Below are 57,671 nucleotides of genomic sequence, written 5' to 3'. Positions count from 1 at the left end.
AAACTGCTCCAGCATGGTCTCACATTGATATTCGAAACGGATAAAGCCTACCGTTCCGAGGCATTGGGACCGATTGCCATTCAAGAAGACCCAGTGTTCTGGCAATTTGCCTGTACCTCCACCATCAATAATGACCAGGAGCTTTCAAATGTTCTTTTTGAGCTGACTTCCGACATCGAAAAAAGTGATTTCATCCATGTTGCATCTTTAAGCCAGCATCATGCGGTATACAAAGTGATGGGCGCGGGGGATACGCTCCCTGCCTATTATCTTGATCTTGCTGACCCTTTGGCTGCCTCCACCATGACACTGGGACATAATCGTTTTTCAACTAATACCCTCTCAAGCTTCTTCCGGGTCCAGCCTTTCAGTGTACTTGGTCATAATGGCGAAATCAATACCATCGCCAAATTGCGTGATGAAGCGAAAATGATCGGAGTTCCCATCGCTAAAGATGGAAGCGACTCACAGGATTTAAACAAGACGATCGAGACTTTCATCTGCCGTCATGGCTACTCTTTATTTGAAGCTGTCGATCTTATGTTCCCGCCAATCATCAACGAAATCAAGGAGTATCCAGAGCATTTACAAGACTTATATACGTATTTAAGGGAAGCATGGGGTCATTTTGCACAAGGTCCGGCAGGCATCATCTCCCGTTTCGGCGATGAAGCCGTGTTCTCTGTCGACTCTTTAGGCTTGCGTCCGCTATGGAATATAGAAACGGAATCATCCTATATGTTCACTTCCGAACCGGGAATCATCCCTTCCAGTGAATATACCGGAGATCCGAAACCGATGGGTCCTGGGGAAAAAATCGGTTTGAAATGGAACGGCGACCGTATTGAATTGTACACTTACAAGGATTACCAGGATAAAGCATTTGAACTCTTCAATGATCGTTTCGTCCTTTCCAATGACCGGGTCCGCTTACAGTCCCAAGTTTTTGAAAAGGTTACCTCCATGACAAACACGCAAGCCATTCATAATGGTCAATATAAAGCCTTTGGGTGGGAAAGGGAGCATGTACAATTAGTGGAACAGATGGCCGAAAAAGGCGCTGAGCCCATTCGTTCACTTGGTCATGATGCGCCACTGGCAGCACTTAATCCCCAAAGGACCAACATCGCTGATTTCATCAAGGAAAGTGTGGCCGTTGTAACTAACCCAGCGATCGACCGTGACCGAGAAACCGAGCACTTCTCAACAAGAACCATCATCGGAAAACGTCCTTCCCTTTTCGAAGCGAATAAGGCAGGAAATGTCACGGAGCTGCTGACTCCTTTATTGATTGAAGGGTCAACGGGTTATGAGTGCTCGTCAATCGTATCGCAGCCAAGCTATGATCAGTTCATTAAATATAACCAAGATCAAAAACTCGTGCACTTCATTTCAAACACGTTCAAAGAGGATGAAAACATCAAAGATGCCTTGACCAGGATAACGGATGAAAGTGTCAAGGCAGTGGATGAAGGAAAAACGCTGCTTGTTCTGGATGATGCCCTTGCCCATCAAAACGGCAACCTTTGGCTTGATCCCCACCTTGTCACATCAGCCGTCGACCAAGCATTGGTCCGCACAGGCAAGCGCCGTGATTGTTCCATCCTTTTACGTTCAGCATCGCTAAGGTCACTGCATGATATCATCGTTTCTTATGGTCTAGGGGCCAACTTAATCAGCCCCTATTATATGTTCCTTTCCTTATCTTCAGATGACATCAAGGGGGTTACCAATCTATATAACTCCTTGACGAAAGGGCTTGAGAAAGTCATCTCCACCATTGGCATTCATGAGCTGCGCGGCTATGGAAGACTTTTCTCAAGCATCGGTTTACATGAGGAAATCGCGGAATATTTAAACGTGGCTAACTTCTTCGGATCGAATGATCTGGACTATAATTTTGATAAAATCAAGGCAGATGCCATTCAGCGGGCGGAAGATTACGGCAATGAAAAAGAACGGATGGGTAAGACCTTCCATCTGTTCCCTAGGATTTGGAAGTCTATCGGGGAAGTTGCTTCAACCGGGGACTATGATGCTTATCGCGAGAAGATCACCGAACAGGAAGAATCCAATCCTACGACGATCCGCCACTTGACATCATTAAAAACTTCGGATGCTTCCATCCCTTCTGAAGAAGTCAGTCTTTCGGTCGGCGAACAGGAATTGCCGTTCGTCATAGCATCCATGTCCTTTGGATCACAAAATGAGATTGCCTTCCGTGCCTATGCGGAAGCTGCCGAGAGGTTAGGCATGATCAGCATGAATGGTGAAGGCGGGGAAATAAAGGATATGCTGGGCAAGTACCCGAAATCCCGCGGCCAGCAAATAGCTTCCGGCCGTTTCGGTGTCAATGCAGAACTCTTGAACTCTTCAAATCTATTGGAAATTAAAATTGGGCAAGGGGCAAAACCTGGTGAAGGCGGTCACCTTCCCGGTTCCAAGGTCACAGCGAAAATCGCGGAAGCCCGAAATGCAACAATCGGTTCCGATTTGATCTCCCCTTCCAATAACCATGATATATACTCAATTGAAGATTTGGCCCAAATGATCCATGAGCTAAAAACGGCAAATGACAAAGCGAAAGTTGCTGTCAAAGTACCAGTCGTTCCAAACATCGGCACGATTGCTGTCGGCGTCGCAAAAGCGGGGGCCGATATCATAACGCTTTCCGGTTTTGATGGCGGAACGGGCGCTGCCAGGATCCATGCACTCGCACATGTCGGTCTACCAGTTGAAATTGGTGTGAAAGCGGCCCATAATGCGCTGCTTGAGTCAGGTATCCGACAGAATGTTGAAATTTGGGCTGACGGTGGGCTAAAAAGCTCGATGGATGTATTAAAGGTAATGCTCCTTGGTGCAAACCGTGTAGGTTTTGGTACCCTTTCGATGATTGCCGTCGGCTGTACAACGTGCCGCGGATGTCACCTTGATACTTGCCATGTGGGAATCGCCACCCAAATTGAATCGGAAGCGCAGGCGAAAGAACATGGGCTGCGCCGTTTTGTTCCACGAAAATTCGATTTAGCCGTTCAAGGATTAACGAATATGTTCAGTGCATTTGCAAAAGAACTCAAATCTTTGACCGGATCACTTGGGGTGAAGAATCTTCAGGAAATCGTCGGACGTTCCGATTTGCTCCAGCAAGTTAAAGGTCAACAATCATTGGATTTAACCTATTTATTAAAAAACCTGGATATTACACCGTTCTCCCATAAAGAAACGGCGGCATATTTGAATGAAGGCTCCATGCAGGTAGCCGTTGGCGCTGAATATCTTGATTCGCATGTAGATGATCTGCAGCAATCCCGCAGCTATAACTCGATCACTTCCGAGCAGCGTGTACTCGGCAGCAGGGTGTCCTGTCACCGCGTTAGGGGCAGATTGGATGGATCATACAAAAAACTTCCTCCCGTTCACCTATCCTACCAGGATGGTTCCATCCCGGGCAATGGACTTGGGGCATACAATACGGAGGGAATTTCAATCAGCGTGAATGGCGGTGCCCAGGATGGCATTGGCAAAACATCGATTGGCGGTAATATTGCCATCTTTAAATCTCCAGGAAAAGATGGGAAGTTCTACAATGGCTCCGTTGGTAAGGGCTTTGGTTACGGTGCACAGCATGGTCTCCTCATTGCCCAAGGCGATGCCGATGCCAGGGCGGGAATCCGGCTTTCCGGAGCGGATATGATCATTGGGGGATTATTAAAACAACCGCTTCCTGAAAAGGAAAACGGTAATATTGCGGTAACTTCCAATATTAAGGGATTCGCTTTTGAATACATGACAAATGGAAGAGGTTTAGTTCTGGGTGATCCCGGTCCATGGATTTGCGCAGGGATGACAGGCGGTGTCGTTTATTTACGGCAACAGCCCGAATCCGGATTAACCAAAGAGGTCATTAAAAAGCGGGTTGCGAAAGGGGCAAAGATTTCCATTGAGCCCCTTTCCGAAAAAGGCCTGCAGGATGTGGCCGAACTTCTGGGCAAATACACGGCCCTCTTGAAGGACCATGGTCAACCCGAAGAAGCGGCCTTTTTAGAGACACTGCTTCAAAATCCTGGGGAGCACTTCCTTCAGGTCGTTCCAGTTAAAGAACAGGCGGATCCTGCCGTATCCACGGAGTGATGCCAAAAGTATATAAAAAAGGCTGGTGCTCTTCAATTCGAGCATCAGCCTTTTCCAGTCATATAGTCTTTAAATGATGGAAAACACAGTTGAAAGGCTCAAGAAATTGCCTATCGTTTCTTTATATATTAAACTTGATTTTAGCTATTGTAACCCTTAGGAAAATCCTGTATATTACTTTTTGTTTACATCTTCTTATTTTAGTGTAAAGTACTAACAAATAAGTTAGAATACAACTTTAGGCAAAAGCCTATATATAAATAGAGTCTTTTCGTACCACGTTCCATTACAACACAAAGAAAGGATTAACCCATATATGAAGTTTGGTGCCCGCATTCTCAAAACAGGAATAGCAATTGTTTTAGCGCTTTATCTATCGGAACTGCTTAATCTTCCTGCTCCTGTCCTTTCTGGGATTGCTGCAATTTTTGCAATACAGCCGACCATTTACCGTTCATATCAAACGGTGTTGGAGCAAATTCAAGGAAATATCATCGGAGCATTGGTTGCTGTCTCCTTCGTTTTGTTGTTCGGAAATGATATTTTTATAATCGGTCTTGCCGTAATGGTTGTCATAACCATCAATTTAAAACTGAAAATGGATAAAACGATTGTCCTTTCCATCGTGACGGCCATTGCCATCATGGAAAGCCATGACGGGGAATTCCTGAATTTTGCCTTTATTCGTCTCTCATCCGTTTTGCTTGGTATCATTTCTTCGTTCATCGTGAATCTGGTTTTCATTCCTCCAAAGTACGAAGCAAAGCTTTATGCACGCATTACAGATGTAACGGAAGACATCTTGAAATGGATCAGAATCAGCACAAGGCACGCTACAGAACACACTTTATTGAAAAAAGACATCAGCCGATTGAAGGCGGAGTTACTCGATCTGGAACAGATCTATTCCATGTACAAAGAGGAACGGGAATATTTCAAGAAGAACAGTGTGGCTAAAGCAAGAAAGCTTGTCGTTTATCGGCAGATGATCATAACGACAAAAAAAGCATTTGAAACCTTGAAGAGAGTCCATAAATTCGAGAATGAAGTATATCAAATGCCTGAAGATTTCCAACGGAGCATCTTACAGCAGCTTGATTCCTTGATCCGCAAGCATGAACAGTTGATATTACTGCATATCGAAAAAATCAAGTCCATCGACGAAATTGAAGATTGGGACCAGGATTGCCTAAGTCGTAAAGAGCTGCTCGCCCACTTTTTCGAACAGCAAAATCAAGTGGACGAAATGCATGATAATCTGGGCCATCTCTCTGCCCGCCTTGTACCATTGATTTCTGCAGTCATAGAATATGACGAACAATTGGAACATCTTGAAAAGCTGATCGTCAGCTTCCAGTCCTTCCATAAGGAAGATAACGAATTATCTGTCCAGTATGTAGAAGATTAAAAAAAAGACGGTTCCCGGGAACCGTCTTTTTTCGTCTCTATTTCGAGCAGGCCCCTCATTCAATTATCCAAAAGGTTCTTATCAGCAGCCTTTTCAATCGTATCCAATTTATGCAAAAGATCCTGCAGCTCATCTTCTGAGAATGAGTTGAAGTTCTTGCCCATCAATTGGTTATGATCCGCAAGGACTCTCCCCAAAATAGCTTCCCCCGCCTCTTTCAATTCAAGATTGATGACCCTGCGATCCTTTTCAGAGGGCTGCCGTTTCACATAATCCATTTCGACCAGCTTATCTACAAATACGGTAATCGCACTTGGCTTTACTGTTAAGAAGTCAGCCAGCTTGGTCGATTTGATTGACCCCTCTTTTTTCAAAATCAATAATATGAAAAACTGAGGCGACGTTAATCCATAAGGCTGAAGATTTTTTGCTACGATGGCCCTAAGCTTCTTCCTAATCCGAAAAATCTGCATTTCTATACTATTAGTTACTTCCCATTTGAATTCCAGCCTTCTCACTCCTTATATAGGACAATCCTACCTCTTAAATTTAATTAAATGCCATTCCATTGTCAAATTTACTTTCCATATATCCTTAAAACTAAAAAAAATTCAAATTTTCACTATTTAACTGTATTTATTTCCCATTATTATTCAGAATATTTTACATGACAAAAAATAATTAAACTGGTAAACTCTTTACTTATAATATTAATACTTACAAAAATTAATATTTATTAAAATTAATAAATAAACTTAAGAATAGGAGGCGATATCATTTCTGGCTAATGAAAGTTAATCAAAGGGAATACATCATCAATATATTTTTGGAGGCGAAACAAGTGAATAGAGGACGTTTAGTTTTAATCAATGTCATTGGTTTGGTTATTATAGTAGCGGTATTAGCCGGTGGGGCTTATTACTATTATGAAAGCACGAATTTCATTAAAACGGATGAAGCGAAAGTGTCGGGAGAGCTATATACCATCGTTGCCCCCGCTGCCGGTAAATTAGCGGATTGGGACTTACACGAAGGAGACAGTGTAAGTAAGAATGACCAAATTGCCACTGTAACCACCTTAGATGGAAAAGAAGCAGTAAAAACCGCAGCACAAGGTACAATCGTTAAAACACAAGTGCATGATGAGCAGCTTGTTCAAGCGGGTCAAACGCTTGCTCAGACCATCAATATGGATGACCTATCCATAACGGCTAATATTGAGGAAAATAAATTGAAGGATATCGAAAAAGGTGACAGCGTCGATATTATCATCGATGGAGATCCCGATACTGTTTTCGAAGGTACATTGGAACAGATCGGTTATGCCACAACGTCTGTCTTTTCAGTGATGGGCAATCAAAACAGCAGCGGGAACTATACGAAAGTCACTCAAAAAGTACCAGTTAAAATCTCCATTAAAGCACCATCCGATAAAGTTCTGCCTGGAATGAACGCAGAAGTGAAAATTTCAACTAAATAAACCGGCTACACAGTTATACAGAAAGGAGGCTTTTCAATAAATGGCTTCTCAAACCATCTCAGTAAATGAAAACAAGGGAATGAAACAGTTTGCCCCCATGTTAATTATCTTAATGCTAGGTTTGTTCATGGTCATTTTGAATCAAACTCTGCTTAGTGTCGCCATGCCGAGGATGATGGCAGAATTCAATGTAGCTGCGACTACGATTCAATGGTTATCAACTGGATTCATGCTCGTGAACGGTGCCTTGATCCCACTGTCCGCTTTCTTAATAGAACGGTTTGGCACGCGGGTTTTATTCCTTGCTGCCATGTTTCTATTCACTGTCGGGACATTCATCTGCGGGATTGCACCTAATTTCCCCGTCATCCTTACAGGCCGGCTGATCCAGGCGGCTGGCGGCGGGATTCTCCAGCCATTGGTCATGACGATTATCCTTTTCATTTTCCCTCCGGAAATGCGCGGGAAAGGAATGGGGATATTCGGACTTGCCATTATGTTTGCCCCTGCCATCGGCCCTACTTTATCAGGTTGGGTCATTCAGGAATATAGCTGGCGGGTGATGTTCTACGCAATGGTGCCATTAGGCATTATCGTAATAATACTTGCCCTTTTAAGCATGCATAATGTAGCAGAACCAAAGAAAATCAAATTGGATTTATTGGGCGCCTCTTTATCCTTGCTAGGTGTTGCATCATTACTATACGGTGTCAGTGAAGCAGGTTCCAAAGGCTGGACGGATTCACTCGTTCTGGGAACGATCATCATCGGGCTGACCCTATTGACCCTATTTGTGGTTCAACAGCTAAAATCGGAAACACCTATGCTCGACTTCCGTGTATTCAAGTATGACATGTTCGTATTATCGAATATCATTTCCGCCATCGTCACAGTGGCCATGTTTACCGGGATATTCTTATTGCCAATATATTTGCAGACCTTAAGAGGCTTCACACCAGTTCAATCCGGTCTATTGATGTTACCCGGAGCACTTGTGATGATGGTGATGTCGCCCATTTCAGGAGCATTATTTGACAAAATCGGTCCTCGTCCATTAGCACTTTTTGGTTTAGCGATCACTGCAGTCACAACCTTCGAATTTGCTAATTTGACTACCGAAACGTCCTATTCGACTTTGGTCATCATCTATGCCATCCGTGCACTAGGAATGTCTTTACTGATGATGCCGATCATGACAGCTGGGATGAACCAGCTTCCTAAGCATTTGAATACCCATGGTACGGCAATGAGCAATACGCTGAAACAAGTTACCGGAGCCATTGGTACGAGCTTCGTGACGACCATTTATACTACCCGTGCTTCATTCCATGGAACTGCTTTAGGAACGGAAATGAGTACGAGTGATCCCGGTTTTGTTCAGAATTACCAAACAATCGTCCAATCCATCATGAGTTCGATGAATCAAACTAGTGAACAGGCACAGGAAACTGCCATGTCGCTGATTTCTTCCCAAATCCAGGGTCAAGCAAATGTAATGGGAATCAATGATGCATTCTTTTGGGCAACAGGCTTCGCAATTGCCGGTATCGTTCTCTCACTGTTTTTGCGTGACGTTCGGAAGGACAAAGCAATGAAAAAAGCTAAACAGGAACATTTGGATGTACCTTTGCTTCCTTCACCAGTAAAAAAATCGGTTTAACTAAATGGGGGAATAAAAATGAAGATCTATGTTGTTTACGACAGTGAAGGCAACCATACGAAAGCACTTGCCGAATCAATAGCTCAAGGAGCCGCTTCGGTTCCTGGGGCTGAGGTTCTCATTGACCATGTTAACGAGGCGGATGTTTATAAGCTTCAGGAAATGGATGCAATCATTTGGGGCTGTCCCGGTCATTTCGGCACCATCAGTTCGAGTTTGAAAACATGGATTGATAAACTTGGTTATCTATGGGCGGAGGGTGCGCTGATCAATAAAGTGGGGGCAGTATTCTGTACGACGGCCACCATACACGGCGGACTCGAGGCTACCATGCTGAACTTAATCACCCCCATGCTTCATCAAGGCATGATCATTGTGGGCTTACCCGGCACTGTTCCGGAAAACGCCTTATACGGTTCCTACTATGGAGTAGGGATAAGCTGTCCGCCCGGTGTGGATGACAACATCACCAAAAATGACTTGCAGCTTGGAGAAGCATTAGGAAAACGGGTAGCCCATGTCACACGTTCATTCATAAACGAGCTCTAGGAGGCTTGATTCAATGGGCATAATTCTAATTATCATCGTTGCCATAATAGCGGTCACGGGCTTGATCACATTCAATATCAAAGCCTTATCACCTGAAGATAAGCCGCCGGGTGTCGAGGAAGAGAACTCATTGGAAGAGTCCTCTATCTCTTCGGCAGATGATTCCGTTACCGAAATCATCTCCCCAACAGACAATGATGAATTGAAAATGAAAGATCAGGATTATCGTTTGGCTCTTTCCAAGCTTCACAATCAAAAGCCAAATGATGAGCCAACTGCAGAAAAAAAGCCTAATCTTCGCAAAATGAAAGACGCGGAATATCGTGGTACTTTGGAAGACTTTCAGGAAAATCGTGACTGAAACACATCCCCCCATTCGGCTATTCGCCTCTTTTTGGGTTTTCAATTACTATGCATGAAAGGAACATTTCCGACCTCCGCCGCCGCCTTTAGCTTAAAGATCGACTGCTGATTTAACTTATTTTTCTGGTTGACAACTATTCACAAAGACTTTAAGCTAAGGTAATGCAACACAAACATTTTTTTAAACTCAACTTTTGTTGAGAGACGGAATTTTAAAAGGATTTCCTTTTTTCGTTCGTCACTTGCCTTTTTGGCAGGTGGCGATTTTTATTTTTTCAGGGGGGAAAAACATGCAACTTTTGAAGTATTCCATAATGGTCTTAATCGGTTCGATCTCATATGGCACATTATCCACGATGATCAAATTTGGATTCATGGATGGCCATTCTTCCGGAGAACTGGTCGGCAGTCAATACCTCGTCGGTTGGCTGATTGTCTCCGTGTTATTTCTTTTTTCGTTTAAATATAAAGTTTCATGGAAGAGTGCCGGATTACTATTAATCACGGGTATGATGTCCACTTTCGTCGGAAAGGCATATGCCGTTTCCGTATCCGAGCTTCCCGCTTCGATTGCCGTTGTCTTTTTATTTCAATTTACCTGGATAGGCGTCCTTATAGAAAGTTTCTTAAATAAAAGACGCCCCGATAAAAATAAACTCATTGCCATTTTCGTTCTCTTCATCGGTACATTATTGGCGGGGGCGATCTTTGGTCAGTCACTATCCGGTCTAAGCCTGAAAGGCGTATTATTCGGATTATTGTCTGCGTTGCTCTTTGCACTGTATATGTACTGCAACTCTCAATTCGCAGTTGGGGAATCTTCAATGAAACGGTTGTTTTTCATTGCAACGGGTGCCATGCTGACTGCTGTATTCACGACTAACCCCGTCACACTTGTGACGAATCTTGTCCAAACGAACCTATGGTACTACGGTCTGCTGCTCGGCACATTGGGTGTTTTAGTTCCTTTCTTTTTCTTTGCTGTCAGTTTGCCGAAAGTGGGTGTCGGGCTTGGAACGATTCTTTGTGCAGCAGAGCTTCCTTCAGCGATGGTCGTTTCCGTCATCTTCTTGAATGAACAGGTTACGTCACTGCAATGGTTCGGGATGTGCTTGATCATCGTCGGCATCGCCTTGCCTGAGGGAATAAAGCATCTGCCGCGATTTCTTCCTGACAGAAAAAAAACGCTGCATGAAAAAAGGATTTCATAACATTTATCCACCGGTTCGGATAAGAATAAGAAAGACCATTCCCGTTAGCGGAATGGTCTTCTTTTATATATTGTTTTCCTTTTCTCCTTAAGCATCCAATTGTTGCACTTGAAATAGGTTGTAATAATGCCCTTGCTTTTTCATGAGTTCTTCGTGTGTTCCCATTTCCGTAATTTCCCCATTATCGATATGAACGATCCGATCGGCATGGGTGATGGTCGATAGCCGGTGGGCCACGATGATGGTGGTCCGGTTTTTCGCCAAAATATCCAGCGCCTCCTGGATATAGTGTTCACTTTCCAAATCCAATGCCGATGTGGCTTCGTCGAGAACAAGGATTGGCGGGTTTTTCAAAAATACCCTCGCAATGGCCACCCGTTGTTTTTGGCCTCCGGATAATTTAACTCCCCGCTCCCCGACTTTCGTTTCATATCCTTCTTTTAGACCCATGATGAAGTCATGAGCATTCGCCGCCTTTGCCGCTTCAAATACTTCTTCATCACTTGCATCAGGCCGTCCCATAAGGATATTGGCCTTAACCGATTCACTAAATAAGATATTATCCTGTAGAACCATTCCTATTTTATCTCTTAGGCTGCGGACTTGATATTTACGGATATCCGTCCCATCCAATAATACCCTTCCCTCCGTCACATCATAGAAACGGGAAATCAAACTGACGATCGAGGACTTCCCGCCTCCGCTCATCCCGACAAGTGCAATGGTTTCCCCTGGTTTAACATCCAAATTGATATGTTTTAAAACGGGTGCCTCTTTCTCGTCATAAGCAAACGATACATCCTGAAAGGTTATAGCGCCATCCACATGCTTCAACTCTTTCGCCCCTGGTTCGTCATCGATATCATACTTCTCATCCACAAACTCAAAAACCCTGTCCATGGACGCCAATGTCTGGGTCATTGTCGTCGAAGAGTTAACTAAACGTCTGAGGGGATTATATAGCCGGTCTATGAAACCGACGAAAGCAACCATGGTACCCAGTGACAATTGGTCATGAATGACCTGATAACCGGCAAATCCTATCACGAGCAGGGGGGCAATATCCGTGATCGTATTCACGACAGCAAATGACTTAGCATTCCAGCTCGTATGCTTTAGGGCCTTATCGAGGAAATTCTTGTTCTGCTTCGCAAACAATTCCTGTTCCCTGTCCTCTATCGCAAAGCTTTTGATGACCGACATCCCTGAAACCCGTTCATGTAGGTGACTCTGTACATCCGCCAACGCTTGGGACCGAATCCTTGTATAGGTTCTCAGCTTACCGAAGAAATGCTTGATCGAAAATGCGTAAAATGGAAGCATGATGATGGATACAATGGTTAGCTTCACGTCCATCGTAAACATGATGACTATCACTATGATGATCGTTGCGATATCGAGCCAAAGGTTCATCAGACCCGTGATGACAAAGTTCTTCGTTTGTTCCACATCCGTGATCATCCTTGAAATGACCTCGCCCACTCTTGTATTGGAATAATATTTAAAACTCAGTTTCTGTATATGAGTAAATAAATCATTACGAATATCATATAAGATTTTCGTTCCGGTCCATTGAGCGAAATATTGGCGGTAATACTCAATCGGCGGTCTAACTGCAACGAAAATGAATATCATGATGGCCATTGCCCATAAAAGGCGTTCTGACTTCACGGCTTTGGACAGGTCACCATTTCCGATGATGTCATCCACAATATACTTACTTAGCAATGGAAGCAAAAGCGGAATCGCGAATTTTAGCAATCCAATCAGTACCGTCCCGATTATCTGCCATTTATATGGTTTGACGAATTGCAAATATCTCTTAATGCTCCCCACGGATTTCCTCCTTTTCTGAATCATTAAATCCAAAGAATAAAAAAAGTCCATAACAGTCCATTTGGAATCTTATATCTTAAATGCACCATTCAATTATATTTTCCTTTTCGATGATTAACTATCAAAAGGATTTCATTCACTACCTTTCATAACCATATATAGGAGGTTTAATGGTTCCTGCATTCTTGAAAGATTGAATCAGATGTGTAGGCACGATACATAATGAAAAAGCCTGCCAATTATGCAGCAGGCCTTTTCTATCATCGATAGGTTAAAAAGCGTTCATACCAACTATCAATAAACTCTGCGGAGAATGGTCCTTTTCGCTGGCGTATCATATAAATCAAATAGTCTACGTTCTGTTTCAATATTGAATCGATGGCATCCGGGTAATTCATTTCTTTCCGATGCCTTTCATATTCATCCTCATCCAGCAAATTAAACGTCATATCTGGGAATACTTTAATGTCCAGGTCATAGTCAATGTATTTCAATGCTCCCGATTCGTATGTGAACGGCGAACTGATATTGCAATAGTAATAAACCCCGTCCTCTCTCAACATACCAATAACATTAAACCAATACTTTGAATGAAAATAGCAAATCGCCGGCTCTCTCGTAATCCAGGTCCTTCCATCTGATTCCGTTACCATAGTACGGTCATTCGCTGCTATCACCAGATTTTGGGTCCCTTTTAAAACGGTCGTCTCTTCCCAGATACGATGGATATGTCCATTATGTTTATAGCTATGGATTTGGATTTTTCCTCCTTCGGCAGGAACAATCCCCATTTATCTCTCCCTACTTTCTATAGACACCCTGACAGCGTACTGTGCCCTATTCCGTTTGCAGTTGTTGTGTGTATTTAAAAATATATACTTTTTTCCATTTACCCTATATTCCTATATTATAGCGATTTATTCATAAATTTAAAACAAAAGTGGCTAATCTCCCAGTGAAAATGTGTAAATAAGTCGAAAAAGTCTGACCATCCACCCATTTTAACTAAGAAATTAGCCGGTTATTCATCGTATGGCAGCCTGTCCTTGCTGAAAATAACGGATGACTTCTTCCGTTTGCTTCTCGAACATATCATGGATACTTTTCAATTCCTGCTTTTTGAGTTGAATCTCTTCCTGAATGGTGACTGCTTCACTCTCCTCTTCCAGGGCAAGGAGTTGCTTCTCTATATCTTGGCATCTTTCGATTTCGGATTGTAAAAGTAAAAGCTTATCCATCGTTTTCAACTGGTTGTTTATAAGCCGGTTAAATTCCTCCATGAATGCACCTTCCTAATCTGTATTTTTTCTATAGTATGTATATTCTATTTTTATCCGTTTTTTCCTTTGACATAATATGTAAACACAAAGAAACATTTGTCGAATCCAATGAAAGTCAAAAAAAGCACCCTTCAAAAGAAGGATGCTTTTCATCGGCGATTAGCCTTGGCTTTTATTGCTTTGAGATTTTTGATTTTGTTGTTTTACTTCTTGAACGTTAGTTTCAGAAGCAAACTCTGTACCGTATTGGCCTTGTGCTTGACCTTGACCTTTTTTTTGCTGAGACTGCGCGTTTTGTTGTCTCACTTCTTGAGCGTTAGTTTCAGAAGCAAATTCTGTACCGAATTGGCCTTGACCTTGTTGAGATTGAGCGTTTTGTTGTCTCACTTGTTGAACATCAGTACCTGCTTGTGATTTATTCATGTTTTTAGCCATTGATATCACCTCCACGATAATAAGATAACCATTATCCAGGAGTGTTATCCAACTAAAAACATTTAAATTTTTCCAGTTACATTAAACAAGTAATGAAATGCCTCCATCAACTATTACGGTTTGTCCACGAATCATACTGGCTCCGTCGGAAATTAAAAATAGGATGGTATTCACCATATCTTCCACCTCGACCATCCGTCCAGCCGGAGTTTGTTCTGCCGCCTCGGCAAGCATTTCATCCCGATTCGGGAAAGACTTCAGGGCATCTGTATCGATCACACCGCCTGAAACGGCATTGACACAAATATTTTTTTCAGCCAATTCGACCGCTAAATATCTTGTCAGGGCTTCAAGCGCAGCTTTGGAAACTCCAACAGCTGTATAATTTTTCAAATAGCGAATGGATCCTAGTGAACTGATGCTGACGATTTTCCCCCCGCCGTTCCTCTCCATTAATTTCGCCGCTTCCTGTGCACAGAAAAGAAGGGCTTTTGTATTGATGTCCATGGTCCAGTTCCAATGGGATTCCTCCAGCTCCATCAACGGACGCTGCACTCCTGAGGCCGCATTATTGATGAATATATCCAAACGTCCATAATAAGCATCGATTTCCTCAAACATGCTTTTCACTTTCGCAACGTCACCGACATTTGCCTTAACTACAAGGGCTTTACGCCCCAACGCTTCAATTTCGGCTGCCACTTCTAATGCTTTTGACTTGCTCCGGGCATAATTAATAACGAGGTCGTAACCTTCCTCCGCAAGCTTTATTGCCGTGCTTCTGCCTAAACCTTTACTGCTACCTGTAACGAGTGCCACTTTTTGTTCCATTCGTTTATTCATCCTTTCTGAGTAAACACCGAGTAATAAAAATCATTTTTTTAAGGAGTGTTACTGTTATGTATATTGGACGTGATATGACAGAGTTGTCGATGATGAAAAAATCGGATTGGGAAAATAGTGAACTTGCCTATTTTCATCACTCCCTTCAACAAATGGTACCTTATTTAAACCAAGAAGGACAGAGTATCCATAGCGAAATCATCAAAGAAATTGAAAATAGAGGCGGACTTAACAGGCAGGAAGCCGATTATACTCATGGAACGAAAACCCTTTACGATTGATTTTATACGGATATGACTTTGAAAACCAACAAAAGGAAGAGGATATCTTGACCGATATCCTCTTTCATGCTACCCATTTCACTAGCGCCTTTTTTTAATCACAATTTTATTATAAGACGTTATAGCCATTGCGCAAATCAGGGCTGTCCCCAAAAATGTTAACGAATATAAAGAAGGTGAAAGGACATTACCGAATACCGTTTCATTCTGGAGTGCCCCTACTTGTTCCCATGCATTTTCAATATCCGGTTTATATCTGCTCGTTTTTATGGACCCGACCATTATCATACTCCCAAAATATAAAGCATGAATGATGATTGAACCTATGAATGCTTGAATGACTATCCTCATTCCCTCGCCCCCCAACACCCTTATATTACCATATATTCAAAAAAAGCCTTTATTCAATATGTTCCTTTTCTTTATACGCCTTCATCATTTTTTGGTGGGAAACCGGAAATGCCAACTCCTCCATCTCTGCCTCACTCACCCACTTAAGTTGCTGTTCTCTTAGTGTCTCTTCACTGATGGCCTCTTTGACCGCTCCGATATAGGTGTCCACCTTCCAAACGAGATGTGAGAAAACATGTTCAATTCTCACAAGGGGTTCAGTGATTTCAGGTTTGACGCCATACATTTCCTGAAACCGACTCACGAAGAATTCCCGCTTATACAAAAGGGATGAATGGTTTTCGAAGTTCGGATATTCCCAAAGATTTGCAAGCAACCCTTCTGATGCTCGCTTATGAATTAAATATTCACCTTTTTCATTCGTTAGAACGGCAGCTACAATTGGTACATCCCGTGTTTTTTTCTTTTGGATTTTCACCGGCAATTCCGACTGAACCCCGGATTCAAATGCTAGACAATGACTTTGAACAGGACATAATAGGCATGCAGGCTTACCAGGTGTGCAGATTAATGCACCAAGCTCCATCAAGGCTTGATTGAAGGCAGAAGTATGTTCATGATCGATCAGCTTCCTGACGGCAGCTTCGAATGTTTTTCTTGTCTTTGGCTTTGCTATGTCTTCATATATCATCAATATCCTTGATAAAACACGCATGACGTTTCCATCAACGGCTGGCTCAGGCTTGCCGTATGCGATACTAAGAATCGCACCAGCTGTATAAGGGCCGACACCTTTCAATTTTGAAATTTCCGCGGGATCATCCGGTACGATTCCATTATAGGAAGCCTTCACTTCCTGAACGGCACTATGCAGATTCCTTACACGTGAGTAATATCCCAGCCCTTCCCATGCTTTTAGGATTTTCTCTTCATCGGCATTGGCAAAGTCCTCGAGTGTTGGGAACCATTCCACAAATCGGTTGAAATAAGGAATCACCGTATCCACTCTCGTTTGCTGCAACATTATTTCAGAAACCCAAACACGGTATGGATCTTTATTTTTCCTCCATGGCAATTCTCGTTGTTCTTCGAGAAACCAGGAAACCAAATCTTTTTGAAATTCTTCGATTGTTATTTTTTCTATTGTCGGGATCGTTATTTCTTTCACATCAGTTCCTCCAAAGATGTTAAACTCTTATCAAAAATGGGAATACCTATAATAGGTCATTCTTTTTTTAATAGCATGTTCATATCCATTTATTTATAACGGGCACGGAAATAAGTAAAAACTTTATTCATTTGATGGTTAATATAAAAATACGGTATGATGAGAGAAGATCATTTTTTTCAAATTGTGGCAGGGAGGTTAGTTTTTTGGATACAGGTACTCACTTTGTCATGGGAATTGCTCTTGGAGGTCTTGCCACATTAGATCCTGTCATTGCGCAGAGCCCAGTCACCGCAAGTGCAGTCATAGCAGGTACGATATTGGGATCACAAGCTCCAGACATTGACACCGTTTTAAAATTAAGGAATAACGCTGTATATATTCGAAATCACCGTGGAATCACGCATTCCATTCCCGCTGTTTTACTTTGGCCCTTGATAATCAGTGGAGCACTTTTCGCCATCATACCTGAAGCAAATTACCTTCATCTTTGGCTTTGGACCTTTTTAGCCGTATTCCTTCATGTATTCGTGGATATATTCAATGCTTATGGGACCCAGGCTCTTAGGCCAATTTCATCAAAATGGGTAGCTTTAGGGGTCATCAATACATTTGATCCGTTCATTTTTGGAATACATGTTGCCGGCCTGATATTATGGGGCTTTGGATTTCCTCCAGGCTATTTATTTCTTTCCATTTACGGAATACTCGTCATTTACTACATTTCCAGATTCAGGGAACAAGCTTTTATAAAGAAAGTGGTCAAACGGCAAATTCCTGGAGCAAGGAAAATTCTTTTATCACCGACCATGCGTTTTCACCGCTGGAAAATTGCGGTTATTACTGAAAAGAATTATTATGTGGCACGAGCCGATAATGGATATGTGACGATTCTTGATACGTTCGATCGAGTGCCCTTACCTGAAAGTGAAATTCTCGAAGCCGCCAAGAAGGATATCAACTTGGCAGCCTTTCTGTCCTTTTCTCCGGTTTACCGCTTTGAGATTGAACAGATAAAAGAATATTATGAAGTCCGTTTCATCGATTTAAGATACCGAAGCAATGGATATTACCCGTTTGTGGCAGTGGTCCATTTAGACAGCGAATTGAATATCTTGAATTCTTATACCGGCTGGATTTTCAGCGAAGCGAAACTGCAGAAGAAATTGAATATTATTTTGTAGTCGCTGTATATTGAAAAAGAGCTGATTCCAGGGGACCCCTCTGGAATCAGCTTTTTTAATGCAGTCGATTCTGCTGATTTAATAACTGTCGATATTTAGGGTTCTTTGCAATGAACTCGTGGAATTGCTCACCATAGTTATCAATCCAGGTCCTTACAACGCGCGATGTCATTTCTTCTCCGGCATATTCATGCCCAGCCTTTGCATAGGTCGCTTCGAAATCTTCCCATAATAATTCCACCCAAGTCAAAGCTTGCTCATACGTGATGTGTTCATTTTTCTCAAGCAGTATCTTGGTTAACCTTTCATGGTAATCATTCATTTGAACCACCTCATTGCCAATATTTTTACAGAATGAACTATACTGTCCCATACCCATACTAGTTGTAAGCGGAAACGCTTCTTTCTTTAATCTGATGCTTGGAGGAGAAAAATTTGCGAAATAAACAAAAAGGATTCCCCAACCAAAACAATAATAAATTCCAAGGCGAGCCTCGTGCAAAGGCAAGATATGCTTCAAAGCGTGCAGATGGCAGTATTAATACACACCCTCAAGAAAGAATGAAAGCATCGAACGAGCGATCGAATTAACTCGTACACCAGAAGGAATCGGGTTTCTTCCCCGATTCCTTTTTTATTTCAGCATTGAAATCGGAAGTGCTTCTTCCTTACCGCTACCACCTAAGCGGTAACCCCAGGCGAATACGCCGTTCATATAATCAATTTTGAAATAGACCCCGGGATCTCCGTCAATTTGATATATTTCACCTTTTTTGAAATCATCCGGATTTAACAAATAGGCCTTGGCCATCGTCACTTTTCGTTCCAATACAGAGTATTCATTAACCATTCCCAATTGCTCTGCTTTTCTCGCTTTTTCAGTCAACGCTGCAATTTCCTGTTGTAGTTCATAGGCGGACAACTTGCTGTATCTTACGTCACTCATATATATGACTCCTTAAATGAAATATTAATTTACTTCTATATTAAACAAAATTTAGTGATTTGGCTATCGATGCACTTAATCCGCATCTGAATTGGAAAGAAAACGCTCAATCAATTCTATTGGAAAACCTTTTCGGTATAATGCCTGCTTCATTTTTTGTTCATATTCGAAGCCTTCATGGTTTTTATATCGGCGTTGCATTTTTTCGGCATGGTGGCAAAGAGAATCCCATTGTTCATCTTCACCCTTTTCAACCGTCACATCTTCAAGTGCTTCATGGATGACATCTCTAGGGAAACCTTTCCGTAACAAGGTTTGTTCAACTTTCAACCTTAAAGCTCGTTCGGAAATGTTTTTTTCCTTTTTGACCGCTTTTCCAGCAAGTTTCCCTGCATGTTCAATCTGAATATCATAGGGGTATTCCTTCAATGCCTCGATAACCAACTTTTCTTGCACCCCTTTTTCTTTAAGCTCGAGCTTAAGGGTAGTGGGCCCTTTATTGCCTCCATTCACATGGGTCCGTACGTAAGCCTTGGCAAATTCAAGGTCATCTAAATAGTTAAAACTGTATAGTTTATGTATCGCTTCTTTAATGATCGGCTCTTCCGTCTCCTTCTTTTTTAAATAAAGGCGAATTTCCGATTCGGAGCGCATTCGGTATGATAAATAATTAAGTGCATCGGTAAATGCTTTTTGGATTTCATCATCGAATTGTATTTCTGCCAAAAGCAGGTCATCAAGCTCCATACCCTTTTTCAAATGAAATTTCAATAGCACTTCTTCATCTACACTGAAGGCATATTTTTCGTCAACGAAAATGTTATAACGATCTTTACGTTTCTTTTGGGTTGTTATTTTTGTTATGTTTGGCATAAATCCACCCCCACCACTACTTTACCCCTTTACGTTTACCATTTCTATATATAGCATGTCTAAAAATGAAAAAAGAACATGGACATGTTAAAGTGAAGGAAAGAATGGGAAAGGAAGTGGTTTTCATGAAAATAGCCATTGCTGGTGGAAGCGGTTTTGTCGGCACAGCCCTTATTGATGAATTATCAAAAGAAAATCATGATATATATATTTTGACCCGTCATCCCAAAAAATTTAAAAAACAGACTAATTTGACATATATTGGATGGCTGACCAAGGAGGCACAGCCGGAAAAGCACTTGGCGGGGCTAGATGTTTTCATTAACCTTGCTGGTGAATCCCTTAACAGCGGGCGTTGGACACCTGAACGAAAACGCCGGATTGTCGAAAGCCGGGTCGAAGCTTCCAAAGAGATGAACCGGATCATCTCCATGCTGCCCGATAAATTGTCCGTCATCATTAATGCAAGTGCAGTCGGATATTATGGTATTTCGGACGATGAGACCTTTACAGAAACCTCTGGATCCGTTGGTGATGATTTCTTGGCCCGTACTGTTCAACTATGGGAAAAGGAAGCGGCTAAATCACGCTCTTACAGTAATAGATTGGTCCTAACAAGATTTGGGGTGATTCTTGGAGAAAAAGATGGCGCACTGCCAATGATGGTCCTTCCCTATAAACTATTCGGCGGAGGAAAGATGGGCAAAGGAAATCAGTGGCTTTCCTGGATTCATATCCATGACGTGGTCCGGGCAATCATCTTTTGCATGAATGATCAGCGGATAGAGGGTCCAGTCAATTTTACGGCGCCGAACCCCGTTCAGATGGATACATTCGGGAAAACGATAGGAGCTATCCTGCACCGGCCACATTGGTTACCCGTACCTCCCTTCTTCCTCAAAAAACTGCTGGGGGAAATGAGCATACTTGTGCTTGAAGGACAAAATGTCCTTCCCACTAAACTTAAAGACGAAGGATTCACTTTCTCCTTTCCAATCCTTAAAGAAGCTTTACAAAATATCTTGAATGAAGATTCTCACGTATGAAAGGGTCATTTTAGGAAAAAATAGGGATATTAAGTGAAATGGAGATGATCTAATTGCTCAAAAAACACGATAAAGAGAAAAGTAACTTAACTAGTACCCAAGCGATTCTTTATGCTCGTGAATTTAAAAAAGCAGATCGTGCTGGCGGTTATACCGAGAAGAAATCCCGTCGTTAAGTTTGGAGTTTTTTCCCGTACATTTTGAATAGCCACCCAACACAAAATAAGCTGGAGATGATTAGTGAATTCATCTCCAGCTTATTTTATATTCTAGGGGGCGCTAACATGGGACGAAATGGCATACACCATAATCGAGATAAGAACAAACAAAAACTTCCTCAAGTTCCTAAAAACCTGAAGAGTGACGGACTTGACGTTGAATATTCTTCCGAACTGGCTGACCAGGAAGACATCAAGGCACAAGCCCGGGCAAATGCAGCTGACCGCCGTGCTCATAATCGCCGTTAATAAGCATGATAAATCAAACCAAGGGGTTGTAAATCAGCCCCTTGTGTTTTCTTTATTTACATAGCTTATCCACACCCCTGTGTATATTGTGGATATATTCTGAAAATACTGACAAGAAATAAGTACAATAACACACTTTATCAACATGAAAATAATGTTATTTATGGATAACTCTGTGGATTATGTGGATAAATGGAATGTTATGCTGCCCACGCTGTATCTTTGTTGTGGATAACTATTCTCTCTACTTGATTTGTTCCACAGGGTTATTATTTATATAATCCTTCATCCATAATTGTTACGCTCTTTATTAAATTTCTTCCTTCCAAGTATGATCGCATGCCAAGCAATTCTAAATGACTCCCCCCTAACTTGTCAGTGGTTGCATCCGCTACTGCCCCGGCATTAAAGAAAGGTCCCTAAACTTTCTCCATTAATGTTTTCTTCTAACTGTTTACGGAGCATGAACTTTTGTATCTTCCCGCTGGCGTTACGAGGCAGCTCATTACAGAAGATATATCTTCTTGGACGTTTATAGTTCGCTAGCGTAACACTGTTTTTACACCAGGCTTCTAAATCGTTTTCCGCAAGCGTTGGGTCTTTGGCTACGATGAAGGCCGTCACCGTTTCCCCCCATTGATCATCCGGCTGACCAAGTACTGCACAGTCGAGAACTCCAAGATGCTCATATAGTGTATCTTCCACTTCACGTGGATAAATATTTTCCCCTCCAGAAATAATCATGTCGTCCACCCGGTCCTTGACCCACAGATATCCGTCTTCATCCAGGAAACCAATGTCACCGGAATGGTACCAGCCTTTGTAAAGCGCCTTTTCGGTCTCTCTATCTTTTTGAAAATACCCCTGCATGATACACGGACCCTTCACAAGAATTTCCCCTGTTTCCCCAGGTTCCAGCATATCCTCGGGATCCGATGGCCCTTCGTCATTCGGACGGGCAATGATTATTTCATGATCGGAACATGCCTTGCCGGCAGAACCCGCTTTCCTAATTTGGTCTTCCTCCAATAGGAGAGTGATCGCGGGACCCATTTCAGTCATTCCATAAGCTTGGATGAACTGGATGCCGAGTTTCTCCTGACAGGCACGTACAAGTGTTGGAGCCATCGGGGCTGCTCCATAAAGCCCAAGCTTCAAACTCTGGAATTTGTACTCATCCAATTTTTCCTGGAGGAGCATGTTCCACATCGTAGGTGCAGCAAAAAACTTGGTGATCCCTTCCGATTCAATCAGTTCCATGACCTTTTTGGGATTAAACTGATGTAATATGACATTTGCGGCACCGACCTGTATGCGAGGTAAAAAGGAACAGTGTAATTCGGCACAATGAAACATCGGTGCAGTGATCAAACCGATATCAGAGCGTTCATACTTCATGGCCTCAATTAGAATCTCGGCTTGTTTGACCATGTCTTTATGAAGGTGAATGACCCCTTTTGGACGTCCGGTTGTCCCGCTCGTATACATGATGGCATAGATATCATCTTCGTGAACGTCCACTTCATCTGGCTTTGATGAGATACTTGCCATTTTCTGGCGGTAACCTTTTGCATATCCAGGCACATTATCATCAATATACCAAAAAGCCGTTTCCGGAAATCGCTTTTCAATCGCGGCAACGTTCGTTTCCAGTTCGTGTTCGAATAAAACGACCTTTGGAGCAGCGTCGTTCAAGATGAAGGCCAACTCTTCCGGCATTAATCGGAAGTTGATCGGATTAAAGATTGCGCCGATTTTTGCACAGGCAAAGAATGCTGTTGCAAGCTCTTCATTGTTGTAAAGGTACGTAGAGACCCTGTCCCCTTTTCGCACCCCTTCCGCTTGGAGGGCCGCCGCCAATCTATTCACCTGCTCATTCCATTGAATGTACGTATAGCGGATATTTCTTCTCACGTCGCAGATAGCTTCTTTAATGGGAAATTTCTGAACCGTATGATCAAAGATATTTTTAATCGTTACTGACATATCATGTTCCTCCTCAAGTAACCACCATCAACAGGCAGAGTTCAGGCAAAGAATGCCGATGGTCGGCTTCATCCCTTTTTCAGCTTTTACTTTCGTGCGAATTACGAATGTTCATAAATCGATAGTGCGGCTTCCGCTCAATCTTTCAATGATGGTTGCATTTGCCATACCGTGGCCTTCACACATTGTTTGCAGCCCATAACGGCCGCCCGTCCTTTCTAACTCATGGATCATCGACACCATCAATCGGGCCCCGCTTCCGCCAAGAGGGTGACCCAAGGCAATCGCCCCGCCATTTGGATTCAGCTTTTGGGGGTCTGCCCCCGTTTCTTTTAGCCAGGCAATCGGTACAGGAGCGAAAGCCTCATTCACTTCAAAGATATCGATATCATCAATTGTAAGACCTGCTTTTTCCAAGGCTTTTTTGGTGGCGGGAATCGGTCCCGTAAGCATCAGGGTGGGATCTGACCCGACAACAACCCGTGTATGCACTTTAAAGCGCGGTTTCAATCCAAGTTCTTCGGCTTTACTGCGTTCCATCAATAATAAAACGGCAGCACCATCACTGATTTGACTGGAGTTCCCTGCATGGATTAAACCGCCTTCTTGAAAAACCGGTTTCAATCCAGCAAGTACTTCAAGCGTGGTTCCATCCCTTGGGCCTTGATCTTCCGTAACTTCGATTAGATTTCCTTCATTATCAGTACCCGTTACTGATATCATTTCACGGTTAAAATGCCCTTCTTTTTGAGCGCGTATTGCCTTGGCATGGCTCTCAACGGAAAACTGATCACAATCTTCCCGTGTTATTCCCCACTTATCGGCGATTCTCTCAGCTGACAAACCTTGGTTAATCACCTCATACGAGTCCATATACTTTTGACTTGTTCCAGCACCTTGATAATTAGACCCCATGGGAACTCGTGACATGTTCTCCACACCGCCGGCCACTACCACATCCATATCACCTGACAAGATGGCCTGGGAAGCGAAATGGACTGCCTGCTGACTTGATCCGCATTGACGGTCAATCGTCGTTCCCGGCACTTCAATTGGAAATCCGGCAATCAGTGCAGCAACCCTTGCTATATCACCGGCCTGTTCGCCCGACTGTGAAACGCAACCTAAAATGACATCATCGACAATAGCCGGATCGATGCCCGCCTTTTCAATCAGCTTCTTCAATACTTCCCCTGCCAGATCATCGGGGCGAACGTCTTTCAAGACACCGTTCCTTCTGCCAACTGGCGTGCGGATCCCTTCAACGATAACCACTTCCCGCATATACTCTCTCCCCTTCTCATCGTTTTATTATAGACCCAGATTCTTGGCGATGATTTTCTTCATGATTTCATTTGTCCCGGCATAGATGCTTGCTACGGGAACATCCCGGTACCTTCTGGCAATCTTGTATTCCTCCATATATCCATAGCCGCCATGGAGCTGCATGCATTCAATGGATATTTTTCGGGCAGTCTCCGTCAAACGCCATTTTGCCATCGAAACTTCCGTTACAACCTGTTCACCAGCCATATGCTTGGCAATCAATTGATCTAGGAAGGCACGCCCCATTTTGATTTCCGTTGCCATTTCCGCCATTTTGAATTGGGTATTTTGAAACTGACTTACGGATTTTCCAAAAGCTTCCCTGCCCTTCACGTACTCAATCGTATCGGCCAGCATATCCTCAGATGCGGTTTGAGCACAAATCGCCACCACAAGGCGTTCCTGCTGCAATTTTTCCATTAAGTAAGTAAACCCCTTGCCTTCTTCACCAAGTAGGTTTTCCTTTGGAACACGGCAATCCTCGAAGATGAGTTCTGCTGTATCCTGACTGTGCAAGCCAAGTTTCTTCAGTTTTCTCCCCCTGGAAAACCCGGGTGTATCCCTTTCGACCACGACTAAGCTAACGCCTTTATGTTTCGGAACGGCACTTGGATCCGTTTTACAGGCAACGATGACCAAATCCGAATGAATGCCATTTGTGATGAATGTCTTTTGGCCATTTAATATGTAATGATCTCCATCCAAAATGGCAGTCGTTTTAATATTGGCCAAATCTGAACCCGTGCCAGGCTCTGTCATGGCAATGGCTGTAATGATTTCCCCTGTCGTGCATTTAGGAAGCCAACGCCGTTTCTGCGACTCATTTCCGTATGCGGAAATATACGGGACGGTGATGTCACTGTGAAGTCCGAAACCAATGAAACCAGAACCGACTCTTTCCAATTCTTCATTAATTATGACAGCAAAGCCCCAATCTACCCCGGAACCCCCATAATCTTCTCCAAGGTCCGGACATAAAAAACCCTGTTCCCCCATTTTCACCCAAAATGACCGGGGAATGATTCTCTCTTCTTCCCATCGTTCATAGTTGGGAACTGCTTCTTTCTCTAAAAACTTTCGGAATGACTTACGGAAAATTTCATGATCTTCACTTAGGTATGAATGCTTCATCTGTTTTCTCTCCTCTCCATTTCCTTGCCGGAGGCTCTTTTTCCAGATTTACAATGGATTTCCCTGAAGGAATTAACACCTTACCTGGGTGCCATTCTAATGGCCCCATCAAGCCTGATGGTTTCCCCATTCAGCATTGGATTCGTTATGATGCTTTCCGTTAGCTTAGCGAACTCTTCGGGATACCCGAGCCTTGGTGGGAATGGCACGGTTTTACCTAATGACATCCTGGCTTCTTCAGGCAATGAATCGAACATCGGAGTATGGAATAGACCGGGTGCAATCGAAACGACACGTATCCCTTTGGTGGCAAGCTCCCTTGCAATCGGGAGAGTCATGGCAGCAATCCCCCCCTTAGAGGCACTATATGCGGCTTGTCCGATTTGTCCTTCAAAGGCAGCTACCGAAGCTGTATTGATAATGACCCCACGCTCCCCCTCTTGGTTCGGTTCATTTTCAACCATTTTTTCAACCGCAAGCCGGATTACGTTAAACGTACCGATCAAATTGATCTGCACGACATTTGAGAACGCTTTCAATTCATGTATACCTTTTCTGCCTATGACCTTCTCTGCAATCGCAATGCCTGCACAGTTGATGACCGTATTGATGCTCCCGAATTTTTTCATTCCTTCATCCAATGCTACCGATACGCTTTCTTCACTGGTTACATCCGTTTTAATAAACAGCACTGAATCTCCCAATTCCTGCACCATTTTAGCGCCGTTTTCTTCCGAGAGGTCAAATATGACCGCTTTTCCACCTTTTTTAATGATGTTTCTTACTGTTGCAGCTCCCAGACCAGAAGCCCCGCCTGTCACAACTGCAATGGTTTCTTGAATTTCCAAATTCCCACCCCATTTGTTTTCTAGAATATATATTCATCTCTTATTATCATCAAAACCTATTTTCAAGATTAATTACACCGCTTGCCTGTTTTATCGTTCACTTTCAAGTCATGAAGGGTTTCGGTAAAGCCTTTGATTACCTGTTCAAAATCTTGCTTTAATCCATCCAGCTCTTTAATGCGTTCATTAATTTCGTTTAATTTCTGTCCTGCAGTCTCAATCGTTTTTTCCAATTGCTTAATGCCTGTCCTATCCTTATCGAATAAAAGGACTATATCCTTTATTTCCACTAACGAAAAACCATACTTCTTACCGCGCATTATGATTTTGAGCTGTGCATATTCTTTCTTTCCATAAACTCTTTTTCCCGTTTCGGTACGCTTTGGCCTAAGCATACCCAGTTCCTCATAATAACGGAGGGTCCTTGTCGTCAATCCGAATTCTTTTGCTAACTCAGAAATGGTGTACATGTTAAAACCACACTTTGCAAAGGGATTATTTACCTTCATTCTAACATTGACGTAAACGTAAACTTCAATAAATATTCACAAAATTTATAATATATGAAACTATATGAAAGATTTAAATTGATATACTATAGGTATATCAATTTAAAGAAGGGAATGATCGATCAATGCTATGTTCAAGAATATTAGTTGCTTATGATGAATCTGAATTGGCACTTAAATCTTTAGAAAAAGCGATTGAATTAGCGAAGCTGGATCCCGCTGTCGAAATCCAAGTGCTTCACGCTGTAACATTGCCAATCAAATCAAATATATATGGCAATGCATTTCAGGAAATTGAAGAATCCATGCTCAAGTATGGCAAGGAAGTGATTAAAAAAGCGGAAGCGCTTTTATCCGAAATCCCGAATGCATCCCAAACATTTGTCGTAGAGGGCTCAGCCATCACGACTTTATTGGAACATGCAAAATCCCAGAATTGTGACCTTATCATCATGGGCAGCCGCGGGTTGAGTGGTTTCAAGGAGTTCCTTGGCAGTGTAAGCCACTACATCGTTCAACGTTCCCCAGTGCCCGTCTTGTTGGTCAAATAAAATTCACGGAGGATATTCCTGTCAGTCTTTTCATAAGCTGGGTTCCCCTTGGGAATCCAGCTTATTTATGCGTGCATGAAAACCAAGTAAAGCTTATCATGTTTTACAAACACTTCCGTTTACGGGTAAAATGAAATTAATTTTAAACGAGGATAACAGGTGACGCAATGGATATTAAACATTTGCAATACTTTATAGAAGTAACTAATTTCAATAGCTTCACTCGTGCTGCCGACCATTTATTCATTACCCAGCCGACCATCAGTAAGATGATTAAAAACCTGGAAACCGAGCTAGGTGTTGAGCTTTTTGATCGTTCACGCAAGCAACTGATCTTGACCGATGCAGGCAGGGTTGTCTTAGAGCAGGCAAAATTGATTGATAAGGCCTTTCACAATTTAGAAACGGAAATGGACAATTTATTAGGTTTAAAAAAGGGACATATACGCATCGGGCTGCCGCCGATCATCGACGCTTCTTTCTTCCCCCGGATTCTTAGCCGTTTTCACGAGGACTATCCCAATATTACCTTTCAATTAGTAGAGGATGGTTCAAAGAAAATAGAAGAATCCGTCCAAAATGACTTAATTGATATAGGAGTAATAGTCCTGCCAACCAACACCGCACTTTTTCATCATTTTGCTTTTTTGGAAGAAGACATCAACTTGATTGTTCATCCCACCCATCCACATGCATATAAGGAAGAAATCGATTTGGCCGACCTGGAAAACGAATCTTTCATCTTATTCAATAAAGATTACGTCCTCCGAGATCTCATCATTTCATCCTGTAATGAAGCTGGTTTTTCTCCACATATTGTTACTGAAAGCTCACGCTGGGATTTTATTGAGGAAATGGTCTACTGTAAACTTGGCGTTGCTCTATTACCGGAAGGTTTATGCCGCCATGATGAGCGCGTAAAGACAATCAAGGTTAAAAACCCCTCCATCAGTTGGAATTTAGGATTTATATGGAGTAAGGACCATTACCTTTCATACGCTGCAAAAGAATGGCTGAAATATACGAAGGAAGCGCTATCTCATAAGTAGTGAACTATCTAGCATGATTGATGTAAGCACTATCATAGATTTGAGTTATGCACATGATAACATCTAACCATTTTACAAGGCGTTACGGCGAGGGTAGACTAGTATAAGTAAAATGCACGGTAAATGCTGATGGATCCAATATATTCTAAAAAGGAGATATTCATGATCACTTTATCTAGTGTCGATGAGTTACAGGCAACAGAAGCAGCTCTGGAGAAAATTAAATATTCTTACCCCGAACTATTTAATAAACTGCTCCATGTCGTTGCCTTAACACGGGCTCTTCAATTTAAATATCAATTTATGGGCACATTAATCATGGAAGAAAACCCAAACGAATATACCCCTGAATTCGTTATGCCCTCCGTTATCGGATTATATATAGAGGAAGTTCAAAAGTTAAAGGATGATCCGAATATCCAGGTATTACTTCAGACCTTCTCCCAAATTAAAAATATTGGATATGCCAAAATCAGTATGCTCGTGCTCGGTAAAAGCCCTGAATCGCTTTTAGGCGCTTCATACATCAAATGAAGCCCCTTTGATATCATGATATGCTCCGAAAAAAACCTCCCTTAATGGAAGGTTTTTTTCTTTACGTGTAATTAAAGCACTTTACTCAAAAAGGCTTTAGTTCTTTCCTGCTGGGGATTATTAAAAATCTCAATTGGAATATTTTCTTCAATAATATAACCTTCGTCCATGAAAATCACGCGATCTCCAACTTCTTTTGCAAACCCCATCTCATGGGTCACAACTACCATGGTCATGCCTTCCTTAGCCAGTTGCTTCATGACCTCAAGAACTTCACCGACCATTTCCGGATCTAGAGCGGAAGTCGGCTCGTCGAATAGCATGATTTTGGGCTCCATCGCCAACGCCCTGGCAATTGCGACACGTTGCTTTTGTCCCCCCGATAATGAATCCGGATATGCGTTCGCTTTCTCGGCAAGTCCCACTTTCTTAAGCAGTTCCATCCCTCTTTGGGAAGCCTGTTCTTTGGAAATTTTGCGGACCTTTATAGGCGCAAGCATTATATTTTCAAGAACAGTCTTATGTGGAAATAAGTTAAAATGCTGAAATACCATGCCAACTTCCGTCCGGACTTTATTGATATTGACCTTCTTGTCTGTCGTATCAAGCCCTTCAATAAAAATATGGCCTCCCGTTATCGTTTCAAGTTGATTGATACACCTGAGGAAAGTGGATTTACCCGACCCAGAAGGACCAATCACCACGACTACTTCCCGAGGGGAAACGATTGCATTGATATTTTTCAATACCTCATTTTCGCCAAATGACTTCTTTAGATTCTCCACCTTGATCATTCTGTTTTCAACCTTCTTTCGAGTCTATTTAATACGAAACTTAAAATGAGGGTCAGGAATAAATAGATGAAGGCACACGCCAAGTATGGCTCCCACACTTTAAAGTACTGACTCCCCATCGCTTTCCCCCAATACATCAATTCCGGGGCAGCAATGACACAAAGCAGGGATGAATCCTTCAATAATACGATGAATTCATTTCCTAACGGAGGAATCATTCGTTTGAAAGCTTGGGGCAATACAACATGTATCATTGTTTGGGTATGGGTCATTCCCAATGAACGCGCCCCTTCCATTTGCCCTTTATCGATGGATTGAATGCCCGCCCGGAAAATTTCGGCAATGTATGCGGCTGCATTTAAAGATAAAGCAATGACACCGGCAGTTACTGCATTCGTTTCCCCAGTAAAAAAGGGCACAATTCCAAAATGGATTAAAAAGATTTGAACTAAAAGCGGTGTTCCGCGAAAAACCGTGACATAACAGTAAAATGGAAAGGCAAGCACTTTGTTTCTCATGATTTTCCCTAAACCGATCAATAACCCCAGAAAAGTTCCGATGAGGATGGAGGAAACCGACAGCCCTATTGTAAGCAACGTTCCTTTTAATAAGAAAGGAGCATATTCAAAAATAATATCCCAGCGAAAACTCATTTTGTTTCCCTCCTAAGACCAAAAAAACTGCGTAACTTCACACGTAAAGTTACGCAATCTTTTACTATCCATTTGTTTTTATTGTTGTGCTTTCAACGTTTCAATATCTGGATCAGTACCAAACCACTCTTTATAGATTTCTGCATATTTCCCATTTTCATAAATGGCATTCACGGCTTTATCGAACTCCGATTTCAATTCACTGCCTTTTGGGAACATAAGACCATAAAACTCCTCATTGAAGCTTTTGCTATCTTCAACGACTTTCAGTTTTTGATCGGGGTTATTTTTCACATATTCTTCAACGACCGTATTATCAGCTACGACAGCCGAAGCTCCGCCTTTTAGTAATTCCTGGATGGCCAGGTTATTATTTTCGAATTTTTTAATATCCTTGTGATTCTTTCCAAGGAGTTTCTCTGTCGCTTCCTGTCCAGTAGTACCAGTCTGAACGGCAATGACGTTTCCTTTCAATTCATCTCCAGATTTTATATCACTATTCTCAGGAACGAGAATCTTATTTGTGGATAAGAAATACGGAACAGAGAAGTCATAAGATTGTTTTCTTTCGTCATTCACTGTAATCGCAGATATGGCGACATCCGCTCTCTTACCTTCGATTTCAACAAAAATCGGATCCCAACCAACACTTTCCAATTTAACTTCATAACCCGCTTCTTTTGCAACGGCATTGATGAAATCAACATCGAATCCTACAATCTTATCTCCTTCAAGATATTCAAATGGAGCATAGTTGGCGTCCGTCACGATCCTCAGTGTTTTCCCATTGGACCCTTCTTCTTTACCAGTTGTCGAGACTTCCTTATCCTTCCCGCATCCTGTCAAGACAAGTAACAAAGAAGCAACCATGGCAAACACTAAAAAAGAAATCTTTTTCAAAATAATCCCCTCTTTTCTCTCGTAAACTCTCTTTTTTAAAAAAACAGATAAATCCAACTTCACAGAACTTTCAGTATATTCTTTTAAGAATATTATACATTTATTTGTTTTTTTATGCAATAAAAAGTCGATAAATAACTTTAGTAAAATAAAAGTTTAATCAATTAACTTGGTAAACCAAAACCGCAACTATGCTCTAATAGGGAAAGACGCACTCTTTTCCCCTTTACTCAAATTAATGGATATTATATTGAAAACAGTTAGCGCCATCTTCCAAAAGGTTTAATGGAACAAAAATAAGCAGCAGCCATATTAGCGTGGCCGCTGCTCGAATGATTATTATGGGACTTCCGTATTCCCCTCTTCAATATCCAACATATCCAACAGGAAGATGAAGATCGGTATTCCGATGATCAATCCCCATATTCCAAGGAAATGCTCGGAAAACAATAGGATGATGAAGGTGAAAAATGTTGGAAGATTTGTTTTTGCCGACATGAATTTCGGATTTAAAATATAGCTTTCAATTGAATGGATCACAACAATCATGATTAATACAGCAATCACTTTGGGCATGCCGCCGATACTATAGGCAATCATGCTAAGTGGAATGAGGGAGATGATGACCCCTGCAACCGGAATCAAACCCAGGAAGAAAATCATGATTCCTAGACCGAGCAACTGCGGGAAGCCAAGAATCCATAAGAAAGTTACAGATAGGACAGCATTCGTGATGGCTATCAAGAACTGGACCTCAATCACCTTTCCGAAAGAATTGATGAATTTGATGCCAAAGTGGCTTAGGTTTATAAAGAAAGATTTAAATTTGGCCCGCTTGAATTTAGCAGTGAAACGAATGATTTTATCCTTTTCCAATAAGAAAAATAGACTAAGCAACATGGAAATGAAAATTTGAAATGCCAGTTTACCGAAATCGGATATATAAAGATAGAGTGTATTCATCTGTTTTTGAAGATCGAGCGGCGATTCCAGCTCGTTCATTATATTAATGGCATATTGAATGACCCTACTATCTGGTGGATGTTGAAAGAAGAAAACGATCTGTGTCACCAATTCCGTGAATTGCAGCGTAATGACCGGTAGATATTTATAAAGTACGATGGCTAAACAAGAAATGACGACTGCATATAAAAAGCTTATAACAACCTTGGAGTTGATATGCATGACTTTATTCAGCCGATTCATGATAAATTGCTCCAGCCTTCCCATCAAGAAAGTGAAAACAAATGTGAATAACACGATATTAACCATACTACCGATGCTTATTAAAAAGAGGACTAACACAATTAATGTAATTAACCTTGAAAAACCTTCGCTTTGCAAATACTCTTTTACCACTTACCTATCTCCTAACTACCGTTCTGCCATTATAATTCCTTTACCTTTTATTTTACACGGAATTGAGGAATTCTACTACAATTACCTTCCATTGACAACAAAATTATTTGAATGATCAGTAAAACCCATGATAGAGACGCCGTTAAGACCTTTTTGAAAAATTAGAGCCTTTATCCCAAGCCATTTCTGCATGAAAAAACATCTGCCAAACCGGCAGATGCTAATCTTCATCCTTCACATCGATATCTTCGGGGATGGGTTCGTTATAATAATCCGCTAATTCCTTCTTATACTTCTCCATCTGTTCAAGATGCATATTAAACTGATCTTTAAAAATCAAATGCTGCTCACCATCATAAACGGTGCGAATTTTATTTTGAACGATCAAACTTTCTATATAAGATTCCGGCATCGATAGATATTCCGCAGTCTCTTTTACTGTCAAGTACATGCCTTCACCCCTTTTCCTCCTAACTATACTAGATATGAAGCATATTTTGAAGTGCTTGGTTTTTGATTTCCCCCCCTTTGCCTGAGGACGAAACTGGCATGCAACCTCCCAGCTTAATCGAGTTCCGTCAATGGAACGATTTGTTCAAAAAACTTACAATCCCTTCCGAGAACATGTAAGATAATGTTAAAGTAATATACCCATATATTTAGAGGAGTGGACAAAAATGACTTTCCTTTATGTCATTCTTGCGGCAATTTTTGCTGTTTTACTGGTCAATTTCGTTAAAGGACTAAGTGAACCAGCTAAATTAGAACGCTATCAAAATGAATTCCGTAAATACCATGCTGAAACTTTAGATCTGCATGCAACGGAAATCGTTTCGGAAGCATTGATGGAAAAGCTTAATCATGCACTGGATTTCAATTATATGGAGAAGGTCAATACTGAATTCCGCCTGAAGCATCCACGGTACTCACAGTTAAAGGTCAATCAGGCTTGGCGTGAATTGAAACGCTACTTGATCATGGCTGCAGTGTTTGGAAAAGTTGAAATGTTTAATTCATCCATCGATGAGTTGTGGCACATCATGCAGAAATCTAGACGGGAATATGATGAGTTTTGCCAAGCTTTCATCGGTAGGACCATTCAGCATCATCCTCATTCAGAACCTGTTTTCAAACCCGATGAGCGCACTCTTTTCGACTTTTACTATGTTCAGCTATTTACCGTGGATTCCCATTCCATTCAAAAGTGGGGCAAATTTTTCAAACATGATAAAGGGCAAATGCTTCTACGTGATTTTGAAACGTTGGAACTGGAACAGTTAAAAGAGAAATATATGAGGAAACCGACAAGTACGCAAGCGGAACGGACCTTTGAATCTTTCACTTTCCGATTTAAAGAAAATCGCCCCATGACAGAATTGAATTGGCGGAAAACGTACGACCAGACGGACTATGCGGCTCCTGCCTATTTCACTTATGCAAGCACCGATGATTATGACAGCGAATTTAAAGATATTTTCGGGAATGAAGCGAACACAGTTTCCTCTGGATCCGGCCATGCCGATTATGGCGGTCATAACGGTTCCCATGACGGCAGTTCTGATTCCTCTTCAAGCTGCTCTTCATGCAGCTCTTGCTCGTCTTGAGCTCCACAAGAATCGCTTGGTATGCCCCAGCGTTTCAGCTTTGTAGCGCTGGGGCCTCTGCCTTGCCTTGTCCAATTGTCCATCTTTTTTTTATCAATGGAAGCGTAAATTGATTGGTTTTGGGATGCCTTAGATAGTTTGTAAGTAACCGACCATACAGGTGCATTGGACGCTCCGAGGGGGCTCCCGGACCGTCCGCGGAAAGCGAATCCCTGGAGTGGAACGCAACCAAAAAAACTGTATACAAGCTCAATTATTAACGAGTTTGCCTACAGTCTGAAACGCTTGGATGCCCAAGCGTTTTTTATTTTTTCAAATTTTCCCACTTCATTAATTCCACCGATTGAACCAATTCTTTATCCTTTGTTTATTTTTCTCAAGTACTTCCTTCGATGTCCGGTTGTCTTTTTGTTTTTTCCATTCAAAGAAAGATGCAATTCCGATAAGCAGCCCGCCGCCGATGATTAAATACAGCCACCATGGCATCTCGCCCCACATCGAATTGGTATTCATATAGACATTGAATAAAATGGTCCCAGTTCCAGCGATGAAATAGGATTTGTATTTCATCATGAATCCAAAGAGCATTGCTGCCAATGACACCGTGCCGATAATGAGCGCATCATATAAGGTGTTTCCTGCCATTGCATCAATGATCAAGGCTAAAAACAAGAGGAAAACAATACCACTTTCGATATATTGTGTGATTTTCCCTTTAACGAAGATTTTCCTCAGCAGAGTGGTGCTGACAATGAACAGCGGCAGAATATTCACCTCCTCCTCTAGTACAGGAGGTATCGTGAGCTGATCGACAATGACCCAATATGGATATAAACTGAACAATATCGCTGCAGCCAACTGGGATTTTCTTTCCAACATTCCTGTCGTCGTGCTTCTCATCAAAATGAAGTAGGCCGGAATCAGAAGCGCCACGAAGATTTCCAAAATGAAATGTGCTGGTTCCCCCGTCAAAACATCTATGTTCATGGCAAGAAGAAACAGCAGACCATAGATTCTGTAAAAATCCAATTGAAGTCCTGACCCACCTTTATATAGCAAGCCTTTAAAGAATTTCCTGCTCAGCAGTACCATTATGGCCGTACACGCAAAAAGGACTGCCACGCCAACTAAAGGCCGTAATGTGTCCGCGTACATGATGATGGTCCAATAGGGAAACAAACTGAGAATTCCCGTCAGCCAAACGTAGATGCCCTTTTCTTTTACATCCTTTGTGAAACTTCCAATCAAGATGAAGTAAACCGTTATCAAGAGAGATACGACAACCTCGAGTAACTGGCTTGATGTTTCAGTTACTGGAATTCCCCTATTCATGGCGAGTAAGAAAAGCAGGCCATATATCCTGTATGCATCGATGGAAATGCCTGTTTCTTCCCTTTTTATTAAACCATCGAAATAACGCCGGCTTAAGAGCAACATCCCTGACATACAGCCGAAAAGGATCATCAATCCCATTTCAACCGATAAGCTGTCGGCATAGCCGACGATGACTAGGAAGGGATACAGACTGACTAGTGCAGCAATATTGGAATAGATTTTCCTTTCTGGCTTTTCCGCTGTCATTCTTCTCAGGAAAATGAAATAAACGGTTAACAGAAGCGATACAAAGACTTGGAGTAACTGATGTTTAGTATCATTAAAAACTTCCGCATTCATATCGATCAAAAAGAATAAACCATAGATCCTGAAAAGATCAAAGATGACGATGCCTGATCCGTCTTTCTTGAGTAACCGGCTGGAATACAGCCTGCTTAACAATAGCATTCCTGCCATACAGCCAAAAAGAACGGCCAAACTCGTGATGATTGGGAGTGCATGGGCAAAGTCCATAATATTGATGAACGGGAAAAGTCCGATGATGGCCGCTATTCCCAAATAAATGCTTCTTTCTTTCTTATAGATCGTGAATCTTTCCATAAGGATGAAGTAGCCAGGCAACAGCAGGGAAACAAAAATCCCCAAAATTGCAGAACCCGTATCGCTCATAAACACTTCCAGATTCAGGGTGCATAGATATAACAAGCCAAAAATCCGATAATAATCAATGACTCTCTTCGTTCCCTCTTGGTTGACCAATCCTTTGAAATGGTGTCTGCTAACCATCACCATCACAGTCATGCATACAAGCAATACGATGATCGCCATAACCAAAGGTAATGTATTTACATACATATTATAAAAGATGAAGGCCATGCATAGAGGAACGACAACATAGTTCCGCCAATTCCTTTTCATGAGCAGATACCAGGCAAACAAGAACTGTACAGTCATCACTCCTACCCAGACCAATTCCCTGTTAAGCGGAAGACCCCGGATGGCCGTTTCCAATATGGATATGCTTATTCCTAAATGAATGAATGGAATAAGATAATACTCCATGATTCCTTTCCAATTCTTATTGGAAACCGACCACAGGATGGTTATGAGCCCTGCTGTAATCATCATGGATATTGGTGTTATGAATGCCCTTTGCCCCACGTTTGCAAAAAATAAATGGACCTGCAGGAAAAGGGCTGAAAACCCTAGGTACGTAAAAACGTATTTTTCCCATTTCACATGTGTCCTTAAAGCACTCAACATATAAATCAACAGCTGTGCAGCATATAGGAACGGAGAACTTTCCGTATAAACAATGAGCAAATATCCAACAGGAATCGCCAGTAAATTGGCAAGGTGACTAGTATATTGGAAGTACAATTTCCCTTTGTACGAATATTTACCAAGCCATTCTCCTAAAAGGAAAAAGATAATAGGACCTAGCAGCACAAACGCAAGCTTCAATACCATTAAACCAAAATCAAAAACATCGTAGAGTGAGGCATATAGGCCTGCACTTGTAATCACGACAGGCACCCAGAATATGTGCTTCCGATGTATATGGACGGCCCAGCCGTTTATTGCTGTAGCAATGGCAATGACTCCGCTTTCCTCCAAAGGCTTCAGTGAATCGAATGGAATCGATATCAAGGAAAGGAAGGAAAGAATCTGTGCGCTATATGCAAAAACAGGAAAGAATTTATGATAACCCCTTCTAAATGTGTAAGCTGCACCGATGGAAATCAGTGAAACCCCCGTTAAATAGACGCTGAGCGTTATATTTGACCGGACCCACTCTAAACTCTCCAACAAATATGGATTGAAAGCAACGAGAGCCAGTACGAAAGTGATTGGAAATCCGTATATGGCGTTTTCCTTCATATGCTTTGAATCGTCTTTTATATATGTGATGAAGAAAAGTCCCGAGATCATGGCGAGTGCAGCACTAACTGCAAGCCAATCCATTTCACTGACTTTAATGGTCAGTATCACTAACATGATCATTGGGGAGATAAGTAAGATACTCTTCTTAAACAGGCCGTACCTTGGGTGACGGTTATATAAATATACTCCAACATATTGAATGGCCTGAAGAACGAAAACAAGACTTAAAATGGTAGAAAAAGAGACTGGCAAAGCAAAGAAAAGATACAGGAACGCTAAGTTGAAAACAACAACTGCCGGGTACGTGAAGCCTGAATTTTTCGATTGAAGGGAAACATGGACAAGCTGAGCGGATACTATCATGAGCGCGACGAATATTTGCGCATAGTTCTCCTGGTACACCATCGCGTTACAATATAAGAAAACGATCCCGCTCTCAATCAAACTGGTGAACATGAAGTTCTTAGAAAGCTTAGTCATTTTGGATTTTGCCAGATATTTTGATAGCATAGTAAAAATGATTGGTACAAGTGCAAAAGCAATGATCATATACTCACTTAAAAATGAGTTAAAGATTAAATGGATATATCCATACGTGAAAACGGCGCTAAAAGCCATTTCATAATATTTTTTTTGGAATTTGACCGAAAAAATTAAAAACAAAACAGAAAAGACCATCAACGTTAGCGAGTACACCAAGTTACTTGAAAATAACGTCAGGATCACAAAGGCTTCCACGATGATCTTAAACTGGATGAATTGAAAAATGAATGGTTTGAATAACGTTAATGCTTGTTGATTCTTCAATTGCTCAATATTCCATAATAGTATTAAATTAAGAATGCCAATCGCCAAAAACATCCACTCAATAGTCGGTGTCACAAAGGCCAATCCGAAATAGCCGGTTAAGCCAAACGTGAATATCGAAATGAAAATGAATATTTTCGACTTAAAGTAGTCAGCGATCTTACAATACACCGCTAAACAAAGTAATCCCCCAAGAAACCCCAGTAGCCCCCTCCCCCCACCATTAAGTGAAAGGTACTCTCCAAAAATCCGATAATATGAAGCTGATAAAATCGTAATCGGAATGAATAAACCCGCTAGTGTCAGGAATGCAAAAGCGGTCTGTTCAATCTTCAGCTTTGAAGCGATGAAGGCCATCCCTGCAAAAATGACGGATACCATTCCAATAAAGAAAACTTTCAGGACCGCATTCAGCTCCCCCCATGAGGAAGTTGCTAAAATCAACCCGCCGAACAGAAGCAATATGACCCCGGTGAGCAGGATGACTGAAATATTCCGTTCCCTGATTTGCTCAGGTGTTTTCCTCGGCTTTTCCAGTTTTACCTGTTTCTCCCGCTTGATGGCCTGCTTTTGAATACCAGGTTTCCTATCAGTGATCTCCTTGACAGGTTCAAGACTTTCCTCGAAAGCCGATCCATTAGTTTCATACGAGGACTTCTCATCTTTCGTTATCGTTTCGTTCACTCCACTGGATTTCTCGATTAGGCTATCTTGTCCCCTCACCTCTGCACTTTCACCGATAATCGTTTCATGTCCTTGGATCTTTTTTTCCTGTCCTAAGCGCTTTTGTTTATGGAGGGCTAATTGGAAATGCCGATCATATGCCCTGCTAATCCGGATATATTCTGATTTAGGGATGAGCCGCCTTTCCCATAAAACACCCAGCTCTTCTTGGAAAATACGCTTCCTTCTTTCTATTGTCATTTCTTCGTTTGAGGAATCATTCATCCCAAGCTTCCCCTCCCTTCAAATAGACCTTCTATCATCTTATGTATATTCTCTTTTTGATAATAACAAAGTTTTTACATTTATTGAATATTAAGGGCCTAATGAAAAAACAGCGGTGTTCCTCCTGCATCAAAAAAGAATGACTTCTATTGAAGCCATTCAACGTCTTTCCACTGATTTTATTTTATCCTCGCCTCTGATGATGCACAAATAAACGATCATTGAAATGAAAATGGAGGCGGCTGCCGTGATATAGATGCTCCTATAGCCGAAGAGGAAGCCTATTTGCCCGAACACGATGGCACCTATGCCCACTCCAAGATCGAAAAATGAAAAGTATGTTGCATTCGCCATCGCCTTCCGATTTGGTGGCGTCTTTTCAATCGACCATGCCTGAAGCGCCGGCTGGACAGAACCGAATCCAAATCCATAAAGCACTGCTGCAATGTAAAGAACGGTTTCACTCGGCATCCATGCAAGCAACAGCATCCCAGTCATGATGAGTAATGTTGAAGGCACGAATATGGCTCGATGTCCCCTTCGGTCATATAATCGCCCCGCGAATAATCTCGTGACCATGAGGGCCATTGCATATACTAAAAAATACCACTGAATGCCATCTACACCTTTTTCCGCTGTGTATAGCGGAAGGAAGGTTGCAATTCCACCGAATGTAACGGAGATGAAGAAAATGAGCAAAGATGGCTGAAGGGCACTTTTTTCATATATATCAAACCTTTTGGCTCTGACAGCCGCCAAAGGATCACTTTCCACCTTTTGATACCGAATAAGTGATGCCGCAATGATGGCAAACAAACCTAATAATGAGCAGATCAAAAATAACTCTTGAAACGGAATGACGGTAACTAGAAAAAGACCCAATGATGGCCCTAATGCAAGTGCTAAGTTTCCCGATAATCCATAATACCCCATCCCCTCGCCACGCCGTTTCGCAGGGATTATATCGGAAGCGATCGTTCCTGATGCCGTTGAAGAAAATCCCCATCCGACGCCCTGAACAATCCGCATCATGAATAACATACCGATGCTCCCCATGAACCCAAAGGAGCCCACGGACAATGCAAAAATGGCCAAGCCGGCAGAAAAAACGATGCGTCTTCCCTTCGTCTCCAATAATCTGCCGGCAATTGGCCGAACAAGCAATGCCGAAAAAGTGAAGATTCCAAGGACAGCCCCCACCAGGCGATCGTCACCGCCAAGCTGCTCAACATAAAGCGGGAGGGTCGGCATCGTCATTTGAAACCCCATGAAGATGCACATATTTGCCAAACAGATCATGATGAAATCACGTGTCCAGATTTTATCAGTGCCTCTAACCCGTTCATCCACTAAGGTTTCCCTCATTTCCCTTCACCTTCTAATTAAAATAGTCATAGCCAGTTTACTAAAATTGGTTAAAATAAGCGAATGATTTATTTCGTATACCTAAATATATATAAATAAAAGCCCAGTATGACACTGAGCCACCCCTTCATAACGAAATGCCGACATGTTCGTTTCCGTCCACTTACCTTCCTTATGCAAACTAACGATTTAAGTTCGCCAGGCTTTCTATTCATCATTCTTACAGCGGAATGACTTGAAATCGTTTTAGCTCAAATTTCCATTAAACCACCCAGGTATCAACCATTCTGCTAGTGAGTAATGGTGGTATTGCCCTTGCCCTAGCTTATTGTATACCCTATGTTTCATCTACCCGCCCGAACGAGTTTCTGTTCCTTTCTTCGCCGTTTATTTTGAAACATTTTTTGATCCGCTTCCATGAATAAGCTATCCATATTCCCTTTGGAATGCGAACGGTAAGCATGCCCGAATGACATACTGATATGAGGGCCTTTTTTCAGGGAGTTTTGCAGAAGGATTTCTTCCTTTAATAATTCACAAAGAGATTCTACTTCCCGCTTACTTCTATCAATCAGCAGAATGGCAAACTCATCTCCTCCCACTCTCGCTACAACAGCGATGTCCGAGAAAATCCGTTTCAATAGATTGGCAGCTTCTTTAATCAATTCATCCCCTTTCTTATGGCCATACGTATCATTCATAAATTTCAGCTCATCTAGATCACACAATATCATGGCAACAGGAGTGTCAAAATCAAGATTGGATTTGGCAGATATTTTATCGAAGAACTGTCGATTATGGATATTCGTTAATGGGTCATGGGACGTTTGATACTCAATATCCTGTATGAATCTCACTCTTTCATCAATATTCCGAATAATTCCTTGAACGGCTACCAATTGCTCTTTTTCATATATAGGTGTAGCATATTCCTCGAACCACCAATAATTTCCCTCTATATCTCTCCAGCGTTGAATGACCGGCTTAGTATAATCAATCCCAACGTATACCTTTTCATTTAGGATATCAAAATCATCAGGATGAATCCTTTCAAAAGGCGAAGAAGGGTCATTGTATGCTTCTTCCAAGACGCCTTGACCTAGAAGTGTATTGATGGACGGACTTAGATACCTGAACTTGGAACTTGGGATTGATTCGTAGCAGTAGATAATATCCTTAGAACTTTCCACTATATTAAAAACATTTTTTTGCTCTTCGAATCCTTTCTTCAGATAGTCCTTTTCCCTTTTCTTGCGAGTGAAGATCATACTTTTAAATATATCTAATGACAACCTATTGAATTTCATTCTACAGCCCCCATACTTTAAAGTCATTTTCATTAAAATCTTTTCCTTAGATTTGATGGCGGACTTACACTCATTACTTTTAACATAATTATCCTTTCCATATTATAATTCTAAACAACTAAAAGGAAAAACATATATTTTCCTAGAAAAGGGACAAACACAACTTATTCCCATATATTTAATAAAATCAAAAACAGAGGAACCACTGACACCTTCTCTATTATTGGAAACTCGTCTACTCCTCTCCAGCCTGCCAGTACTTTGTTCCAACAAATATTGGCTTTTGTTTATGGTTCATTTCTAAATGGGCATTATTATAAAACACCTGCTGTTCATGGAGATGAAATGGCCGCATAATTAAAAAAAGCCGACCCCAATTGGATCGGCTTTTTCATGCTTCACTATTTTGTTATCTCGATTTTCCCATTATTCGTTTCCAATTTCACTAAGTTTTCACCTTTGCCAATGACAGTGCCGGCCTCATACTTACCAAGGATATCCACTCTCCCATTGTCAACATGAACATCGAAAGTTGTATTTGTCGGTTCATTCTCCGTTTTGATCATGATTTTACCATTATTACTTTTGAAGTCGATCTCCCTATCCAAGGTTTTCGTGTCCAATGTAATTTTACCGTTATTCGATGACCCAACCAGTTTTCCCTCCACATTATTAAGATCTACTTTTCCATTAGCAGATTTCACTTCAACTTCTTCGGTTATTATATCATTTAATTCTACCCGGCCATTTTGAGATTTCACATACAGATTATCACTTTTCAATCCTGATAATTGCAATTTTCCATTATCGGATTCGGCGACAAAGGATTTATAAGATTCATCAGGCAGATACACCTTTAAATGTATGGATTGAATATGAAAACCAAAGCTAAAGGTACGTCGATCTTTTAATTGTACCGAAAGTTTCTTCCCTTCCACATCGGCAGTGAAATCCAACTTGGAAACATCCATCCCTTTTGAAACCAATTCTATCCTGGTCTTCTCATCCTTCGTTGGAACAATTTCTACAGCTGCATTGTCAGTGTCAATCTGAATGTCCGTCACAATCTCCGAAATCGTTTTTTCCTCTGTAGTCGTTTCCTTATTTGTCACTTGGGAAAACGTAAATAGGCTTCCTATTACTCCGACCAGTAACAATACAAGAGCAATGATCGATAATTTTTTTACATTAATCATTTTTCAAACCGCCTTTCACAAGGGAAGCGTTAAATTTTAAATAGCGAACGAATCCTTTAGTTAAAGCATTCGTAGCGACAAACATTCCCATGGCAATGAAAATGCCAATCCCGCATAGTCCCAATGCGGAGAAAAGATCGAATAATTGAAAATTGCCCATGGCAAGGTTAAAAAGAACGCCAAATGGAGCAAGAATGAACGCGATCGCCGAAGCCCATCCCGCAATGACAACTCCGACCAATGCTATAAATGGTCCCAAAACGATCACTAAATTAAAGAATCCCAAACCAATGACTGCCCAAACCGCCCGCATTACATTACCTGCAGAAGTCGTTTGTTCGACCTGACCAAGATGATAGGATGCCATCAGTTCTTTGGAAATCTGTTTAGGATTACCAAGGGATTTGGAGATTTCCCGCTCTGACTTCCCTTCTTCCATTCCAATTTCGAAATACTCTTCGTAATCTTGAAGGATATCTTCCCGTTCCTCTAAGGAAAGTCTGGTTAAAGAGGCATTCAATTGTTTTAAAAATTGTTCTTTGTTCATTGGTTCACACCTTCCTTGATTAATTGATTGACCCCATTAGAAAATTCATACCATTCCTTCAGCAGCTCTTGAAGGTATCTCCGGCCTTTTTCCGTTAATTTATAATACTTGCGCGGAGGCCCTTCTGTTGATTCTTGCAAATATGTCGTAAAATACTCCTCCTTCGTCAAACGTCGTAAAAGTGGATATACCGACCCTTCCGATATTTCAATTTGATCCGAAATCTTTTGTACAAGTTCATATCCATAGCGATCCTGCTTATCCAGTAAGACCAGGACACATAGTTCCAGGACACCTTTCTTAAATTGTACATTCATAGCACCATCACTCCTTCCAAGATTCTTTTAGTATAGTCCAATAAACAGTACTGAACACCGAACAATACATCTTATGTAAATAATTTACCACATGGTACTGTTCATTGCAAGGTACTATAAAAATTTTTTGGTCTTACATGCATTTCAATTAGGGTAGAAGGAAATTAACATTATATTCAAAGCTGCAAGAGAATACGATGTATAATAGTAAAATGTGGAAGGAGGAGTTACTTTGGCCAACAAAGAAATAACCAAAAAGCAATTCGAATTTCTTGAACATGAATTTAATTACCTTGAAAAGGAAGGAGTCATCTCCCAGCAAGAGAAAGTGAGGATGTTAGGTTCCTATGAAGTAAAAGGTAATTTGAACTTCATCACTATTCTATTATCCATTGGGGCACTTCTTTTAGGTTTAGGCGTATTGACCTTCGTAGCCAGTAACTGGATCTATTTAAGTAAAGCGGTTAAATTCCTATTTATCATTGCAGGCCTCATCGGAGTGAACTTTGCTGGCGTGAAGGTGCAGGCACGCTTGCCCAAAACGTCACGAAGTCTGCATTATGCAGGTATTCTGATTTTTGGTGCAGGGATTTTTCTAATCGAGCAGATGTTTAACATCAGCATAAATTTCAACAGTTCCTTTTTATTATGGGCGATCGGTACGATATTCATTGGTTACTATTTGAAGGATGTCTTTGTTCTCCTTTTTACATCTTTCCTGCTTTTCATTTATATTAACGGAAGTATATTCGTTGATGAAACGTCTTATCCGCTTGCCATTCTCATATTTCTACCGGCTTTATACATTGTGTTAAAGAAATTCAATTACCCTAAATATCCGGCCTTTTTCATTAACGCTTTAGCCATCAATACAATTGCCTTATTTCTTATGGAGTTCGTGCCGAAGCTGGGTTTTGAAAATTCGAATACGATTGTCCTTTCCATTCTGTTTGTATTGGGGATCGTGCTTGCCTATATTCCGGTAAGACCAAAATTACGTAACATCACACACATACAAGGGCATATCTTACATGGTATTACCGCACTCTTCCTTACCTTTGATTTTTCAATCTGGTTTCCTTTAGCTTATTTCGTTTTTCTGCTTTATCTCATTCTAAAAGGCAGTTTGACCAGCATCGTGATAATATGTGCACTGATTTTCAGATATTACATCTACTCCTTTGACTTCCTGCCAAAATCGCTTACATTCATCATTGGCGGAATCATGCTTATCGGTTTTGGTTTCTTCTTTGAAAATCAACGAAAAAAAGGAGGGGAACTCAATGAGTAATCCATCATTCCGGCCACTCATCGTATTTTCCATCCCAGTCTTGATTCTGTTAATCTTGGCGTTTCCTCCGGTCTGGACAACAATGACAGGAGATGTAATCAAGATCAAAACAGCCCCGGTCGACCCGACTGATTTGTTTAGGGGAAGCTATGTGGCTTTGAAATACGAAATTGAATCAGTTAAGCCATCACAAGTCGATGACTCGATTAAAACCTGGTTCAATACAAGAAATATGGGTGATTATAAAAGGGTATATGTACGTTTAAAACAAAACACTGATGGACTATATGTCGTCGATTACGTAACGAAAGAAAAACCCGGTAAAGGCGTTTACCTAAAAGGGGAATTGGAAATCCCCTATGACTTGCAAAATGCTGAAACCATTCAGATCAGATACGGTCTGGACAATTATTTCGCATCCGAAGAAAAGGCAAAGGAAATGGAGGAGGACGCATTGGCCAATCCTTCAGTGGCCGTCGTAAAAGTTCGTAATGGCAACGTTGTTTTAACCGATATCATCATTGAATGAATAAACCACCGGATATGACCTGCAAAAAGAGCATCGGTTTTTCGATGCTCTTTTTGCTGGACTTTTTCATATGAACATCGGATTGTTACTTAATGACTCGTTTTGCCCCTATATATTTTTCCTTCCAATACTTATCACTCATTTTGACCACCTTGACCCCTTTGGTGGTGGTCCCGACAAATGTACCATTTCCATAATAGATTCCTACAAAAGAGACCTGCCCTTTCTGACCTGTTGCATAGAAGACCAAATCGCCCGCTTTTAAATCATTTTGCTTCACGGCCTTTCCGGTTTTATACTGTTCCGCACTCGTTCTCGGAATCTTCATTTCTGTTGCGGCATTTTTATATACATACTGGGTAAGACCGCTAGCATCAAACCCTTTTGGAGTCGTCCCCCCATATTTATATTTGCTCCCAACCTGCTTCTTTGCCAAAGCGGCAACTTCATCACCATAATTGATAGAGGCTGAAGCATTAGCCGGACTGAAAATGAATGCCATCAATAATACTCCGATTAAAACTATGGCCGCAAGCCATTTTGAAACTGGTAAACTATAACTCATTCTTTTTCCTCCCCATGCTGAAAATGAACCACAATTTTAAATGTATGTTGAATTTCGGTTTTTAGACCACAATCATTTTCAGCAATTATCATCTCTGCCCAAAAAACAAATAACCAGATAACGCCGTTGTGTAGCAAGTAACGGTGTTATCTGATTTATTCCACTCTTCTATAGATGAAAGGATAGTGTCCATTACTTAGGTTTCTTGTACTGGCGGGCATTTTCACTGTCGCTTAGACCTTTAGTTGTATGATCGACCACACCGCCGACCCCAAAGAATGTAAGCGCTATGAAGTTAATGATGCCTAAAGCCCCGTTCAATGCATCATCAGTAATGGTAAAGCCTATAGGGGTAATGAAATTGTTTATGAACGCGGCAACCATCTGCGCCAATATTAAAAGCCCAGGAAGGAGTACCGTGAAAATAAACGTAGGATTCTTAAGACGCACTTTCCAGTTGATCATTGCTTTTCCCCCCCTCTCTATCATATTAAGCCCACTTCATTTAAGAGGGTTACGGACTTGCTATATATTATGCGGCTTGTCCATCTTACGTTCGGAAATTCCATTCATAATCTATCACGCTAGTTTCCCATAAACATAAAAAAGCACATCCGAGGATGGACCTTCTCTTAAACTTCAGAGTAGTTTTTTATAAACACTAGAGTGCTCCTCACTTTAACAAGTAAGTAAAAACCTACTCAGCGTGCAAGTTGATTTCTTCCTTTTAAAAATAAGCTTCTGCCTCTATAGGTAAATTGGTAGTCACAGTCCGCAAACCATTTCTATCAATCTCCCCCGGAATGGATACCTGGGGCAAGTCCTCTGCCAGCCAAAACCGTTTATACTACTGAGCCAATTTGTCCGTTTCGAACTCTCCTACCATTTGCCCCCGGTTTAAAAATATCAGGTAATCCGCAAGCCTGCGGATATCCATTTCGCAACCACAAATTGGATTTCATCTCCATATCAAATTGAATTTAACCTGATATAGGAACACCATCTTTTGAATATCAGCATGAAAAGGTATGAGAATGAACGGCGGCATATGCCCTGGATTTTTCAGGATCAGGGCATATCGGCGGGGCATTATTCCGGCAGCGTTCGCAAACTTTTTTGCCCATCATTTTAAATAAAGGAAAGGAAAGTGATTAAGCGGGAGAGAATAAAAAAAGAACGTCCGATCCGTGATCGAGCGTTCTTAAAACCTGAATATATTAAATGCTAGATTTTTCACACTCCGATTTTTCCCCCAAAAACAATTTGATCCGTTCTGCAGCTTCTTTCAATCTCTCGGCCGGCTGGACCAAGGCCATCCGGACATACCCTTCACCCTGCTTCCCAAAAGCATCGCCTGGGACGACCGTAACCCCTGCTTTTTCAATCAATGCATAGGAAAAATCACGTGATTTCCAGCCAGCAGGAATTTGGGCCCAAATAAACATGGTAGCTGAGGTTTTCGGCACATGCCATCCCCCTTCCGCAAGACCTGATATCAAGGCATCACGCCGGGACTGGTATTCCTTAACCTGTTCTGATAGCAGCGAAAGATTGGAGGTTAGCGCCATCTCGGCAGCTTTTTGGATTGGATAAAAAACCCCATAATCGATGTGTGATTTCAACGTTCCCAGTATGTTCAGCGCCTCTCGATTGCCTACCGCATACCCGATGCGGCAGCCCGCCATATTAAAAGTTTTGGAAAGTGAGTTAAATTCAATCCCCACTTCCTTGGCACCAGGAATGGACATAAAACTAATTTGCGGATGATCATCAAAAATCAACTCTGAATAAGCAAAATCGTGAACCACCATGATCTCGTTCTTTTTCGCAAACGATATCACTTCCGAAAAGAAAGCTTCATCAGCAAGGGCGGTGACAGGATTTCCCGGATAACTGATGATCATCATTTTGGTCTTTTTCACTATTTCATCAGGAATAACGTTGAGCTGCGGCAGGAATCCATTTGCGGCAGTAAGCGGCATCGGATGAATGATTCCGCCGGCAAGCTCTACACTCGCTTCATAAATTGGATATCCTGGATCTGGCACCAGTACATAATCTCCAGGGTTTATCATCGCCGTTGCCAAGTGTGCAAGACCATCCTGCGATCCCATCAGTTGGAGGACTTCCCTTTCTGCTTCCAGCTCCACTCCATAACGCATCCGATAAAAATAACGGACTGCCTCATTGAATTCAGGCGTACCTTTTAACGTATACCCGTAAGAATTGGGATCCTGCACATATTTCACAAGCGTATCCACTACAAAATCAGGCGGTGGTAAATCCGGACTTCCCACACTCAAATCGATAACATCCACCCCTCGTTTCATTGCATCCTGCTTACGGGTCGCCAACTCTGAAAATATTCCTGTTGTGAATCTTCCGACTTTTTCAGATGGAGTCATATTCATTCTACGATTCCCCTCTCTTAATGATTTTCTATCTATCATTATAGCAATCAATCTCGAATATTTTAAGAATTCATCAGTATCTGTTCCAGAGCCTCATCAAGATGAAGGAATTTAAATGCATACCCCGCCTTTTCCAACCTCTCAGGTATGACCCACCGGCTTTTTAATATCAATTCCGTTTCGGTCCCCATAAAGAAAGCCCCCATTTCAAGCATGGGTGTTGGACATGGCAATCCTATCCTAATATTCATGAGCTTTCTCAAATGAGCCATCAGTTCACGATTTGTAACTGGATGAGGCGATGAACAATTGAACACCCCGCTCAACTCCTGATTCTTTCTCAGAAAAAGGACAATGTTAAATAAATCTTCTATATGTATCCAACTGAATTTCTGATTTCCCGATCCTTGATGGCCTCCCAGTCCGAATTTAACCAAATTCCTATATGGGGTCATCACTCCCCCATCGCCCAATACAATGGCAATCCGTAAAGCAATTTGTCTCGTTTTGGGTAATCGGAAATCGAAAAATGAGCGCTCCCAGGCTTTCGCAACATCTACAGAAAAGCCTGAACCAATTACACCATCCCCCTCCGTCATTGCTTTATCTTCAGCATGCCTGTATATCGTTGCCGTACTTGAATTTATCCATAATGAAGGAGGATTTTCACATTGTTCAATCGCCTTACCCAGCACTTCAGTCGTATCAGTTCGTGAATCCAATATTTCTTTCTTATTCTTGGCATTGTAGCGGCAATTGACCGTTTTTCCTGCTAGATTGATTAGCATATCCGAATTATCGATCGTTTCCCTTATTCCTTCTTTATCTTCCCAGCCAGTATGCGGGGTTTGCCTGGAGATGATCCTTACTTCATATCCCAAATTCCTGAAATGCTTTTCAAAGTATTGACCGACAAAACCAGTCCCGCCAGCTAAAACCACTTTCTTCAGCATATAACCAACCCGCTTTCTTTTAGAGTGAATAGGCCGAGCTATAACCAGTTCCAACTTTTTTGTGAATTACTTCACAAGTATATCACCTAATTACATTAATTGGTATTACGAATAAATTACATACGCGTGCAACAATTGGTGAACTTGTCCAAGCAAAAAGGAATATTACACATAAATTAGTAATGTGGAAATTTATAAAACAAAGGGGATGAATTCAGTGTCAAACAAAAGACTAAGAAGAACTGGCGGTTCCGGAAGTGAAAATAGCCGTAGGTCAGCCATGAGAAGAATCTTAAATAATTTTTTAAACAATAATACAGGTACTTCTATCAAGGAACCTACTTCCATCATACAACCCACTTCTAACAAGAAGGTTAAATTTAAAAGGGGTTAAGAGATTGCTTTTTTGAGATTAAGATGGAATTCATTTGGAATTATTCTAAAGGAATTCCATCTTAATAAAACATTATTACTTATTTCAAATATTTTTATTATTTTTCCACATGTACAAGCTATATATTTCTGGTGAATAACTGTTATATCTAATAGAGCTAAAGGAGAAATCATGATGTATTTTCGAGAATGGAAACCTAAAAAAGATATCAAGAAATTAACGGATATTACGGTAAGTAATTTTCAGGTTTCGCCTAATAAAGTGAATGAAATATTGCAAAAGGCACATAAGGTACTCGTAGTTTGTAATGATAAAGGTAAAGTAGTGGGGTTTCTTTGTTATAATCTTTACTTAAATAAAGTGGCTCATATTAATTATGTAGTACTTGACAAGAAATATAGAGGAAAAGGAATTCTGCAATCCCTTTTACCCGAATTAGTAACTTATGTGAGAAAAAAGGGGATTCTTGTAGTGTCCGGTTTTGTGAACAAAAACAACCCAGAAGCATTACAAAAGTTTAAAGCCCTTGGATTTAAACCGGTTTTAATTTATCATGATGACATTCTAATTCAATCCTTAATTTAAAAAAGTCCTCCTGCCACCTATTAGAATCTTGTAATACAGAGCACATCTAATACGAATCATTCATCTGTTTCCCCCTTCTTAACTGGACTTCTCTGTCTCATACTAACCCTAACAAGGGGTACTAAGGTTTTACGGATATATGAACCATGTATCCCCACGAAAAGGAACAACTAGGGAATGAAATCGCCTGGGAATTCTACACGAATTCATAGGCATTTCCCCTGTATTTTTTAAAATCCTGGTCCTTGATTTAATCCCTCTCCAGGCTGCTTCTATTTTAGAGCTCCCATATAAAAGGCAACCAGGAAAATAAACTGGTCCTGATTGAATTAAACAGGAGTGATTCTTTACATATAGAAGGATACGCAAGGATTTACACTTGAACAGATCATTAAATTTTCTGTATTTTCAAAATTACCCCATATTCTCAGCATCCATTCGTGTATAGTTGAAATATACCTGCTAAAAGGGGAGATAATTATGAAATCGATAGAACTAATCATCTTAAATCTGGAAGAGGTCAGAAGAAGAAACATTAAACTATGGACATCAATACCTAAAAGCACACTCCATTGGCAACCGGACGACAAAGGAATGAGCTGTTTAGAAATGGTTAGACATGTCCTTGATAGTGAGCATTACTATCATTTATCCATTAAAAATCAAGGTAGCCTACAAGTTTATGAATCACCATTTGAAAAACAGCCACTTACCTCTGTTGAAGCGGAATTGAACTTTGCCGAACCATACAGGCGTGACTTTTTGGAAACAATCATGTCCTTCAGCGAGGATGACTTATCCAATATTAAAATCGACCGCTCCGATATGGGATATATCAGGGGCTTAGGAGACATGTTGTTAAGAATCGCTTATCATGAGTCTGTACATACTGGTCAATTATTAGACTACTTAAGAACTGCTGGAGTTCCAAGAATTAACGTTTGGGATTAACCACATCATTTACAAAGGGGGTTTCATCATGGTGAAGCACCCTTTTATTTTTGACTGCATAAACATCCCCTATTGACCTATAACCTGAATTCAAAGATGCTTTGTCATAGTCAAATCTATGATTTTTTATATATTCTCTAAATGTGGAAGAAAAGCGGTCCTATATTTTTACATGATGAAACCTCCGGGGAGCGGGTTTCAAATAGTCTCCTTAGCAGACAACCCAACCATATTTCATGATGCAACACCATTTTCAAACATTCCAATCGATTACCAAGAAAATGTTTCATGCTAGGAAATTGTGGAAAAGTAATGATAAGGAGGGATAAGAAATGATGTTATCAAAAAAAACAGCGGCCAGAATGGTTAGCTCCGTTATTCTAACCGGTTCTCTATTAGGGGCAGGTGCATCGTTTTCAACAGAACCGGTTGAGGCTGCATCCACAATGGATTCCGCTTCTGCCACAGCTAAGGAACATGCTCTTACCACCTTACATGAAATCTACAACAAAGCTTTTTCAGGAGAAATGCCTTATACTGCCATGGGTTTGAAAATTAATGAAAACACCCAAAAAGAAGTATATGATACATTTGGTTCTCCCCCTGAACCAGGTAACACAGGAACTTTTGACTATTACCATGCAGAAATGGGGCATCCGGGATTTGCATTTGCCTATAACGATGACAAGACCATCTCGCAAATCCGATATTTTGGGACAAATGTAGAACGGGAACATAATCTAGGAAGCATCACACCAAAAGTTTTAGGAAAACAACTTGGCAGTGCTGACGAAATACGCCATATTTCCAGTACGAATGAAATCAACTACATTTACAAGACAGGAAATTATGAACTGCAATTCATTGTCGGTGAAGATCAAACTGTAGATCATATCAATCTACTACAAGCTAAATAATATTTACGGCAAAATAGTCGTTACAGGTTGTAGAGAACGAAAATTTTCTCTACAATCTTTTTTGTTTCGAGCCCCTCCCCTTCTTCCCTTTCAATTTCCAAACCACTGTTACCAGAATGGTCATTCCATTTACAAAAACCATACCCACCCCAAACGGATTTATTCAATATATGGAGGTTGTCGGTAAGATGATTAATAAGTTCAGGGCTTTCACAGTATCGTTTCTAAGCATAGCCATCCTTTTTCAGGGTCTACCGGTCGCGGGTGCTGCAAAAGATGCAAAAGACAATCCTACAAATCCGGGAGGCAGATGGATGAAGGGGGAATATCATGCCCATACCACTCAGTCAGATGATGCCGAAGGATCACAGAGCCTTGAAAGCTTGCTAAATAACGCATTTGATAAGTATGGCATGGATTGGATGGGAATTTCCGACCACTTAAGGATGTCTTCAAGAGATGATCAGGGACAATTGATTCCAGGCGGGCCGATACTGCTGTCTGAAGGAATCATTCAATATCAAGCCCCGAAAATGAAACAATTGCAAAAAGAGGGCAAGTTTAAAAATAAAGTCATCTTTTCAGGCTTCGAATGGGATATGCCTACATACGAGCATGTCGGCATAGGCATTTTGGGAGATCAGCCGGGCTCACCTAAAAGTCTGAAAGCCGGCAATCAGTTCGAATATCTGTTCACCAACCAGGATGAAAAGATGTTTGATTCTAAGGATGTAGCCGTTTGGAAAGAACAGGATCAAAGAGCCAATAAGACATCCGGGGATGCCCGAACAGCATTGGCATGGCTTGAGAAAAATTATAAGCATACAAGTTATGCCATATTGAACCACCCATCAAGAAAAAGGGTGTACAACATATCTGATTTTCGTGACTTCAACAATATCGCCCCGGATGTCATGTTCGGATTTGAAGGTATGCCAGGTAACCAGATGGAGCCAGATAGAGGCGGTTTAAATCTGACAACACCGGAAAACCGGACCTATGGCGGATCCGATTACATGCTTGCTAAGGTAGGAGGTGCATGGGATGCGCTTCTTGGGGAAGGTCGTAAGTTCTGGAATTTTTCCAATTCGGACTCCCATTTCGAAATCAGTGAAAATCGCCTATACTCCAGCGGTTACTGGCCAGGAGAATATTCCAAGAATTATACATGGGTAAATGGCTCATCAATAATATCCATCCTTGACGGCATGCGATCTGGGAAATCCTTCTCCGTTTTTGGTGACTTGATCGATGCCCTTAATTTCCAAGCTGAAAACGGGAACAACGCGGTTGATATGGGCGGGGACCTTAAGGTAAAGGAGGGTCAGATGGTCAAGATCACCATCCGATTTAAGAGCCCCCAAAAGAACAACAACGGGGACCCCGTCAAAGTGGATCACGTGGACCTAATTTCGGGGGAAGTAACCGGGAAAGCAGTTCCTGGAACACCTGCTTATAATAAAGCCACCAATGATACGACAAAAGTGGTTAAACGCTTTACAAGTAAAGACTGGAAAACTGATCGCGATGGTTTTCATACCATCACTTACAAAGTCAAAGCGAATAAGGATCAATATTTCCGTTTGCGAGGCACGAACCTAGGGGAAAATGTCTCTGGAGAAACGATGGACGGGGAACCGCTGATCGATAAAAAGACTGAAATCGAGGATAACGAAACGCGTTTTTCGGAAATAAACAAACGTAACTATAAAGACCTTTGGTTCTATTCGAACCCTCTATTCGTCAGCGTAAAGGATAGGAATCATGATAAACACTAAGCTCAAAACAATCTTGCAATAGTTCTCGATGGCCCCAAAAATCCCTTTTCCACTTAGCTGATAATCACGTGGATGAGGGGCTTTTTGTCTCCTTGGATTCTTAATGATCCCTTCCTTTTCTCTTAAAATCCTTCCCATTCCAAGGGCCGATGTCGCCGCCGTTCTTGCCCAATCAGTCACAGAGGAAAAAACATAATCTTTCTTTTAGTATTATTTCACTTCAATGCGCGAAAATCCGTATAATTCACCAAGTTTCATTAACACTAATGGTGTAAGTTATTTTCATTGACTTTTTTCCTTTTCTTGTATAGTATCACAGAGTATCAATCCCTATCAGATTACTAGGAGGTTTACCAAAATGAAAAAAATGGTTGCACTTTTATCGCTATTGTTAGCTTTCACGGTCGTACTTACCGCTTGTGGTACCAATACCAAAAATGAGGCAAACGATACCGACAATAAATCTTCATCACAAGAAAGTCTATATGATAAAGTCAAAAAAGAAGGCGTATTAACTGTTGGAACTGAAGGTACATACCCTCCTTTCACATTCCACGATGATTCAGATAAACTAACGGGGTTTGATGTTGAAATTGCTAAAGAAGTGGCAAAACGCCTTGGAGTGAAAGCTGAATTCAAGGAAACACAATGGGACGGCATGTTTGCAGGCTTGGATGCTAAACGTTTTGATATGATCGCAAACCAAGTGGGCATCGATGAAGACCGTCAAAAGAAATATGATTTCTCTGACCCATATATTCAATCAGGGGCCGTATTGCTTGTACACAAAGATAATTCGGATATTAAATCATTCGATGATTTGAAAGGCAAGACCTCTGCACAATCTTTAACGAGTAATTACAATGATCTAGCCAAATCACATGGTGCTGAAGTTACAGGCATTGAAGGATTTTCTCAAGCCGTACAGCTTATTGGCTCTAAACGTGTAGATGCCACGATCAATGACAAATTATCGTACCTTGATTATAAAAAGCAACATCCGGATGCACCTATCAAAGTCGCTGATGAGGAAGAAAGCGGAGTCGCCAGTGGTTTAATGTTCAGAAAAGACAGCGGCAAATTAGTGGAAGAAGTAAATAAAGCACTTAAAGCAATGAAAGACGACGGCACGTACGCGAAAATCTCGGATAAATGGTTTGGCGAAGATGTTTCTCCTAAGTAATATTTTCACCGACCCCGAGCGTATGAACCAGCTTGTTTCCATCGCTCAAACCTCCCTCTATCCAATGATAGAGGGAGCTATTCAATATACGATTCCACTAACATTGATTACATTCGTTCTCGGCCTTGTTCTCGCTGTACTCACAGCATTGGCTAGATTATCTTCCATGAGAATTCTTCAAATAATTGCGCGTGTATATGTGTCAATCATCCGCGGGACACCTTTACTTGTGCAATTATTTATCATTTTCTATGGACTTCCAAATTTAGGTGTAACCATCGATCCTTTCATATCGGCTATTATAGGATTCTCTTTAAATGTAGGAGCATATGCTTCGGAAATTATACGAGCAGCCATTTTATCGATACCAAAAGGGCAATGGGAAGCAGGCTATTCAATCGGGATGACATATACCCAAGCTTTAAAGCGCATCATTTTGCCGCAAGCAGCCCGGGTATCCATCCCCCCATTATCCAATACGTTCATTAGCCTTTTAAAAGATACATCGCTTGCATCACTCATTCTTGTAACGGAATTATTCCGTAAAGCCCAGGAAATCGCTGCAAAAAACTATGAATTTCTACTACTATACATAGAGGCAGCTGTTTTATATTGGATTTTGTGTACCATTCTATCTTTCATTCAAGGAAGTTTAGAGGACAGACTTAATCGTTATGTAGCAAAATAAGAACCGCAGTAGTTAAAGGAGATTTTAAAATGATCAACATTAAGAATCTTCATAAATCATTTGGTGACCTTGACGTATTAAAGGGCATCGATTTGGAAGTGGAGCAAGGTAAAGTCATTGTATTGATCGGTCCTTCGGGTTCAGGTAAAACAACCTTTCTTCGGTGTTTGAATCTCCTTGAAGTACCCACGGACGGGACGATTGAAATCGATGAAACCGTAATGGACTTCAAAAAGCCCGTTAAAAAAAATTCAATTACATCTTTTCGCAGTTTGACAGGGATGGTTTTCCAAAGCTATAACCTCTTCCCCCATAAAACAGCATTGGAAAATGTAATGGAAGGCCCCATCATTGTAAAAAATATAGCCAAACATCAAGCGAAAGAAACGGCTGCTGCCTTGCTTACAAAAGTGGGCTTAGGTGAAAAAATCGATTTTTATCCATTTCAATTGTCCGGCGGACAGCAGCAACGAGTCGGAATTGCTAGGGCCCTGGCTATGGAGCCTAAAGTCATGCTATTCGATGAACCCACGTCGGCTTTAGACCCCGAACTAGTCGGAGACGTGCTACAAGTCATGAAAGACCTGGCGAAAGAAGAAGGAATGACAATGATCGTGGTTACCCATGAAATGCGTTTCGCCCGTGAAGTCGCCGACGAAGTCATTTTCATGGATGAAGGAAAAATAATGGAGCGGGGAACACCCGAGCAAATTTTCACAAATCCTAAAGAAGCGCGTACACGTAAATTCCTCAATATGATTCAATAAAAAACGGTGCTATTCAAGCACCGCTCACGACTCCCCCCATTTTTGGAAATGGGGGTTTTGCATGTCATTAAACTGATATGAACGAAACTGTCAACCCACCACACCCAAATGTTTTTAAATGGTGTTTCATTCAGCTATGAATAGAGTTATTCCTTGTTCAACTTATAAACCAAATATCCTTTCGGATTTAGCTTGTC

The 57,671-nt window shown here is 41.4% G+C and carries 57 protein-coding genes (1 of these 57 running past the window's edge); 26 read left to right on the top strand and 31 right to left on the bottom strand.

Going from position 1 to position 57,671, the window contains the following annotated elements; genetic code table 11:
- Together N0M92_RS22515 and N0M92_RS22510 are read left to right on the top strand one after the other, a co-directional pair.
- Positions 1-4,131: the 3' portion of a glutamate synthase-related protein gene (locus tag N0M92_RS22515; protein ID WP_260287937.1), read on the top strand. Its footprint begins 342 nt before the window's first position; 4,131 of the gene's 4,473 nt are visible here — the last part of the coding sequence; its start codon lies beyond the left edge, outside the window; its stop codon occupies positions 4,129-4,131.
- Positions 4,132-4,447: 316 nt separating this feature from the next.
- Positions 4,448-5,539, top strand: a complete 1,092-nt coding sequence (locus N0M92_RS22510; RefSeq protein WP_260287936.1) for an FUSC family protein — start codon at positions 4,448-4,450, stop codon at positions 5,537-5,539.
- Between the two features lie 59 nt (positions 5,540-5,598).
- On the opposite strand, the gene N0M92_RS22505 is transcribed toward N0M92_RS22510, so the two are convergent.
- Positions 5,599-6,057 (bottom strand): MarR family winged helix-turn-helix transcriptional regulator, encoded by a 459-nt coding sequence (locus N0M92_RS22505; RefSeq protein WP_260287935.1) that lies wholly within the window; start codon positions 6,055-6,057, stop codon positions 5,599-5,601.
- Between the two features lie 323 nt (positions 6,058-6,380).
- Between N0M92_RS22505 and N0M92_RS22500 the strand changes: the two genes are divergently transcribed.
- The 5 genes from N0M92_RS22500 (at position 6,381) to N0M92_RS22480 (ending at position 10,802) form a co-directional block, all read left to right on the top strand.
- Entirely contained in the window at positions 6,381-7,019 is a 639-nt protein-coding gene (locus N0M92_RS22500) for an HlyD family efflux transporter periplasmic adaptor subunit (RefSeq protein WP_260287934.1), read from the top strand.
- Positions 7,020-7,059: 40 nt separating this feature from the next.
- A complete protein-coding gene (locus tag N0M92_RS22495; RefSeq protein WP_260287933.1) occupies positions 7,060-8,679 on the top strand; it encodes a DHA2 family efflux MFS transporter permease subunit in 1,620 nt (539 codons plus the stop codon).
- An 18-nt stretch (positions 8,680-8,697) separates the two neighbouring features.
- Positions 8,698-9,228, top strand: coding sequence for an NAD(P)H-dependent oxidoreductase (locus N0M92_RS22490; protein ID WP_260287932.1), 531 nt, complete (start codon positions 8,698-8,700; stop codon positions 9,226-9,228).
- Positions 9,229-9,241: 13 nt separating this feature from the next.
- On the top strand, positions 9,242-9,589 hold the full coding sequence (locus tag N0M92_RS22485) for a hypothetical protein (RefSeq protein ID WP_260287931.1): 348 nt from the start codon (positions 9,242-9,244) through the stop codon (positions 9,587-9,589).
- A gap of 292 nt (positions 9,590-9,881) precedes the next feature.
- Positions 9,882-10,802, top strand: coding sequence for an EamA family transporter (locus N0M92_RS22480; protein WP_260287929.1), 921 nt, complete (start codon positions 9,882-9,884; stop codon positions 10,800-10,802).
- 87 nt (positions 10,803-10,889) lie between these two features.
- Here the strand turns inward: N0M92_RS22480 and N0M92_RS22475 are convergent, their stop codons facing one another.
- The 5 genes from N0M92_RS22475 to fabL form a co-directional block, all read right to left on the bottom strand.
- Positions 10,890-12,638, bottom strand: coding sequence for an ABC transporter ATP-binding protein (locus N0M92_RS22475; protein WP_260287928.1), 1,749 nt, complete (start codon positions 12,636-12,638; stop codon positions 10,890-10,892).
- A gap of 260 nt (positions 12,639-12,898) precedes the next feature.
- Complete coding sequence (ntdP, locus tag N0M92_RS22470; RefSeq protein WP_063234823.1) at positions 12,899-13,429, bottom strand: nucleoside tri-diphosphate phosphatase; 531 nt, start codon at positions 13,427-13,429, stop codon at positions 12,899-12,901.
- Positions 13,430-13,663: 234 nt separating this feature from the next.
- The gene (locus N0M92_RS22465; RefSeq protein ID WP_063577340.1) at positions 13,664-13,918 is read right to left on the bottom strand and encodes a YgaB family protein; all 255 of its coding nucleotides are present in this window, start codon (positions 13,916-13,918) and stop codon (positions 13,664-13,666) included.
- A 159-nt stretch (positions 13,919-14,077) separates the two neighbouring features.
- Complete coding sequence (locus tag N0M92_RS22460; RefSeq protein ID WP_260287926.1) at positions 14,078-14,353, bottom strand: gamma-type small acid-soluble spore protein; 276 nt, start codon at positions 14,351-14,353, stop codon at positions 14,078-14,080.
- An 81-nt stretch (positions 14,354-14,434) separates the two neighbouring features.
- On the bottom strand, positions 14,435-15,184 hold the full coding sequence (gene fabL / locus N0M92_RS22455) for an enoyl-[acyl-carrier-protein] reductase FabL (RefSeq protein ID WP_260287925.1): 750 nt from the start codon (positions 15,182-15,184) through the stop codon (positions 14,435-14,437).
- A gap of 68 nt (positions 15,185-15,252) precedes the next feature.
- On the opposite strand from fabL, the gene N0M92_RS22450 reads away from it, so the two are divergent.
- A complete protein-coding gene (locus N0M92_RS22450) occupies positions 15,253-15,477 on the top strand; it encodes a hypothetical protein (protein ID WP_260287924.1) in 225 nt (74 codons plus the stop codon).
- Between the two features lie 81 nt (positions 15,478-15,558).
- Here the strand turns inward: N0M92_RS22450 and N0M92_RS22445 are convergent, their stop codons facing one another.
- Both N0M92_RS22445 and mutY read right to left on the bottom strand, forming a co-directional pair.
- Positions 15,559-15,828: a hypothetical protein gene (locus tag N0M92_RS22445; RefSeq protein ID WP_260287923.1), complete on the bottom strand. Its 270-nt coding sequence runs from the start codon at positions 15,826-15,828 to the stop codon at positions 15,559-15,561.
- A gap of 49 nt (positions 15,829-15,877) precedes the next feature.
- The gene (gene mutY / locus N0M92_RS22440) at positions 15,878-16,996 is read right to left on the bottom strand and encodes an A/G-specific adenine glycosylase (RefSeq protein WP_260287922.1); all 1,119 of its coding nucleotides are present in this window, start codon (positions 16,994-16,996) and stop codon (positions 15,878-15,880) included.
- A gap of 206 nt (positions 16,997-17,202) precedes the next feature.
- Here mutY and N0M92_RS22435 point away from each other — a divergent pair, with 206 nt between their 5' ends.
- Positions 17,203-18,180, top strand: a complete 978-nt coding sequence (locus N0M92_RS22435) for a metal-dependent hydrolase (protein WP_076371135.1) — start codon at positions 17,203-17,205, stop codon at positions 18,178-18,180.
- 55 nt (positions 18,181-18,235) lie between these two features.
- On the opposite strand, the gene N0M92_RS22430 is transcribed toward N0M92_RS22435, so the two are convergent.
- A complete protein-coding gene (locus N0M92_RS22430; protein WP_098370609.1) occupies positions 18,236-18,502 on the bottom strand; it encodes a YfhJ family protein in 267 nt (88 codons plus the stop codon).
- A 113-nt stretch (positions 18,503-18,615) separates the two neighbouring features.
- Between N0M92_RS22430 and N0M92_RS22425 the strand changes: the two genes are divergently transcribed.
- Positions 18,616-18,771 (top strand): small, acid-soluble spore protein K, encoded by a 156-nt coding sequence (locus tag N0M92_RS22425; protein WP_034305387.1) that lies wholly within the window; start codon positions 18,616-18,618, stop codon positions 18,769-18,771.
- Positions 18,772-18,814: 43 nt separating this feature from the next.
- On the opposite strand, the gene N0M92_RS22420 is transcribed toward N0M92_RS22425, so the two are convergent.
- On the bottom strand, positions 18,815-19,126 hold the full coding sequence (locus N0M92_RS22420; protein ID WP_034305394.1) for a YfhH family protein: 312 nt from the start codon (positions 19,124-19,126) through the stop codon (positions 18,815-18,817).
- Positions 19,127-19,201: 75 nt separating this feature from the next.
- Positions 19,202-19,999 carry a recombination regulator RecX gene (gene recX / locus N0M92_RS22415; protein WP_260287921.1) on the bottom strand — a complete coding sequence of 266 codons (798 nt, stop codon included), beginning with the start codon at positions 19,997-19,999 and terminating at the stop codon, positions 19,202-19,204.
- A 125-nt stretch (positions 20,000-20,124) separates the two neighbouring features.
- On the opposite strand from recX, the gene N0M92_RS22410 reads away from it, so the two are divergent.
- From N0M92_RS22410 to N0M92_RS22400, 3 genes are all read left to right on the top strand, one after another.
- The gene (locus N0M92_RS22410; protein WP_260287951.1) at positions 20,125-21,045 is read left to right on the top strand and encodes a TIGR01777 family oxidoreductase; all 921 of its coding nucleotides are present in this window, start codon (positions 20,125-20,127) and stop codon (positions 21,043-21,045) included.
- A 53-nt stretch (positions 21,046-21,098) separates the two neighbouring features.
- Positions 21,099-21,221, top strand: coding sequence for a YfhE family protein (locus tag N0M92_RS22405; protein WP_081088510.1), 123 nt, complete (start codon positions 21,099-21,101; stop codon positions 21,219-21,221).
- A gap of 108 nt (positions 21,222-21,329) precedes the next feature.
- Complete coding sequence (locus N0M92_RS22400) at positions 21,330-21,512, top strand: YfhD family protein (protein ID WP_260287920.1); 183 nt, start codon at positions 21,330-21,332, stop codon at positions 21,510-21,512.
- Between the two features lie 405 nt (positions 21,513-21,917).
- Here N0M92_RS22400 and N0M92_RS22395 read toward each other — a convergent pair whose 3' ends face one another.
- The 5 genes from N0M92_RS22395 to N0M92_RS22375 form a co-directional block, all read right to left on the bottom strand.
- On the bottom strand, positions 21,918-23,498 hold the full coding sequence (locus tag N0M92_RS22395; RefSeq protein ID WP_260287919.1) for a fatty acid--CoA ligase: 1,581 nt from the start codon (positions 23,496-23,498) through the stop codon (positions 21,918-21,920).
- Between the two features lie 111 nt (positions 23,499-23,609).
- Positions 23,610-24,782 (bottom strand): thiolase family protein, encoded by a 1,173-nt coding sequence (locus N0M92_RS22390; protein ID WP_260287918.1) that lies wholly within the window; start codon positions 24,780-24,782, stop codon positions 23,610-23,612.
- A gap of 27 nt (positions 24,783-24,809) precedes the next feature.
- Positions 24,810-25,955 carry an acyl-CoA dehydrogenase family protein gene (locus tag N0M92_RS22385; RefSeq protein WP_260287917.1) on the bottom strand — a complete coding sequence of 382 codons (1,146 nt, stop codon included), beginning with the start codon at positions 25,953-25,955 and terminating at the stop codon, positions 24,810-24,812.
- Between the two features lie 80 nt (positions 25,956-26,035).
- Positions 26,036-26,803: a 3-hydroxyacyl-CoA dehydrogenase gene (locus N0M92_RS22380; protein WP_260287915.1), complete on the bottom strand. Its 768-nt coding sequence runs from the start codon at positions 26,801-26,803 to the stop codon at positions 26,036-26,038.
- A gap of 68 nt (positions 26,804-26,871) precedes the next feature.
- The gene (locus N0M92_RS22375) at positions 26,872-27,273 is read right to left on the bottom strand and encodes a MerR family transcriptional regulator (protein ID WP_192207864.1); all 402 of its coding nucleotides are present in this window, start codon (positions 27,271-27,273) and stop codon (positions 26,872-26,874) included.
- Between the two features lie 164 nt (positions 27,274-27,437).
- Between N0M92_RS22375 and N0M92_RS22370 the strand changes: the two genes are divergently transcribed.
- From N0M92_RS22370 to N0M92_RS22360, 3 genes are all read left to right on the top strand, one after another.
- Positions 27,438-27,863 carry a universal stress protein gene (locus N0M92_RS22370; RefSeq protein ID WP_260287913.1) on the top strand — a complete coding sequence of 142 codons (426 nt, stop codon included), beginning with the start codon at positions 27,438-27,440 and terminating at the stop codon, positions 27,861-27,863.
- Between the two features lie 167 nt (positions 27,864-28,030).
- On the top strand, positions 28,031-28,912 hold the full coding sequence (gene cidR / locus N0M92_RS22365) for a cidABC operon transcriptional activator CidR (protein ID WP_260287911.1): 882 nt from the start codon (positions 28,031-28,033) through the stop codon (positions 28,910-28,912).
- 162 nt (positions 28,913-29,074) lie between these two features.
- Positions 29,075-29,446: a hypothetical protein gene (locus N0M92_RS22360; RefSeq protein ID WP_260287910.1), complete on the top strand. Its 372-nt coding sequence runs from the start codon at positions 29,075-29,077 to the stop codon at positions 29,444-29,446.
- A 71-nt stretch (positions 29,447-29,517) separates the two neighbouring features.
- On the opposite strand, the gene N0M92_RS22355 is transcribed toward N0M92_RS22360, so the two are convergent.
- The 5 genes from N0M92_RS22355 to N0M92_RS22335 all read right to left on the bottom strand — a co-directional run bounded on the left by N0M92_RS22355 (position 29,518) and on the right by N0M92_RS22335 (position 33,603).
- A complete protein-coding gene (locus N0M92_RS22355; protein WP_192207860.1) occupies positions 29,518-30,240 on the bottom strand; it encodes an amino acid ABC transporter ATP-binding protein in 723 nt (240 codons plus the stop codon).
- Complete coding sequence (locus N0M92_RS22350) at positions 30,237-30,893, bottom strand: amino acid ABC transporter permease (protein WP_061461716.1); 657 nt, start codon at positions 30,891-30,893, stop codon at positions 30,237-30,239. The genes N0M92_RS22355 and N0M92_RS22350 overlap by 4 nt, the downstream gene beginning before the upstream one ends.
- Positions 30,894-30,971: 78 nt before the next feature.
- On the bottom strand, positions 30,972-31,793 hold the full coding sequence (locus N0M92_RS22345; protein WP_260287909.1) for a basic amino acid ABC transporter substrate-binding protein: 822 nt from the start codon (positions 31,791-31,793) through the stop codon (positions 30,972-30,974).
- Between the two features lie 339 nt (positions 31,794-32,132).
- Positions 32,133-33,152, bottom strand: a complete 1,020-nt coding sequence (locus N0M92_RS22340) for an AI-2E family transporter (RefSeq protein WP_260287908.1) — start codon at positions 33,150-33,152, stop codon at positions 32,133-32,135.
- 220 nt (positions 33,153-33,372) lie between these two features.
- A complete protein-coding gene (locus N0M92_RS22335) occupies positions 33,373-33,603 on the bottom strand; it encodes an excisionase family DNA-binding protein (protein WP_260287907.1) in 231 nt (76 codons plus the stop codon).
- A 226-nt stretch (positions 33,604-33,829) separates the two neighbouring features.
- On the opposite strand from N0M92_RS22335, the gene N0M92_RS22330 reads away from it, so the two are divergent.
- Complete coding sequence (locus N0M92_RS22330) at positions 33,830-34,756, top strand: glycine-rich domain-containing protein (protein ID WP_260287906.1); 927 nt, start codon at positions 33,830-33,832, stop codon at positions 34,754-34,756.
- Between the two features lie 330 nt (positions 34,757-35,086).
- On the opposite strand, the gene N0M92_RS22325 is transcribed toward N0M92_RS22330, so the two are convergent.
- From N0M92_RS22325 to N0M92_RS22300, 6 genes are all read right to left on the bottom strand, one after another.
- Positions 35,087-39,730 carry a hypothetical protein gene (locus N0M92_RS22325; protein WP_260287905.1) on the bottom strand — a complete coding sequence of 1,548 codons (4,644 nt, stop codon included), beginning with the start codon at positions 39,728-39,730 and terminating at the stop codon, positions 35,087-35,089.
- 159 nt (positions 39,731-39,889) lie between these two features.
- The gene (locus tag N0M92_RS22320) at positions 39,890-41,095 is read right to left on the bottom strand and encodes an MFS transporter (RefSeq protein ID WP_260287904.1); all 1,206 of its coding nucleotides are present in this window, start codon (positions 41,093-41,095) and stop codon (positions 39,890-39,892) included.
- Positions 41,096-41,439: 344 nt separating this feature from the next.
- Complete coding sequence (locus N0M92_RS22315; protein WP_260287903.1) at positions 41,440-42,402, bottom strand: sensor domain-containing diguanylate cyclase; 963 nt, start codon at positions 42,400-42,402, stop codon at positions 41,440-41,442.
- Positions 42,403-42,803: 401 nt separating this feature from the next.
- Positions 42,804-43,598, bottom strand: coding sequence for a DUF4097 domain-containing protein (locus N0M92_RS22310; protein ID WP_260287902.1), 795 nt, complete (start codon positions 43,596-43,598; stop codon positions 42,804-42,806).
- A complete protein-coding gene (locus N0M92_RS22305) occupies positions 43,591-44,145 on the bottom strand; it encodes a DUF1700 domain-containing protein (protein ID WP_260287901.1) in 555 nt (184 codons plus the stop codon). Before N0M92_RS22305 ends, N0M92_RS22310 begins: the two co-directional genes overlap by 8 nt.
- Positions 44,142-44,462: a PadR family transcriptional regulator gene (locus N0M92_RS22300; RefSeq protein WP_192207851.1), complete on the bottom strand. Its 321-nt coding sequence runs from the start codon at positions 44,460-44,462 to the stop codon at positions 44,142-44,144. Before N0M92_RS22300 ends, N0M92_RS22305 begins: the two co-directional genes overlap by 4 nt.
- A gap of 232 nt (positions 44,463-44,694) precedes the next feature.
- Between N0M92_RS22300 and N0M92_RS22295 the strand changes: the two genes are divergently transcribed.
- Both N0M92_RS22295 and N0M92_RS22290 read left to right on the top strand, forming a co-directional pair.
- The gene (locus N0M92_RS22295) at positions 44,695-45,753 is read left to right on the top strand and encodes a DUF2157 domain-containing protein (RefSeq protein ID WP_260287900.1); all 1,059 of its coding nucleotides are present in this window, start codon (positions 44,695-44,697) and stop codon (positions 45,751-45,753) included.
- Positions 45,746-46,282: a GDYXXLXY domain-containing protein gene (locus N0M92_RS22290; RefSeq protein WP_260287899.1), complete on the top strand. Its 537-nt coding sequence runs from the start codon at positions 45,746-45,748 to the stop codon at positions 46,280-46,282. Before N0M92_RS22295 ends, N0M92_RS22290 begins: the two co-directional genes overlap by 8 nt.
- Before the next feature lie 85 nt (positions 46,283-46,367).
- On the opposite strand, the gene N0M92_RS22285 is transcribed toward N0M92_RS22290, so the two are convergent.
- From N0M92_RS22285 to N0M92_RS22270, 4 genes are all read right to left on the bottom strand, one after another.
- Entirely contained in the window at positions 46,368-46,847 is a 480-nt protein-coding gene (locus tag N0M92_RS22285; protein ID WP_260287898.1) for a C40 family peptidase, read from the bottom strand.
- Positions 46,848-47,039: 192 nt separating this feature from the next.
- The gene (locus N0M92_RS22280) at positions 47,040-47,312 is read right to left on the bottom strand and encodes a phage holin (RefSeq protein WP_260287897.1); all 273 of its coding nucleotides are present in this window, start codon (positions 47,310-47,312) and stop codon (positions 47,040-47,042) included.
- A 752-nt stretch (positions 47,313-48,064) separates the two neighbouring features.
- Positions 48,065-49,258 (bottom strand): LL-diaminopimelate aminotransferase, encoded by a 1,194-nt coding sequence (locus tag N0M92_RS22275; protein ID WP_260287896.1) that lies wholly within the window; start codon positions 49,256-49,258, stop codon positions 48,065-48,067.
- A gap of 62 nt (positions 49,259-49,320) precedes the next feature.
- Positions 49,321-50,211: a TIGR01777 family oxidoreductase gene (locus N0M92_RS22270; protein WP_260287894.1), complete on the bottom strand. Its 891-nt coding sequence runs from the start codon at positions 50,209-50,211 to the stop codon at positions 49,321-49,323.
- Between the two features lie 568 nt (positions 50,212-50,779).
- On the opposite strand from N0M92_RS22270, the gene N0M92_RS22265 reads away from it, so the two are divergent.
- The 7 genes from N0M92_RS22265 to N0M92_RS22235 all read left to right on the top strand — a co-directional run bounded on the left by N0M92_RS22265 (position 50,780) and on the right by N0M92_RS22235 (position 57,474).
- Positions 50,780-51,190, top strand: a complete 411-nt coding sequence (locus tag N0M92_RS22265; RefSeq protein WP_260287893.1) for a GNAT family N-acetyltransferase — start codon at positions 50,780-50,782, stop codon at positions 51,188-51,190.
- Between the two features lie 480 nt (positions 51,191-51,670).
- Positions 51,671-52,141, top strand: coding sequence for a DinB family protein (locus tag N0M92_RS22260; protein WP_260287892.1), 471 nt, complete (start codon positions 51,671-51,673; stop codon positions 52,139-52,141).
- Between the two features lie 332 nt (positions 52,142-52,473).
- Positions 52,474-53,058 carry a YjgB family protein gene (locus N0M92_RS22255; protein WP_260287891.1) on the top strand — a complete coding sequence of 195 codons (585 nt, stop codon included), beginning with the start codon at positions 52,474-52,476 and terminating at the stop codon, positions 53,056-53,058.
- Positions 53,059-53,246: 188 nt separating this feature from the next.
- Positions 53,247-54,836: a PHP domain-containing protein gene (locus tag N0M92_RS22250; protein WP_260287890.1), complete on the top strand. Its 1,590-nt coding sequence runs from the start codon at positions 53,247-53,249 to the stop codon at positions 54,834-54,836.
- 358 nt (positions 54,837-55,194) lie between these two features.
- On the top strand, positions 55,195-56,019 hold the full coding sequence (locus N0M92_RS22245; protein ID WP_260287889.1) for an amino acid ABC transporter substrate-binding protein: 825 nt from the start codon (positions 55,195-55,197) through the stop codon (positions 56,017-56,019).
- Positions 56,003-56,707: an amino acid ABC transporter permease gene (locus N0M92_RS22240; RefSeq protein WP_260287950.1), complete on the top strand. Its 705-nt coding sequence runs from the start codon at positions 56,003-56,005 to the stop codon at positions 56,705-56,707. Before N0M92_RS22245 ends, N0M92_RS22240 begins: the two co-directional genes overlap by 17 nt.
- 29 nt (positions 56,708-56,736) lie before the next feature.
- On the top strand, positions 56,737-57,474 hold the full coding sequence (locus tag N0M92_RS22235; RefSeq protein WP_260287888.1) for an amino acid ABC transporter ATP-binding protein: 738 nt from the start codon (positions 56,737-56,739) through the stop codon (positions 57,472-57,474).
- Positions 57,475-57,671 lie beyond the last annotated feature (197 nt).

Source organism: Peribacillus aracenensis, from assembly GCF_025175645.1.
GTDB lineage: Bacteria > Bacillota > Bacilli > Bacillales > DSM-1321 > Peribacillus > Peribacillus aracenensis.
The sequence above is the reverse complement of the archived record's forward strand: the minus strand, read 5'-3'. Positions and strand labels throughout refer to the sequence as shown.

Coding starts and splice junctions, on each gene's coding strand:
- N0M92_RS22395 (WP_260287919.1), bottom strand. CDS start 23,498: ATGTCAGTAACGATTAAAAATATCTTTGATCATACGGTTCAGAAATTT.
- N0M92_RS22445 (WP_260287923.1), bottom strand. CDS start 15,828: ATGAGGATAGTCATTCAAGCATTCATAGGTTCAATCATCATTCATGCT.
- N0M92_RS22480 (WP_260287929.1), top strand. CDS start 9,882: ATGCAACTTTTGAAGTATTCCATAATGGTCTTAATCGGTTCGATCTCA.
- fabL (WP_260287925.1), bottom strand. CDS start 15,184: ATGGAACAAAAAGTGGCACTCGTTACAGGTAGCAGTAAAGGTTTAGGC.
- N0M92_RS22315 (WP_260287903.1), bottom strand. CDS start 42,402: ATGAAATTCAATAGGTTGTCATTAGATATATTTAAAAGTATGATCTTC.
- N0M92_RS22255 (WP_260287891.1), top strand. CDS start 52,474: ATGATGTTATCAAAAAAAACAGCGGCCAGAATGGTTAGCTCCGTTATT.
- N0M92_RS22265 (WP_260287893.1), top strand. CDS start 50,780: ATGTATTTTCGAGAATGGAAACCTAAAAAAGATATCAAGAAATTAACG.
- N0M92_RS22290 (WP_260287899.1), top strand. CDS start 45,746: ATGAGTAATCCATCATTCCGGCCACTCATCGTATTTTCCATCCCAGTC.
- N0M92_RS22250 (WP_260287890.1), top strand. CDS start 53,247: ATGATTAATAAGTTCAGGGCTTTCACAGTATCGTTTCTAAGCATAGCC.
- N0M92_RS22490 (WP_260287932.1), top strand. CDS start 8,698: ATGAAGATCTATGTTGTTTACGACAGTGAAGGCAACCATACGAAAGCA.
- N0M92_RS22285 (WP_260287898.1), bottom strand. CDS start 46,847: ATGAGTTATAGTTTACCAGTTTCAAAATGGCTTGCGGCCATAGTTTTA.
- N0M92_RS22280 (WP_260287897.1), bottom strand. CDS start 47,312: ATGATCAACTGGAAAGTGCGTCTTAAGAATCCTACGTTTATTTTCACG.
- N0M92_RS22420 (WP_034305394.1), bottom strand. CDS start 19,126: ATGAGTGACGTAAGATACAGCAAGTTGTCCGCCTATGAACTACAACAG.
- N0M92_RS22305 (WP_260287901.1), bottom strand. CDS start 44,145: ATGAACAAAGAACAATTTTTAAAACAATTGAATGCCTCTTTAACCAGA.
- N0M92_RS22270 (WP_260287894.1), bottom strand. CDS start 50,211: ATGCTGAAGAAAGTGGTTTTAGCTGGCGGGACTGGTTTTGTCGGTCAA.
- N0M92_RS22360 (WP_260287910.1), top strand. CDS start 29,075: ATGATCACTTTATCTAGTGTCGATGAGTTACAGGCAACAGAAGCAGCT.
- N0M92_RS22465 (WP_063577340.1), bottom strand. CDS start 13,918: ATGGAGGAATTTAACCGGCTTATAAACAACCAGTTGAAAACGATGGAT.
- N0M92_RS22325 (WP_260287905.1), bottom strand. CDS start 39,730: ATGAATGATTCCTCAAACGAAGAAATGACAATAGAAAGAAGGAAGCGT.
- N0M92_RS22335 (WP_260287907.1), bottom strand. CDS start 33,603: ATGTACTTGACAGTAAAAGAGACTGCGGAATATCTATCGATGCCGGAA.
- N0M92_RS22410 (WP_260287951.1), top strand. CDS start 20,125: ATGAAAATAGCCATTGCTGGTGGAAGCGGTTTTGTCGGCACAGCCCTT.
- N0M92_RS22310 (WP_260287902.1), bottom strand. CDS start 43,598: ATGATTAATGTAAAAAAATTATCGATCATTGCTCTTGTATTGTTACTG.
- recX (WP_260287921.1), bottom strand. CDS start 19,999: ATGCCAAACATAACAAAAATAACAACCCAAAAGAAACGTAAAGATCGT.
- N0M92_RS22430 (WP_098370609.1), bottom strand. CDS start 18,502: ATGAATGATTACCATGAAAGGTTAACCAAGATACTGCTTGAGAAAAAT.
- N0M92_RS22245 (WP_260287889.1), top strand. CDS start 55,195: ATGAAAAAAATGGTTGCACTTTTATCGCTATTGTTAGCTTTCACGGTC.
- N0M92_RS22485 (WP_260287931.1), top strand. CDS start 9,242: ATGGGCATAATTCTAATTATCATCGTTGCCATAATAGCGGTCACGGGC.
- N0M92_RS22235 (WP_260287888.1), top strand. CDS start 56,737: ATGATCAACATTAAGAATCTTCATAAATCATTTGGTGACCTTGACGTA.
- N0M92_RS22390 (WP_260287918.1), bottom strand. CDS start 24,782: ATGCGGGAAGTGGTTATCGTTGAAGGGATCCGCACGCCAGTTGGCAGA.
- N0M92_RS22370 (WP_260287913.1), top strand. CDS start 27,438: ATGCTATGTTCAAGAATATTAGTTGCTTATGATGAATCTGAATTGGCA.
- N0M92_RS22450 (WP_260287924.1), top strand. CDS start 15,253: ATGTATATTGGACGTGATATGACAGAGTTGTCGATGATGAAAAAATCG.
- N0M92_RS22320 (WP_260287904.1), bottom strand. CDS start 41,095: ATGAGGGAAACCTTAGTGGATGAACGGGTTAGAGGCACTGATAAAATC.
- cidR (WP_260287911.1), top strand. CDS start 28,031: ATGGATATTAAACATTTGCAATACTTTATAGAAGTAACTAATTTCAAT.
- N0M92_RS22350 (WP_061461716.1), bottom strand. CDS start 30,893: ATGAGTTTTCGCTGGGATATTATTTTTGAATATGCTCCTTTCTTATTA.
- N0M92_RS22495 (WP_260287933.1), top strand. CDS start 7,060: ATGGCTTCTCAAACCATCTCAGTAAATGAAAACAAGGGAATGAAACAG.
- N0M92_RS22330 (WP_260287906.1), top strand. CDS start 33,830: ATGACTTTCCTTTATGTCATTCTTGCGGCAATTTTTGCTGTTTTACTG.
- N0M92_RS22460 (WP_260287926.1), bottom strand. CDS start 14,353: ATGGCTAAAAACATGAATAAATCACAAGCAGGTACTGATGTTCAACAA.
- N0M92_RS22385 (WP_260287917.1), bottom strand. CDS start 25,955: ATGAAGCATTCATACCTAAGTGAAGATCATGAAATTTTCCGTAAGTCA.
- N0M92_RS22300 (WP_192207851.1), bottom strand. CDS start 44,462: ATGAATGTACAATTTAAGAAAGGTGTCCTGGAACTATGTGTCCTGGTC.
- N0M92_RS22275 (WP_260287896.1), bottom strand. CDS start 49,258: ATGAATATGACTCCATCTGAAAAAGTCGGAAGATTCACAACAGGAATA.
- N0M92_RS22260 (WP_260287892.1), top strand. CDS start 51,671: ATGAAATCGATAGAACTAATCATCTTAAATCTGGAAGAGGTCAGAAGA.
- N0M92_RS22400 (WP_260287920.1), top strand. CDS start 21,330: ATGGGACGAAATGGCATACACCATAATCGAGATAAGAACAAACAAAAA.
- N0M92_RS22355 (WP_192207860.1), bottom strand. CDS start 30,240: ATGATCAAGGTGGAGAATCTAAAGAAGTCATTTGGCGAAAATGAGGTA.
- N0M92_RS22510 (WP_260287936.1), top strand. CDS start 4,448: ATGAAGTTTGGTGCCCGCATTCTCAAAACAGGAATAGCAATTGTTTTA.
- N0M92_RS22375 (WP_192207864.1), bottom strand. CDS start 27,273: ATGTACACCATTTCTGAGTTAGCAAAAGAATTCGGATTGACGACAAGG.
- ntdP (WP_063234823.1), bottom strand. CDS start 13,429: ATGGGGATTGTTCCTGCCGAAGGAGGAAAAATCCAAATCCATAGCTAT.
- N0M92_RS22240 (WP_260287950.1), top strand. CDS start 56,003: ATGTTTCTCCTAAGTAATATTTTCACCGACCCCGAGCGTATGAACCAG.